56 protein-coding genes and 1 tRNA gene are annotated in these 51,682 nt (G+C 72.3%); 21 read left to right on the forward strand and 36 right to left on the reverse strand.

What is annotated here, in order from left to right:
- Window positions 1–96: 96 nt before the first annotated feature.
- Window positions 97–876, reverse strand: coding sequence for an HAD-IIA family hydrolase (locus tag ACFWPI_RS30400; protein WP_063349252.1), 780 nt, complete (start codon window positions 874–876; stop codon window positions 97–99).
- Between the two features lie 515 nt (window positions 877–1,391).
- Between ACFWPI_RS30400 and ACFWPI_RS30405 the strand changes: the two genes are divergently transcribed.
- The 3 genes from ACFWPI_RS30405 (at window position 1,392) to ACFWPI_RS30415 (ending at window position 4,101) form a co-directional block, all read left to right on the forward strand.
- On the forward strand, window positions 1,392–1,826 hold the full coding sequence (locus tag ACFWPI_RS30405) for a hypothetical protein (protein WP_380374569.1): 435 nt from the start codon (window positions 1,392–1,394) through the stop codon (window positions 1,824–1,826).
- Between the two features lie 200 nt (window positions 1,827–2,026).
- Window positions 2,027–2,878, forward strand: coding sequence for a hypothetical protein (locus ACFWPI_RS30410; protein WP_380374571.1), 852 nt, complete (start codon window positions 2,027–2,029; stop codon window positions 2,876–2,878).
- A gap of 134 nt (window positions 2,879–3,012) precedes the next feature.
- Entirely contained in the window at window positions 3,013–4,101 is a 1,089-nt protein-coding gene (locus tag ACFWPI_RS30415; protein WP_380374572.1) for a Gfo/Idh/MocA family oxidoreductase, read from the forward strand.
- Between the two features lie 98 nt (window positions 4,102–4,199).
- On the opposite strand, the gene ACFWPI_RS30420 is transcribed toward ACFWPI_RS30415, so the two are convergent.
- Together ACFWPI_RS30420 and ACFWPI_RS30425 are read right to left on the reverse strand one after the other, a co-directional pair.
- Window positions 4,200–4,622 (reverse strand): type II toxin-antitoxin system VapC family toxin, encoded by a 423-nt coding sequence (locus ACFWPI_RS30420; protein WP_380335072.1) that lies wholly within the window; start codon window positions 4,620–4,622, stop codon window positions 4,200–4,202.
- Window positions 4,615–4,899, reverse strand: coding sequence for a type II toxin-antitoxin system Phd/YefM family antitoxin (locus tag ACFWPI_RS30425; RefSeq protein ID WP_063349249.1), 285 nt, complete (start codon window positions 4,897–4,899; stop codon window positions 4,615–4,617). Before ACFWPI_RS30425 ends, ACFWPI_RS30420 begins: the two co-directional genes overlap by 8 nt.
- 194 nt (window positions 4,900–5,093) lie before the next feature.
- Here ACFWPI_RS30425 and ACFWPI_RS30430 point away from each other — a divergent pair, with 194 nt between their 5' ends.
- The gene (locus ACFWPI_RS30430; protein ID WP_380374574.1) at window positions 5,094–5,387 is read left to right on the forward strand and encodes a DUF6412 domain-containing protein; all 294 of its coding nucleotides are present in this window, start codon (window positions 5,094–5,096) and stop codon (window positions 5,385–5,387) included.
- An 81-nt stretch (window positions 5,388–5,468) separates the two neighbouring features.
- Window positions 5,469–6,164, forward strand: a complete 696-nt coding sequence (locus ACFWPI_RS30435; protein ID WP_380374575.1) for a YidC/Oxa1 family membrane protein insertase — start codon at window positions 5,469–5,471, stop codon at window positions 6,162–6,164.
- Window positions 6,165–6,233: 69 nt separating this feature from the next.
- On the opposite strand, the gene ACFWPI_RS30440 is transcribed toward ACFWPI_RS30435, so the two are convergent.
- Both ACFWPI_RS30440 and ACFWPI_RS30445 read right to left on the reverse strand, forming a co-directional pair.
- Window positions 6,234–6,920, reverse strand: coding sequence for an HAD family hydrolase (locus ACFWPI_RS30440; protein WP_380335079.1), 687 nt, complete (start codon window positions 6,918–6,920; stop codon window positions 6,234–6,236).
- A gap of 29 nt (window positions 6,921–6,949) precedes the next feature.
- Entirely contained in the window at window positions 6,950–7,540 is a 591-nt protein-coding gene (locus ACFWPI_RS30445) for an NUDIX hydrolase (RefSeq protein WP_380374577.1), read from the reverse strand.
- Between the two features lie 261 nt (window positions 7,541–7,801).
- Here ACFWPI_RS30445 and ACFWPI_RS30450 point away from each other — a divergent pair, with 261 nt between their 5' ends.
- The gene (locus ACFWPI_RS30450; protein WP_380335084.1) at window positions 7,802–8,569 is read left to right on the forward strand and encodes a CDP-alcohol phosphatidyltransferase family protein; all 768 of its coding nucleotides are present in this window, start codon (window positions 7,802–7,804) and stop codon (window positions 8,567–8,569) included.
- Between the two features lie 71 nt (window positions 8,570–8,640).
- On the opposite strand, the gene ACFWPI_RS30455 is transcribed toward ACFWPI_RS30450, so the two are convergent.
- Window positions 8,641–8,994, reverse strand: coding sequence for an ArsR/SmtB family transcription factor (locus tag ACFWPI_RS30455; RefSeq protein ID WP_380374579.1), 354 nt, complete (start codon window positions 8,992–8,994; stop codon window positions 8,641–8,643).
- A 175-nt stretch (window positions 8,995–9,169) separates the two neighbouring features.
- On the opposite strand from ACFWPI_RS30455, the gene ACFWPI_RS30460 reads away from it, so the two are divergent.
- The gene (locus ACFWPI_RS30460; protein ID WP_380374580.1) at window positions 9,170–10,159 is read left to right on the forward strand and encodes a zinc-binding alcohol dehydrogenase family protein; all 990 of its coding nucleotides are present in this window, start codon (window positions 9,170–9,172) and stop codon (window positions 10,157–10,159) included.
- A 121-nt stretch (window positions 10,160–10,280) separates the two neighbouring features.
- Here ACFWPI_RS30460 and ACFWPI_RS30465 read toward each other — a convergent pair whose 3' ends face one another.
- The 5 genes from ACFWPI_RS30465 to ACFWPI_RS30485 form a co-directional block, all read right to left on the reverse strand.
- Window positions 10,281–11,108, reverse strand: coding sequence for a putative adhesin (locus ACFWPI_RS30465; RefSeq protein ID WP_380374581.1), 828 nt, complete (start codon window positions 11,106–11,108; stop codon window positions 10,281–10,283).
- A gap of 137 nt (window positions 11,109–11,245) precedes the next feature.
- Complete coding sequence (locus ACFWPI_RS30470) at window positions 11,246–12,463, reverse strand: PQQ-binding-like beta-propeller repeat protein (RefSeq protein ID WP_380374583.1); 1,218 nt, start codon at window positions 12,461–12,463, stop codon at window positions 11,246–11,248.
- Between the two features lie 177 nt (window positions 12,464–12,640).
- Window positions 12,641–13,771 carry a methyltransferase domain-containing protein gene (locus ACFWPI_RS30475; protein ID WP_380374584.1) on the reverse strand — a complete coding sequence of 377 codons (1,131 nt, stop codon included), beginning with the start codon at window positions 13,769–13,771 and terminating at the stop codon, window positions 12,641–12,643.
- Between the two features lie 492 nt (window positions 13,772–14,263).
- A complete protein-coding gene (locus ACFWPI_RS30480) occupies window positions 14,264–14,521 on the reverse strand; it encodes a hypothetical protein (protein ID WP_371518753.1) in 258 nt (85 codons plus the stop codon).
- The gene (locus tag ACFWPI_RS30485; protein ID WP_380374586.1) at window positions 14,518–14,892 is read right to left on the reverse strand and encodes an ATP-binding protein; all 375 of its coding nucleotides are present in this window, start codon (window positions 14,890–14,892) and stop codon (window positions 14,518–14,520) included. Before ACFWPI_RS30485 ends, ACFWPI_RS30480 begins: the two co-directional genes overlap by 4 nt.
- A gap of 178 nt (window positions 14,893–15,070) precedes the next feature.
- Between ACFWPI_RS30485 and ACFWPI_RS30490 the strand changes: the two genes are divergently transcribed.
- The 5 genes from ACFWPI_RS30490 to ACFWPI_RS30510 all read left to right on the forward strand — a co-directional run bounded on the left by ACFWPI_RS30490 (window position 15,071) and on the right by ACFWPI_RS30510 (window position 17,197).
- On the forward strand, window positions 15,071–15,922 hold the full coding sequence (locus tag ACFWPI_RS30490) for a helix-turn-helix domain-containing protein (protein ID WP_380374588.1): 852 nt from the start codon (window positions 15,071–15,073) through the stop codon (window positions 15,920–15,922).
- Between the two features lie 3 nt (window positions 15,923–15,925).
- A complete protein-coding gene (locus ACFWPI_RS30495; protein WP_380374590.1) occupies window positions 15,926–16,111 on the forward strand; it encodes a DUF397 domain-containing protein in 186 nt (61 codons plus the stop codon).
- A 26-nt stretch (window positions 16,112–16,137) separates the two neighbouring features.
- Complete coding sequence (locus tag ACFWPI_RS30500) at window positions 16,138–16,335, forward strand: DUF397 domain-containing protein (RefSeq protein ID WP_380374591.1); 198 nt, start codon at window positions 16,138–16,140, stop codon at window positions 16,333–16,335.
- Between the two features lie 13 nt (window positions 16,336–16,348).
- On the forward strand, window positions 16,349–16,534 hold the full coding sequence (locus ACFWPI_RS30505; RefSeq protein WP_380374593.1) for a DUF397 domain-containing protein: 186 nt from the start codon (window positions 16,349–16,351) through the stop codon (window positions 16,532–16,534).
- Between the two features lie 258 nt (window positions 16,535–16,792).
- Window positions 16,793–17,197, forward strand: coding sequence for a hypothetical protein (locus ACFWPI_RS30510; RefSeq protein ID WP_380374594.1), 405 nt, complete (start codon window positions 16,793–16,795; stop codon window positions 17,195–17,197).
- A gap of 76 nt (window positions 17,198–17,273) precedes the next feature.
- On the opposite strand, the gene ACFWPI_RS30515 is transcribed toward ACFWPI_RS30510, so the two are convergent.
- From ACFWPI_RS30515 to ACFWPI_RS30570, 12 genes are all read right to left on the reverse strand, one after another.
- Window positions 17,274–17,867, reverse strand: coding sequence for a hypothetical protein (locus tag ACFWPI_RS30515; protein WP_380374595.1), 594 nt, complete (start codon window positions 17,865–17,867; stop codon window positions 17,274–17,276).
- Window positions 17,868–18,076: 209 nt separating this feature from the next.
- A complete protein-coding gene (locus tag ACFWPI_RS30520) occupies window positions 18,077–18,847 on the reverse strand; it encodes an ABC transporter permease (protein ID WP_380335114.1) in 771 nt (256 codons plus the stop codon).
- Complete coding sequence (locus ACFWPI_RS30525; RefSeq protein WP_380374596.1) at window positions 18,844–19,770, reverse strand: ATP-binding cassette domain-containing protein; 927 nt, start codon at window positions 19,768–19,770, stop codon at window positions 18,844–18,846. Before ACFWPI_RS30525 ends, ACFWPI_RS30520 begins: the two co-directional genes overlap by 4 nt.
- Window positions 19,770–20,606, reverse strand: a complete 837-nt coding sequence (locus ACFWPI_RS30530) for a DUF4097 domain-containing protein (protein ID WP_380374598.1) — start codon at window positions 20,604–20,606, stop codon at window positions 19,770–19,772. The genes ACFWPI_RS30525 and ACFWPI_RS30530 overlap by 1 nt, the downstream gene beginning before the upstream one ends.
- 132 nt (window positions 20,607–20,738) lie before the next feature.
- Window positions 20,739–21,323: a toxin-antitoxin system HicB family antitoxin gene (locus ACFWPI_RS30535; protein ID WP_380374600.1), complete on the reverse strand. Its 585-nt coding sequence runs from the start codon at window positions 21,321–21,323 to the stop codon at window positions 20,739–20,741.
- A 159-nt stretch (window positions 21,324–21,482) separates the two neighbouring features.
- Window positions 21,483–22,499 carry an adenosine deaminase gene (locus ACFWPI_RS30540; RefSeq protein WP_380374625.1) on the reverse strand — a complete coding sequence of 339 codons (1,017 nt, stop codon included), beginning with the start codon at window positions 22,497–22,499 and terminating at the stop codon, window positions 21,483–21,485.
- 115 nt (window positions 22,500–22,614) lie between these two features.
- Entirely contained in the window at window positions 22,615–23,910 is a 1,296-nt protein-coding gene (locus tag ACFWPI_RS30545) for a DUF445 domain-containing protein (RefSeq protein WP_063349233.1), read from the reverse strand.
- Window positions 23,911–24,158: 248 nt separating this feature from the next.
- Window positions 24,159–25,454: a nucleotide sugar dehydrogenase gene (locus tag ACFWPI_RS30550; RefSeq protein ID WP_380374627.1), complete on the reverse strand. Its 1,296-nt coding sequence runs from the start codon at window positions 25,452–25,454 to the stop codon at window positions 24,159–24,161.
- Window positions 25,455–25,563: 109 nt separating this feature from the next.
- Window positions 25,564–26,796 carry a glycosyltransferase family 2 protein gene (locus ACFWPI_RS30555; RefSeq protein ID WP_380374602.1) on the reverse strand — a complete coding sequence of 411 codons (1,233 nt, stop codon included), beginning with the start codon at window positions 26,794–26,796 and terminating at the stop codon, window positions 25,564–25,566.
- A gap of 129 nt (window positions 26,797–26,925) precedes the next feature.
- On the reverse strand, window positions 26,926–27,885 hold the full coding sequence (locus ACFWPI_RS30560; RefSeq protein WP_380374604.1) for an ATP-binding cassette domain-containing protein: 960 nt from the start codon (window positions 27,883–27,885) through the stop codon (window positions 26,926–26,928).
- A 50-nt stretch (window positions 27,886–27,935) separates the two neighbouring features.
- Window positions 27,936–28,763 carry an ABC transporter permease gene (locus tag ACFWPI_RS30565; protein ID WP_380335128.1) on the reverse strand — a complete coding sequence of 276 codons (828 nt, stop codon included), beginning with the start codon at window positions 28,761–28,763 and terminating at the stop codon, window positions 27,936–27,938.
- Window positions 28,756–29,625: an ABC transporter permease gene (locus ACFWPI_RS30570; protein ID WP_380374606.1), complete on the reverse strand. Its 870-nt coding sequence runs from the start codon at window positions 29,623–29,625 to the stop codon at window positions 28,756–28,758. The genes ACFWPI_RS30565 and ACFWPI_RS30570 overlap by 8 nt, the downstream gene beginning before the upstream one ends.
- A 284-nt stretch (window positions 29,626–29,909) precedes the next feature.
- Between ACFWPI_RS30570 and ACFWPI_RS30575 the strand changes: the two genes are divergently transcribed.
- Complete coding sequence (locus tag ACFWPI_RS30575; protein ID WP_380374607.1) at window positions 29,910–32,276, forward strand: transglycosylase domain-containing protein; 2,367 nt, start codon at window positions 29,910–29,912, stop codon at window positions 32,274–32,276.
- Window positions 32,277–32,356: 80 nt separating this feature from the next.
- On the opposite strand, the gene ACFWPI_RS30580 is transcribed toward ACFWPI_RS30575, so the two are convergent.
- The 3 genes from ACFWPI_RS30580 to ACFWPI_RS30590 all read right to left on the reverse strand — a co-directional run bounded on the left by ACFWPI_RS30580 (window position 32,357) and on the right by ACFWPI_RS30590 (window position 34,623).
- On the reverse strand, window positions 32,357–33,535 hold the full coding sequence (locus ACFWPI_RS30580; RefSeq protein ID WP_380374609.1) for a winged helix DNA-binding domain-containing protein: 1,179 nt from the start codon (window positions 33,533–33,535) through the stop codon (window positions 32,357–32,359).
- 124 nt (window positions 33,536–33,659) lie between these two features.
- Window positions 33,660–33,962, reverse strand: coding sequence for a co-chaperone GroES (locus tag ACFWPI_RS30585; RefSeq protein WP_079136310.1), 303 nt, complete (start codon window positions 33,960–33,962; stop codon window positions 33,660–33,662).
- 319 nt (window positions 33,963–34,281) lie between these two features.
- A complete protein-coding gene (locus tag ACFWPI_RS30590) occupies window positions 34,282–34,623 on the reverse strand; it encodes a DUF3618 domain-containing protein (protein ID WP_063349226.1) in 342 nt (113 codons plus the stop codon).
- A 146-nt stretch (window positions 34,624–34,769) separates the two neighbouring features.
- On the opposite strand from ACFWPI_RS30590, the gene bcp reads away from it, so the two are divergent.
- Window positions 34,770–35,246, forward strand: a complete 477-nt coding sequence (gene bcp, locus ACFWPI_RS30595) for a thioredoxin-dependent thiol peroxidase (protein WP_063349225.1) — start codon at window positions 34,770–34,772, stop codon at window positions 35,244–35,246.
- Window positions 35,247–35,349: 103 nt separating this feature from the next.
- Here the strand turns inward: bcp and ACFWPI_RS30600 are convergent, their stop codons facing one another.
- Window positions 35,350–37,821 (reverse strand): chitinase C-terminal domain-containing protein, encoded by a 2,472-nt coding sequence (locus tag ACFWPI_RS30600; RefSeq protein WP_380374628.1) that lies wholly within the window; start codon window positions 37,819–37,821, stop codon window positions 35,350–35,352.
- Between the two features lie 271 nt (window positions 37,822–38,092).
- On the opposite strand from ACFWPI_RS30600, the gene ACFWPI_RS30605 reads away from it, so the two are divergent.
- A complete protein-coding gene (locus ACFWPI_RS30605; RefSeq protein ID WP_380374610.1) occupies window positions 38,093–38,950 on the forward strand; it encodes an HNH endonuclease in 858 nt (285 codons plus the stop codon).
- Window positions 38,951–39,015: 65 nt separating this feature from the next.
- Window positions 39,016–39,090, forward strand: a tRNA-Leu gene (locus tag ACFWPI_RS30610).
- A 66-nt stretch (window positions 39,091–39,156) separates the two neighbouring features.
- On the opposite strand, the gene rdgB is transcribed toward ACFWPI_RS30610, so the two are convergent.
- The 4 genes from rdgB to ACFWPI_RS30630 all read right to left on the reverse strand — a co-directional run bounded on the left by rdgB (window position 39,157) and on the right by ACFWPI_RS30630 (window position 41,486).
- Entirely contained in the window at window positions 39,157–39,762 is a 606-nt protein-coding gene (gene rdgB, locus ACFWPI_RS30615; RefSeq protein WP_063349223.1) for an RdgB/HAM1 family non-canonical purine NTP pyrophosphatase, read from the reverse strand.
- Between the two features lie 31 nt (window positions 39,763–39,793).
- Complete coding sequence (locus tag ACFWPI_RS30620) at window positions 39,794–40,183, reverse strand: hypothetical protein (protein WP_063349222.1); 390 nt, start codon at window positions 40,181–40,183, stop codon at window positions 39,794–39,796.
- A gap of 172 nt (window positions 40,184–40,355) precedes the next feature.
- A complete protein-coding gene (gene rph / locus ACFWPI_RS30625; RefSeq protein WP_063349221.1) occupies window positions 40,356–41,081 on the reverse strand; it encodes a ribonuclease PH in 726 nt (241 codons plus the stop codon).
- 171 nt (window positions 41,082–41,252) lie between these two features.
- The gene (locus ACFWPI_RS30630) at window positions 41,253–41,486 is read right to left on the reverse strand and encodes a glucose PTS transporter subunit EIIB (RefSeq protein WP_063349220.1); all 234 of its coding nucleotides are present in this window, start codon (window positions 41,484–41,486) and stop codon (window positions 41,253–41,255) included.
- Window positions 41,487–41,885: 399 nt separating this feature from the next.
- On the opposite strand from ACFWPI_RS30630, the gene ACFWPI_RS30635 reads away from it, so the two are divergent.
- The 4 genes from ACFWPI_RS30635 (at window position 41,886) to ACFWPI_RS30650 (ending at window position 48,049) form a co-directional block, all read left to right on the forward strand.
- On the forward strand, window positions 41,886–43,187 hold the full coding sequence (locus ACFWPI_RS30635; RefSeq protein WP_063349219.1) for a PTS transporter subunit EIIC: 1,302 nt from the start codon (window positions 41,886–41,888) through the stop codon (window positions 43,185–43,187).
- A gap of 818 nt (window positions 43,188–44,005) precedes the next feature.
- On the forward strand, window positions 44,006–45,277 hold the full coding sequence (locus ACFWPI_RS30640; protein WP_380335149.1) for a PTS transporter subunit EIIC: 1,272 nt from the start codon (window positions 44,006–44,008) through the stop codon (window positions 45,275–45,277).
- Window positions 45,278–45,704: 427 nt separating this feature from the next.
- Entirely contained in the window at window positions 45,705–46,766 is a 1,062-nt protein-coding gene (locus tag ACFWPI_RS30645) for an LLM class flavin-dependent oxidoreductase (protein WP_063349217.1), read from the forward strand.
- Window positions 46,763–48,049 (forward strand): LLM class flavin-dependent oxidoreductase, encoded by a 1,287-nt coding sequence (locus ACFWPI_RS30650; protein WP_380374613.1) that lies wholly within the window; start codon window positions 46,763–46,765, stop codon window positions 48,047–48,049. The genes ACFWPI_RS30645 and ACFWPI_RS30650 overlap by 4 nt, the downstream gene beginning before the upstream one ends.
- Window positions 48,050–48,082: 33 nt before the next feature.
- On the opposite strand, the gene ACFWPI_RS30655 is transcribed toward ACFWPI_RS30650, so the two are convergent.
- Together ACFWPI_RS30655 and ACFWPI_RS30660 are read right to left on the reverse strand one after the other, a co-directional pair.
- Entirely contained in the window at window positions 48,083–48,829 is a 747-nt protein-coding gene (locus ACFWPI_RS30655; protein WP_350881195.1) for an MBL fold metallo-hydrolase, read from the reverse strand.
- A 199-nt stretch (window positions 48,830–49,028) separates the two neighbouring features.
- Complete coding sequence (locus ACFWPI_RS30660; RefSeq protein WP_208869099.1) at window positions 49,029–49,220, reverse strand: MerR family transcriptional regulator; 192 nt, start codon at window positions 49,218–49,220, stop codon at window positions 49,029–49,031.
- Between the two features lie 186 nt (window positions 49,221–49,406).
- Here ACFWPI_RS30660 and ACFWPI_RS30665 point away from each other — a divergent pair, with 186 nt between their 5' ends.
- Window positions 49,407–49,877, forward strand: a complete 471-nt coding sequence (locus ACFWPI_RS30665) for a type II toxin-antitoxin system PemK/MazF family toxin (protein ID WP_063349214.1) — start codon at window positions 49,407–49,409, stop codon at window positions 49,875–49,877.
- Between the two features lie 23 nt (window positions 49,878–49,900).
- On the opposite strand, the gene ACFWPI_RS30670 is transcribed toward ACFWPI_RS30665, so the two are convergent.
- From ACFWPI_RS30670 to ACFWPI_RS30680, 3 genes are all read right to left on the reverse strand, one after another.
- A complete protein-coding gene (locus ACFWPI_RS30670; protein ID WP_063349213.1) occupies window positions 49,901–50,869 on the reverse strand; it encodes a PLP-dependent cysteine synthase family protein in 969 nt (322 codons plus the stop codon).
- Window positions 50,870–50,948: 79 nt separating this feature from the next.
- Window positions 50,949–51,227, reverse strand: a complete 279-nt coding sequence (locus ACFWPI_RS30675; protein WP_363370276.1) for a MoaD/ThiS family protein — start codon at window positions 51,225–51,227, stop codon at window positions 50,949–50,951.
- 115 nt (window positions 51,228–51,342) lie between these two features.
- Window positions 51,343–51,462 carry a putative leader peptide gene (locus tag ACFWPI_RS30680; RefSeq protein WP_347878546.1) on the reverse strand — a complete coding sequence of 40 codons (120 nt, stop codon included), beginning with the start codon at window positions 51,460–51,462 and terminating at the stop codon, window positions 51,343–51,345.
- Between the last annotated feature and the right edge of the window lie 220 nt (window positions 51,463–51,682).

Here is a 51,682-nt window from a genome sequence, read left to right on the forward strand (position 1 = left end):
ATCCGACAACCGCTCACCCGCACACGACTTGACCTGCCCCACCCTCGCCACACCACAACCAACGAGACAGACACACCAAAGTCACTGGCATTGAGGCTAGACCAGCTCGACCAGGTCCGCGATCGACTTGACCACCCGGGTCGGCCGGTACGGGAAGCGCTCGACGTCGGCGGCGGCGGTCAGGCCGGTGAGCACCAGGATGGTCTCCATGCCGGCCTCCATGCCCGCGACGATGTCGGTGTCCATCCGGTCGCCGATCATCACGGCGGTCTCGGAGTGGGCCCCGGCGGTGTTCAGCGCCTCGCGCATCATCAGCGGGTTGGGCTTGCCGACGAAGTACGGCTCGACGCCGGTCGCCTTGGTGATCAGGGCCGCGACCGAGCCGGTGGCCGGCAGCACGCCCTCGGGGGACGGGCCGGTCTCGTCGGGGTTGGTGCAGATGAACCGGGCGCCCTGGTTGATCAGGCGGATCGCCTTGGTGAGCGCCTCGAAGCTGTAGGTGCGGGTCTCGCCGAGGACGACGTAGTCCGGGTTGTTGTCGGTCAGCACGTAACCGGCCTGGTACAGCGCGGTGGTGAGCCCCGCCTCGCCGATCACGTAGGCGGTGCCGCCCGGGCGCTGGCCCTTGAGGAACTTGGCGGTGGCCAGGGCGGAGGTCCAGATGCACTCCTCCGGCACCTCCAGGCCCATCCCGGCCAGGCGGGCGCTGAGGTCGCGCGGGGTGTAGATGGAGTTGTTGGTGAGGACCAGGAACGGCTTGCCGGACTCCCGCAGCCTGCGCAGGAACTCCTTCGCGCCGGGAATGGGCGTGCCCTCGTGGATGAGGACGCCGTCCATGTCGGTCAGCCAGGACTCGATGGGCTTGCGGTCTGCCACGTAGGTGTCTCCTTGGTCTTGCAACGGTTCTGAACGATTTCGCACATCGCTCCGGACCGGACACCCTCGGCCGGCCGGGCGCCACTGGCTGCCCCAACACGGACCAGCCTAGAGCCTGCCTCCTCGGGCCGACCGGGGCGGCCCCGGACGGGAACGGCCACGGCACGCCTGCGGCAACGCATCCGCGTGCACCACTTCCGCCCGGGCACGGCCGCGGTGCGAATGGAGGCAGTCGGCCGGTGGGCGGGTTCGTCCGCGCAAACGCGCTACGCCGATGAGGGGACCACCGGGCGGTTCGTACCGGATCTTCCCGTGCGCTCCTGACCAGCGAAGTCGCACAGGAAGTCGGACAGTTCCGGTCCGGCTTTCGGCACGTCGGCGCGATGATCGAAGGGACAGGCGGGCCGCTCGGTGTTCTTGTTCTGGTGAGAGCCGGTTCGGCTCTCGTCACCGTGGCATCCGTGTTCGGCTGTGCTGCCGGACGCGTGAGCCCATCCTTCCCAGAACAGGGCCCCATGAAGATCCATCGCATAGCCGTCGCAGCTCTTGCCGTCGGCACCTTGCTGGCCGGAGGCACGGCTGCGGCCGTGGCCAACACCTCGACGAACACACCGAGTTCAGCATCGACCAGTCAGACCCGCAGGGACGCCGTGGCCTGCGCGGTCGCCACCGTCTCCTCGTCGGTCGCCGCCTCCAACGCCTCCACCGCGGCAGCCGCGGCGCAGGCCGACGCCGCGTCGGCCGCCGCCGCCCTCAAGACCTTCATCGCGGCGACCCAAGCCGTGCCACCCAACGCCGCCGCCGAGGCCGCAGCCGCCACCAGCGCCAGCGCCGCCGAGGCCGCCGCGGTCACCTCCTCCGCCGCTGCCGCCACCGCGGCCGCCACCGCTGCCACCGCCAGCGCCGCCGCCGTGAAGGCCTGCGCCGTTGCGGTGACCCCCACCGCCTGAGACGGACGCGCGGCATCGCTCGGCCGCCGGGTCAGGCCGTGGCGCGAAGCCTCTACGGCCTGACCCGGCTTGGCCCGGCTTGCTCTCGCGAGCCGCGCCCGTACCCGTGCCCGCAGCAGCCGCCGCCGCAGCCGCAGCCGCTGCCGCAGCGGGCACGGCACCACGAACACGGGGGTCTCCATCAACCCGAAGGGAACATCATGCGACGCATCCGCACCATCCCGGTCCTCGCCAGTTCCGTCGTCCTGACCGCCGTGCTGGCCGCACTGGCCCCCACCTCCGCACAGGCGGCCGTGGCCTGCAACGAGACGGCGCTGGTCGCGGCGATCAACGCCGCCAACAGCGCCGGCGGGGGCAACGTCGTCCTCGCGACCGGCTGCGTCTACACCATCACCTCGTCGCACAGCAGTGACACCGACGGCGCGAACGCGCTGCCGATCATCACCACCGCCATCACCCTGACCGGTGACAACGACACCATCACGCGCTCGACGACGGCCGGTACGGCCGGCTTCCGCATCGTCAAGGTGGCCGCGGGCGCCAGCCTCACCCTCAAGGGCAACGTCACCCTCAGCAACGGCTCCGCCGTCACCGACGGCGGCGGCATCCTCAACTACGGCGCGGTGACCCTCACGGCCAGCGCACTGACCGGCAACACCGCCCAGGGCAGGGGCGGCGGCCTGGCCAACGAGGACGTCGGCGCCCCCCAGAAGGGGGCGGTGGCGACCTTCACGAACAGCACTGTGGCCAGGAACAGCGCCACCGGCCAGGGCGGCGGGATCTACAACGGCCTGCGCGGGTCGCTCACCACCACCAGCAGTTTCATCGACGCGGGCAACAGCTCCGGATCCCAGGGCGGCGGCATCGCCGCCATCGACTCCACCTCCACCACGCTGACCAGCACCCAGATCAGCGCCAACCAGGCCGTCATGACGGCCGGCGGCATCTACCGGCAGAACGGCACCATGACACTCACCACGACACCGGTCAGTGGAAACACCCCCGACAACTGCGTCGGCAGCTCCCCCTCGGTACCCGGCTGCGTCGGCTGATCCGTCAACTGCCCTGAGGCGCCTTGCCCCCATGCCGTCCGACGAGCGAGGACGCGAACCGACGTCCGCCCCGCCTCCCGGCTCCGCCACTGCGAAACCGGGAGCAAGCGGGCGCCTCGTGATTGAGTGGTCGCATGAGCGCCTCGACCCCCTCGTCCTCCCCGGACCGCCCGTTCCGCGTCGGCCTGATCGGCTACGGCCTGGCCGGCTCCGCCTTCCACGCCCCGCTCATCGCCACCACGCCGGGGCTGCGGTTGGACGCCGTGGTCACCGCCAGCCCCGAGCGCCGCGAGCAACTGCGCCGCGAGCACCCCGGCGCCCGCGCCGTCGACACCCCCGAGCAGCTGCTCGCCGACCCGGACGCGCTCGACCTCGTCGTCGTCGCCTCGCCCAACCGCACCCACGCCCCGCTCGCCCGCGCCGCCCTGCGCGCCGGGCTGGCCACCGTCGTCGACAAGCCGCTGGCCGGCACCGCCGCCGAGGCGCTGGAGCTGTGCCAGCTCGCCGAGGCCCGGGGCACCCTGCTCTCCGTGTTCCAGAACCGGCGCTGGGACGGCGACTTCCTGACCGCCGCCCGGCTGGTCCGGGGCGGCGCGCTCGGCCGGGTGCACCGCTTCGAGTCCCGCTTCGAGCGGTTCCGCCCGAAGCCCAAGCCCGGCTGGCGCGAGCTCGCCGACCCGGCGGAGGTCGGCGGCACGCTGTACGACCTGGGCAGCCACCTGGTGGACCAGGCACTGACGCTGTTCGGCCCGGTGGAGACGGTGTACGCGGAGGTCGACGTGCGCCGGGACGGCGCGGTCGTCGACGACGACGCCTTCCTCGCCCTCACGCACGCCTCCGGCACCCGCTCGCACCTGTGGACCAGCGCCATCACCCCGCTGATCGGCCCCCGGCTGCGGGTGCTCGGCGACGCCGCCGGGTACGTCAAGCCCGGCATGGACCCGCAGGAGGCGCAGCTGCGGGCCGGGCACCGACCGGACGGCGCCCGCCCGTGGGGTGCCGACCAGCCCTCGCAGTACGGCACCCTCGGCACCGACGAGTCCTCGATCGCACTGCCCACCGAACCGGGCGACTACCCCGCCTTCTACACGGGCATCGCCGCCGCCCTGGCCTCCCCGGGCACCCCGCCCCCGGTCGACCCGCGCGACGCGGTGGCCACCCTGGCCGTCCTGGAGGCCGCCCGGGCCTCCGCCGCCACGGGCACCACGGTCCGCCTGGGCTGAGCGGCTGCCGGGCCTGCCGCCCCCTCAATTTCACTTCTAAGCTGCTTAGATGATCGACCGAAGGGGCGGCAGGCCACCAGCGCGAAGAGCGGCGGCCGTCACACCCCGATGACCTCCACCGCCGAGCCCAGGCCCCGGAAGTCCGCGACGTTGCGCGTGTACAGCGGCAGGCCGTGGGCCGAGGCCACGGCCGCGATCATCAGGTCGATCCGGCGCGGGCGCGGCTGCCGCCCGGCCGCGATGGTGAGGGTGACCAGCGTGCCGTAGCGGGAGGCCGCCGCCGCGTCGAAGGGCAGCGGGTCGAAGTCGGCCATCGCCGCGCCCAGCACCTCCAGCCGGGCGGCCCGGCTGACCGCGTCGCGGGCCATCGACACACCCTGTTGCAGCTCCGCGAAGGTGATCGCGGTCAGCTCCGGCACGGCCGGCAGGTTCGCCGGGGAGAGCAGGGCCAGATCGATGTAGACACAGGTGTCGAGCACCCCGGCCGGCCGCCGCCGGGCTGCCCGCCTGCGCTCAGCCACGCCGCCGCTCGAACGGGTCGTCGCCCTCGTCGCCCACCAGTTCCTCCGGGCCGAAGTACTCCTCGGCCTCCTTGCGCATCTGCTGGTAGTCCACCCGCGGCAGCTTCACGTGCCGCGCCACCAGCTCCTCCGCCGTGAGCCGCCGCCGTCCGGACACCGGTCGCAGCTCCGCGACCTCGACCCCGTTCCTGGTGATGTGGAAGGTCTCCCCGGCCTCCACCGCATCCATCACCGCGGCGGAGTTGTTCCGGAACTCCCGCTGGGTAATCGTCTTCATCCCTCCACGGTAGCCCCGTGTAGCACCTGCGGCTACGCCCCTGCACCGCTTCGCGAAGCACCCCGGCGCGGCGGGTGCGCCACGGGAATTCCGCGCCGGGCGGGAACTCGGCGGGCTCGGCGATCGTCCTGAACGTCTGAAGTCCCCCGAGTCCGTGGGGCCCCAAGCCCGTCACGTCGAAGGAGGAGCAGCGCATGACCGTCGTCGCGATGCTCCTCGGGCTGCTCCGGGTGCTGACCGGGGAGCTGGTGACCGAGGGCGGGACGGTCGCGTCGGTGGCGGCGGTCGCCGCCGTGGCGCTGCTGGCCGGTGCGGTCGCGGGCACGCTGGCGGGGGCGCGGCTGCTGGGCGCACGGGCGCCCACGGCGGTGCGCAGCGGGGTGCTGCGGCGGCGCGCGTTCCGTACGGCCTTCCTCCCGCAGCGCGATCCCGATGCCCGGGGCAGGCGACGCCCGAGGGCGCCGGGTGCGGCCCCGACGGCCGCGTAGCTTCGTCGTCTTCCGCCGTTCCACGCGGCCGTCCTCCGTCGACCACTCGTTTTCCGAGACCCCCGGAGGGCTCGCTCCACCATGTCCGTTCTCGCTGTTCTCGACCCGGCCGTCGCCGTCGCCCATGCCGGCGTCGCCGCGCTGGCCCAGGTACTGCCGACCGCGCTGGCGATCGTCCTGTTCACCGTCGCCGTCCGGCTGGCGTTGCATCCCTTCGCGCGCGCGGCGGCGCGGGGGGAGAAGTCGCGGGCGCGGCTGGCGCCGAAGGTCGCCGAGGTGAACCGGAGGTTCAAGGACCGCCCGGAGAAGCTGCGGGAGGCGCTCGCCGAGCTGTACCGGGAGGAACGGGCCTCGCCGTTCGCGGGGTGCCTGCCGATGCTGGTGCAGATCCCGTTCTTCTCGGTGATGTACCGCCTGTTCACCACCCCGAACGGCCTGCTGGACCACACCCTGTTCGGCGTGCCGCTCGGCCTGCACGTCGGGAGTGCGCACGGCGCCGGGCAGTTGGCGGTGTTCGGCCTGCTGTACGCCGGGCTGGCGGCGGTCGGGTACGTCAACTTCCGCCGGGCCAGGCGGGCGGCGGCCGCGCAGCCGACCCCCCAGCCGGGGGCGGGGCTGCTGCCTTACCTGTCCTTCGGGTCGGTGCTGTTCGCGATGCTGGTGCCGGTGGCCGCGGCGCTCCACCTGGTGACGACGAGCACGTGGACGGCCGCGGAGCGGGCCTGGCTGCATCGGGGTGGCGCACCGGCGCCGACGGCGGCGGCGCTCGCGCTGTGAGCCTCGCGCTGTGAACACCGCCGCCGAACCCGCCGATCTCGCCGAGGCCGCCGACCCCGCCGGCCTGCGTCAGAAGTGCCGCAGCAGTTCGGGGAAGGCCGCCAGTTGCAGGGTCGCCTCGTCGGGGCCGAGGTCCTGGTGCTCCAGGACCCAGGTGTGCTGGTGCGGGATGAAGACCGTGCGCAGGCCGGCCCGGCGGGCCGGGGCGATGTCGGACTTGGGCGAGTTGCCGATCATCCAGGTCCGGTCGGGGTCGAGGCCGAGCTCGGCGCCGAGCCGCCGGTAGGTGTCCGCCGACTTCTCGGCCACGATGTGGACGCCGCGGAAGTGGTGGTCGATCGTGGAGGCCGTCACCTTGCGCTGCTGCTCGTCGAGGTCGCCCTTGGTGAGCAGCAGCAGGTGGTGGCGTCCGGCGAGGTCGGCGAGGGTGTCGGCGACGCCGGGGATCAGCTCGATCTCGCGGCTGCTGAGCGGAGTGAGGAGGCCGTCGATCCGGGCTTCTTCGGCCGGAGTGGGGGTGCGGTCGCCGTTCAGCCGCCGCAGGCAGTCGGCGAGGCTCTGCCGGAACACGGCGGCGCCGTAGCCGAGGGCGGCGGAGTTGGCGGCTTCGATCTCGTCGAGGACGGCCCTGGCGCGGTCGCGGTCGGCCGGGGTGGCGACCCAGTCCAGGAAGCCGTCGATGACGCGCTCGAAGAGGACGTTGTTCTCCCAGAGCGTGTCGTCGGCGTCGAAGATGAGGGTCTGGTCGGTGTGCATCCGGGTGTGCTCCAGCGGGGTTCGGAAGGTCAGGCGGGGGCGTCGAGCAGGCGGCCGGCCCGGTCGAGCGTCTCGCGGAGGTTCTCCTCGGTGGTCCGCTGCCGGGCCTCGGCGATGGTCAGCCACTCCAACGGGGCGGCGGGGTTCTCCGGCCGCGCCCGCTCCGGGGTGCCGGTGGCCAGCAGGAAGCGCAGGTCGGCGTGTTCGTGGGCCGGTTCGACGGGCGACGCCGGGACGGGCACGACGGCGAGGTGGACGAGGGCGAGGTGGACGAGGGCGGCGTCGGGCCACGGGGTGAGGTCGGTGAGCCCGGTCTCCTCCAGGCCTTCGCGCAGCGCGATGTCCAGCGGCAGGGTCTCCCCCGGGTCGCCGTGGCCGCCGACCTGGAGCCAGGCCTGCTGGCGCACGTGCCAGCGCAGGAGGACGCGCCGGGTCGGCGGGTGGACGATCAGCGCGGAGGCGGTGAAGTGCAGCGGCGTCCCGCGGTCCCAGGCGTCGGCGGCCCCGGTGAGGTGGCGGACGCGCTCGTGGTCGGCGGTCTCCGTCGGGCCCTGCGGTCGGTGGTCGGCCAGCAGTTCGGCCAGGCCCGGGCTGTGCGCCGCGCCGCCTGTGGTCACCATGATCAGCACTCCTCGTTGCGCTCCGGACCACGTCAACGTCAACCGGCTTGCGGGGGCGGGTGATCGGGGCCGGGGCTTCCGGTTCCGGCGAACCCGCGCAGCCTAGCCCCGGGGCACTCCGGCGGCCCACCGGTTTTCCTCCCGAGGCCGCCCGGCAGCCGGCTCCCCCCTCTCCGGACGGCCACGAAGGGCCGGTCGGGGCGGCGCCCGGGAGGCCGTAGCCTGTGGTGATCGTTTCGGGACAGGTGGAGGGATGTCGTCATGGTGGCTGCTCCGGCGCTCGCGGACTTGCGCGAGGTGTGCCAGCCGCAGGCCAAGCTGCAGAGCCGCAACGGTGAGCACTGGGCGGGACGGCTGTACATGCGCCGCATCTCGCTGCGCACGACCCGGCAGTTGGTGCGCACCTCGGTGTCGCCGAACACCCTCACCTGGGTGATGGTGGTCTGCGGGGTCGGCGGCGGGGCGGCCCTGCTGATCCCCGGTCTGACCGGCGCCGTGCTGGCGGCGGTGCTGTTCCAGCTGTTCCTGCTCTTCGACTGCGTCGACGGCGAAGTGGCGCGCTGGAAGCGCCAGTTCAGCATGGCCGGGGTCTACGTGGACCGGCTCGGCGCCTATCTGGCGGACGCGGCGCTGATGATCGGCGCGGGCGTGCGGGCGGCCCGGGGCGGGTCGGAGCTGTGGGTGTCGGTGGGCCTGGCGGCCGCGCTGGGCGTGGTGCTGCTCAAGGCCTCGACGGACCTGGTGGACGTGGCCCGGGCCCGCAGCGGGCAGGCCCCGGCGGACGAGGAGTCCACCCAGCCGCGCTCGCAGGGCATCGCGACCGCGCGCCGGCTCGCCTCGGTGTTCAAGATCCACCGGGTGACGAACGGCATCGAGGCCTCCCTGGTGCTGCTCGCGGCGGCCGCGGTGGACGCGGCGCTCGGCAACCTGGACGCGACGCGGGCGGCGGTCGCGGGGATCGCGGTGATCACCTGGGGCATGGTGGTGGCGCACCTGGCGTCGATCCTGTCCTCCTCGCGCCTGCGCTGACGGGCGACGTGGGGCCCGCCGAGGCGGGCCCCACGCTCACGCCGCCCGCGCCGTCCGCACCAAGGCACACCTCAGAGTTGCGACTCCGACCCACCGTCGGTCTGAGCGTGGGCGGCAAGGATGGTGTCGAGGAGGCCGGGGAAGCGCTGTTCCAGGTCGACGGCGCGCAGGGCGGAGAACTTGCGGTTGGCCTCCTCGCGCTGGTGGATCAGGCCGGACTCGCGCAGCACCTTGAAGTGGTGGCTGAGGGTGGAGGGGGCGACGTCCACCGGGAAGGTGCCGCAGGCCCGCTCGGGTTCGGCGCGCAGGATGCGCACGATGGTCATCCGGGTGGGGTCGGAGAGCGCGTGCAGGACGTCGAGCAGGTCGATCTCCCCGGTCGCGGGGTGGGTGAGCGCCGGCCGGCGCCGGGTGCTGCGGGGCATGATCCGACCTCTCTGATCTGCGTTTGACCTGCGTCTGATCCGCGTCTGATCCACTTCTGATCAACATCTGATCTGCGCCTGATCTGCGATGTTCGACAATCATCGAAACTGCGTGGTACCACTGCCTCACGTCAATTTCGCCGTTCGTCGAACATCGTAGTCGAGGGGGACCGACATGCGCGCACTGGTGATGACCGCACCCGGTGGGGCCGAGCACACGGAGATCCGGGAGGTCGAGGCCCCGAGCCCCGGCCCCGGCCAGGTGGCGGTCGACGTCGCCTACGCCGGGCTGAACTTCGTCGACGTGATGGGCCGCCGGGGCGACGCCGGCTACGTCACCGCCTGGCCCTACCGACCGGGCAAGGAGGTGGCCGGCACCGTCCGGGCGGTCGGCGAGGGCGTCACCGGACTGGCGGTGGGCGACCGGGTGGTGGCCGCGCCCGTCGGCGGCGGCCTGGCCGAGGTGGTGCTCGCCGAGGCCGCGCTCACCGTGCCCATCCCGGACGGGCTGGCGCTGCGCGAGGCCGCCGCCGCCCCGCTGGGCCTGGCCACCGCCGTGCTGCTGCTCACCGACGCCGGACGGCTCACCGCCGGGGACACCGTCCTGGTGCACTCGGCCGGCGGCGGGATCGGCCACGCCGTCGCCCAACTGGTCCCGCTGATCGGGGGTGGCGGTCGGCTGATCGGCACGGTGGGCCGCCCGGAGAAGGCGGCGGCCGCCGTCGCCTCCGGCTACCACCACGCCTTCGCCCGCGACGAGGCGCTGCCCGAGGCCGTCCGGGCCGCGACCGGGGGCCGGGGCGTCGACCTCGTGCTGGACCCGCTGGGCACCGAGGCCCTGGAGCTCGACCTCGAACTCACCGCACCCGGCGGCCGGATCGTCCTCTTCGGCAACGCGGGCGGCGGCGCCGTCGCCGACCTGCCGCCGCTCGGCCGTCTGATGGCCGGGAACCTCACCGTCACCGGCTTCAGCCACCGCGCCCTGGCCGCAACCGCCCCCGAGCGGCTGGCCCGCGCCATCCGCACGGTCCTCGACCTGCTCGCCGGCGGTGACCTCACACTGCCGGTCACCGAAGTCCCCGGCCTGGCCGCCGTCCCCGCCGCGCACGATGCCATGGCGGAGGGTCGGGCCACCGGCAAGTACGTGGTGCGCGTGGCCGGTTGAGCCCTGCCCCGGGCGGCGCCCCTTGCGCAGGAAGTCGGGTGGGCCGACTTCCTGCGCAGAGCGCAGAGCGCGGAGCGCGGAGCCTGGAGCGCGGAGCCCGGAGCGTTGGAGGCCGGGCGGGTCAGGGGTTGTAGAGGCCGCCGGCCTCGCCGGGGTCGCCGGGGCCGTTGTAGCCCTGAGGACGGCCCTGGTTGCGCGTCCCGGGCCTGTTGGTCTCGACGAAGCGGCAGGCCGCGAAGTGCACGTCCCCCATGCCGGGCCGCAGGATGTCGCTCAGCAGCACGTCGCCGTCGAAGACGATCGAGCGGCCCGCGAGTTGGGGGTCGGTCAGCGTGGCGACGTTGATGACGGCGGCGGCCGGCGTCCCCGGGTCGAGTTCGACGTCGTACCCGCCGCCCACCGGGGTGGCGATCGCCGGGTTCCCCCGGATGGTGAGGCCGCTGGGGTAGGAGATGGTGTAGTTCTGCAGGCTCCGCCCGCCCACCACGGTGCGCGTGGCGCCACGGTCCTGCCCCTGTTCCACGCTGCCGCCCCGGTTGGCGCCGTTCTCCACCTGCCCGCCCAGGTCGTCGGGGAGGACCATCCCGTGCTGCGTGTAGAAGTGCACCCTCGTCCCTGCGGGCACCCGGAAGGTGCCGTTCGCGGCCTCCCAGGCGCCGTGACCGCTGAGCACGAGACCGTCCGTACGCGCGGGCGCGGTGTTGTCGGCCTCCCAGTCGTCGTCCGGGTTCTGGTGATTGATCATGGGCCGGTTCTGGTCGGCCGCGCGCTGGATCCCGGTCGCGTGGAGCATCTGCACGACGGCCGCGTTGCCGTGGGTGCTCTGGAGGGCGAGCAGCGACTGGGACGCGCCCCCCGCCCGGTTGGGGTTCCTGGTCGCCGGCTCCGAAGTACGGGCCGGCGTGCGGGCCTTGCCGGCGGCACCCTTGGTCCTGTCGTGGGCGTGCATCGTCCCCCTCTCGACTCGAAAGCTCACTCTCCTGGATATCGGTGGCGTCGGCCCGGGCGCCAGGTCCGTACGGGCAGTGCCCGCTGCCTGAAGGCGCACCGCGCGGTGCCCTGCCGCGCCGGGGCCTCGCGCGGAGGTCAGGCCGCGGGTATGCCCGCCGCGTAGAGGCCTGCCCGGCTGCCGCGGTAGGCGACGCCGCCGAAGGCGGTCAGCGAGAGCCCGGTGTACTCGGTGCCGAACTTGGCCGGATCGTCCTGCCATTGAAGCCGGCCGGTGGCGAGGTCAAGAGTGTGCAGCCGACCGTCGTTCAGCGCCACGTAGACCCGGCCGTCGGCGACGGCCATGGTGCTCATGCCCCGGCCCAGGCCGTCCGGCACCGAGGAGGTCCACCGGCTGCGGCCCGTACTCGCCTCCACGGCGACGACCCGGTCGTTGTCGAGGAGGCAGAGCGTCCCGTCGGCGACCGGGGCGGGCTGGACACCGGGGTGGCCGAGGTCGTCACGCTGCCAGAGCACCCGGCCGGTCGCCGCGTCCAGGGCGGAGACGGTCGAGGCAGAGGCGGTCGAGGCAGAGGCGGTCGAGGCAGAGGCGGTCGAGGCGGTCGAAGTGGCGCCGGTCGGGGCGGGGGCAGCGGAAGTGGACAGGTAGAGGACGCCCTCGTGGACCACGGGCCGGTCGACGAGCTTGCCGACGGCGGGCTGCTCCCAGCGCCGCTCACAGGTCTTCGCGTCGAGGGCGGAGATCCCGCCTGCGGGGGCGGCGAGGTACACGGTGCCGCCCGCGACCGCCGGTACGCAGGCGGCCTCCAGCGGGCTGCTCCACCGGGCTTCGCCGGTCGCCGCGTCGTAGGAGTGGACGCGGCCGTCGCAGGTCACGAACACGTCCCCGCTGACGGTGGGGCCGTCCGTCCATCCGGACAGGTAGCCCCCCGGCGCGGGCACGGCCCACCGGACGGCTCCGGACGCGGCGTCCAGGGCGTGGACGTGGGAGTCGGTGGTCACGCAGACCAGTCCGTCACCTGCGGCGATCGGCCAGCCGAAGTTGCTGTCGGCGGGATTGTGCGAGGTGACCTTGGCGCTCCAGCGCGGGGTGCCGGTCCGCAGGTCGAGGGCGCTGACCGTGCCGTCGAAGTCCGCGACGTAGAGGTCGGGCTGCGGGGTGGCCGACAGGGCGACCCGACTGCCGGTACCGGTCCGGCTCCAGACGCGGTGGCCGGTGTCGGCGTCCCGCCGCGCCCACCAGCCGATGCCCCCGACGGTGACGGCGGCCCCCGCCACGCCGGCGGCGCCCAGCAGCATGCGCCTGCGGCTGACGTGGGGGCGGACGGGATCGGTCTGCGATTCGTTCGAGGTCACACCGAAGGTGACCGTCTGCGCCCGCCGCCGGTTCCACCGCGCGGGCGAGCTTCACAGAAGGCGCCGAAACGGGTGGCCAGGACGCGGCCGGGATTCTGAAGGTCGCGCGCAGGAAGTCGGACCGGCCGACTTCTTGCGCGGGGGCTCAGGTCAGGCGCCTGGGGGTTCGCGGCCGGGTCAGACGATCAGGTTGCCGGGCTCGTCGAGCCACACGTGCTGTTCGCCGGTCGGCGTCATCGTCACGCCGAAGCGGGTGAGGTCCGGTTCGCCGTCGGCGAGCCATGCTCGGCGGGCGCGGACGATCTCGTCCCACAGGCGGCGGGGCCCGGCCTGCTGGACTGCGTCGGCGGCGCCCCAGTCGTGGTGGCGGACGGACGCCCAGGAGCCGGCGCCGTCGGAGAGCCGCATGCGATAGGTGCCGCCAGGGTCTGTGTCGTCCCAGGTGTGGTGATACCGAACGCCAGGCACCCGGAGGCCGATGGCGAACGCCACGTCCACGTTCTCCAACGCCAGCTCCGGGTCGATCGGCGACGAGCCCCGGTGGATCGGCCGGTCGGTCGGTTCGGTCACCGGGTGGGGACGCTGGCTGCGGACCCACATGAAGCTGACGTTGTCCACGAACCTGCCGTGGGAGGGCTCCCCCGGACCGCCGACCACCAGGCGCAGGAGTCCGGCGTTGGCGTAGGGCGTGCCCCAGGGGGTGACGATCACCCCGCCGGGGCGGGTCTGTTCGAGCCAGGCACGCGGCAGTCGGCGGACCGCCGCCGTGGAATGGACGCGATCGTAAGGCGCCCGGAGGGGCTGGCCTTCGAGGCCGTCGCCAGTCGAGCAACTGGGCTGGAGGCCTGCTGCGGTGAGTCGTCGGGCCGCTGCGGCAGCGACCGCTCGATCGACCTCGACGGTGGTCACGTGGGCGTCGCCGAGCCTGGCGGAGAGGAGCGCGCTCGTCCATCCGGTGCCGGTGCCGATGTCGAGCACGGTGTTCCCGTCGACCACGTCCAGGTGCCGGAGCATTCTCGCGACGAGGGACGGCATGGAGGCCGAGGAGGTGGCGATGCCCGGCCCGGTATCCAGGCCGCCATCGATCTGGGTGACCACCACCTCGTCGGCGTTCACCAGCGCCCACCAGGTGTCCGGGTGGTCGGCCCGGTTGATCCGGCCGTAGCCGGTCGGGCTGTCGCCGTCCGGGGCCCAGACGGCGTCCGGGACGAAGGAAGAGCGCGGGGCGCGCTCGAACGCGCCCCGCCACCCCTCGCCCAGCGCCCCCGCCGATTCCATCCGGGTCAGTAACTGTGCGTAGTCGTCCATCAGTTGGCGCTCACTTCTTCGGCGGCTTCACGGGCTTGGTCCACTGGCCGTCGGACTCCTTCGGGGACTGCTTCTTGTCCCCGTCCTCGCCACCCTTGCCGTCTCCGTGCTCGCCCATTCCGGCTCCTCTCGATCGGTGCCGGTCACTAGGGTGCCGGCAAGGTCCTGTCCGGCACGGTAGAGGCCCGACCCTGCCGGTGTGCGCCGCATTTCTCCGCATTTCTCCTGTGCGCGGCGAGGCTTCCGCAGGTTTCTCAGGTGGCTGCCAGTGCCAGCGCCGAGCGCGCACGGGCGATCAGCCGGTGTGCCGCGGGGCCGTACACCGCAGCATCGTGCAGCTTGCCCCCGTCGGAACCGCGAAGTGCCGTGCGGCATCGCAGGCTTGGCACTCGGCAAGCACTGCGGGGGTGACCGTGCGGGCGTGGAGGTGACGGGCGCGGGTTTCGCAGAGGGCGCCGAGGAGGGAGGCCAGGAGGTTGAAGGTCAGGAGGCCTAGCATCGGCGGCGGTCCCGCTCACGCTTGTACTCGCGGAGGAGGGCGAGGAGGTTGATGAGGGTGCTCGCCGGGATGTTGCCGAGGGAGACGAGGGCGCGGCCGTCGAGGTTGGTCTCGCCGGCCTGGGCGGAGGGCCAGAGGAGCCCGAACTCGCGACCCTCGGTCCGGAGTTCGACGATGAGTCCGGTGATCTGGCGGGCCGTGAGGTGGCGCAGCGCCGGATCGGCCGGGTGGATGGGGTGGTGGGCGATCACGCGACACCGTCCAACTCGAACCAAACGATTTTGCCCAGCTTCAGGGGGTCGACGCCCCAGCGGTGGGTGAGGCCGGCGACCAGCTGGAGGCCCCGGCCGGACTCGGCGAGCGGGCACGGCGTTCGCTGCTCGGGGAGGGCGGAGGAGCGGTCCGCGACGGTGACGCGGAGGGTGTTGGAGAGGGGGTTGGAGAGGAAGTGGATGAGGACGACGGGGGAGGTCGTCTCGCCGTGACGCCAGGCGTTGACGATCAGTTCGACGAGGGCGAGCTCGGCGTCCGCGATGGAGGAGGACGACCAGCCGACGCGGGTCATGCCGTCGCGGAGGGTGTCGCGAGCGAGGGTGAGGGAGGGGGAGTTGAGGTTACGCACAGGGATCTCCCGGAGAGGTGAAGGGGAAATGCCGAGCGGGCCACTGACGCCCGGCTCGGTGATCGGTGCGTCACCGACTGTAGAGCTGGTGGTACATGTATCGGTACTTCTACCCCGTTCTTCACTCGATCGATGGATTGCTGGACCCTTCGCGGGATCGCGATGGATGCTTGGGGGCATGCCACCACGAACCACCCCGTCAGCCAGGCAGGAACGAGTAGGCACCGAGCTGCGGAAGATGCGCGACTGCGCGGGCCGCACAACTGCCGAAGCCGCCGCGCTGTTCGGATTCGCCCGACCGAAGATCACGCAGATCGAGAAGGGGCAGTACCCGATCAGCGCCGAGCGGGTACGCATGCTCGCCTGCGACTACGAGGAGGGCGATCACGCCTTCGTGGAAGCGCTCGCGGCCATGGCCGAGGAACGCCACAAGGGTTGGTGGGAGGACTACCGAGGGGCCGTGCCGCCTGGCTTCCTCAACATCGCCGAGATGGAGTACTTCGCCAGGGGAATGCTCACCTATCAGATCTCGCACATTCCTGGCGCTATGCAGACAGAGGAGTACGGGAGAGCGATCTTCAAGGACGTCTACCCGACGCTTCCGCCTCGGCTCCTCGAAGCACGTGTCGAGCACCGACTTCAGCGCTCGGCACTACTGATGAGCGAAGGTGCTCAACCGTACTCTGCGCTGGTTCACGAAGCCGCCCTGCGCATGCTGTTCGGTGGCCGCGATGCCGCAAAGAACCAGCTGGACAAGCTGCTTGAGTACTCAGAACTTCCCCACGTGGCGCTTCGCGTGATCACCTTCAGCACCAATGGGTTCATTGGTGCTGGCCAAGGCATCTTCTACGCGAAGGGGCCAGTTCCCCGCCTGGACACCGTCCAGCTCGACGCAGTTGGCGGCCCGGCGTTCCTACATGAGCAGAAGCACTTGGAGAACTACCGCCACATCATTGACACGATGGCCGAGCGGTCTCTCACCGAGAGCCAGTCTCGTGATGCCATCAGGCTTATCAAGAAAGAGATCTAAGCCATGAAGACCCTCCACTGGAAGCGCCCCAAGGCCTGCGCAGACGGCAACTCCTGCCCTGAGGTGGCCATAGGTCCCGATGTCGTACACATCCGCAGCACTCTTCTGCCCGACGCCATCGCCCAACTCACCCCCACCGAATGGCGCGACCTCGCCTCCGCCATCCGCGCCGGAGAGTTTGACCTGTAGCGCGCCGAACAGAGGCAATCCGCACGATGAAAGACCTGATCTGGAAACGCCCCACGGCTTGTGGAGACGGCAACAACTGTCCCGAGGTGGCCGTCACCTCCGATGCCGTCTATGTCCGCAGCAACCTCCGGCCCGACGCCATCGCCCAACTCACCCCCGCCGAATGGCACAACCTCCTCTCCGCCATCCGTGCCGGCAATTTCGACCGGCAGGCCCGAACCTAGGAAGGCCAGCACAATGAAGGATCTGATCTGGCAGCGTCCTGAGTCTTGCGGCGACGGTGCGAGCTGCCCGGAGGTAGCCGTCACCTCCGAAGCCATCTACATCCGCAGCAGCCTGCTCCCCGACGCCATCGCCCAACTCACCCCCGCCGAATGGCGCGACCTCGTCTCCGCCATCCGCGCCGGCGAGTTCGACGTCTGATCCACCGCACAGGGCGGGCCGTTCGTCGAACGGCCCGCCCTGGCCGTCCCCTTGAGCCCCCTCCGCCCCTACTAACCCAGCAGTCCGATAACCCCATATTCACAAGACGGCCTGATCCCACCGCTCCCCAACCACCCCCGTACGACCATCGGTTTGCCGCCGAGGAGGGCCGGGGTAGTGCCGAGGAGTTCGCACTCCCACGGACCTCAAGTCCGGTGCGGGCACTGATGTTTAGACATTGCGAAGGGATCGATATCCATGAACAGGACCCTCCGGAACGCCCTCGTGGCAGTCGCCGCCGTCGGCGCCCTCGGCGTCGCCGCTGCCGCTCCCGCCATGGCCGCAGACACCACGCCGGCCCAGCCGACGGCCCGGGTGCAGGCGCAGCTCAGCAACCCGAAGACGGTCAAGGCCGACGACTTCAACAAGGCCCGCGACATCCTGATCAAGGCGGGCAGCAAGACCGCCGAGAAGACCCACCCGTCCCACGGCGTCAAGGACGTCCCCGTCTCCTACGGCACGAGCCTGCTCGCCGAGGCCCGCGACGAGTTCCGCGCGACGGACAAGAACCTGCCCGAAAAGGACAAGCAGTCCGGCATGTCCCACGCCCACTACAAGGCCGTCCACGACGCGGCCAAGAAGATGGGCATCGACACCTGGTAACCCCGCCCGGGCCCACGCGCGGCCTCCCCGCCGCGCGAGGGCCCACCGCTCCCCTCAGCTCTACCGGCCTCCCGGCCTACCGGGGCGCCGGGCCCTGCCGGCTCGGCCGGCCGTCCGGGTCGAGGGTGAACACCACGGTCTCGGTCCCCTTCACCCCGGTCACAGCGATCCGGTCCGGCCCGGACCAGTCGACCCTGCCGAACTCGCCGCCACGGATGTCCCATTCGCCCAGTTCCCAGTGGCGGGCGGACCAGCCGCTGCCGGTCAACAGCTCGACCCGGTAGATCGGGTCGATCGAGAAGGCGACGTCGGTCACGGTCAGCACGCGGTCCGGGCGCTCCGGGTGGCTCTTCCGGCTGACGGGCTGCCCGTCGCGGTCGAGCAGCAGCGACAGGAGCACGGCCAACCCCCCGAGGAAGACGAGCGACACCAGGGCGGCCGCGCAGCCGACCTGCGACCACCAGGTGCGGAACTCGAACTGGATCACCAGCGAGACCACGGCCAGCGCGACGGTGGCGCCGAGCAGCGGCAGCGGGTGGTTGAGCCAGCGCTCGACCTCCACCAGCCCACCTGAGAACGAGGCCTGATAGCCCGGCAGATAGACGAGGAGCGCCGCCAGCGCCACACCTCTGAGCCACCACACGATCCGCTTGCGACGTGCCGCCGTCATGCGCCCCTCCCCAGGGTGAGCCTTTGCCCGGACTTTACTACCGGATGTCCGGCGGTTGGGGCTCCGGTCGGCTCCGGCCCAGGCCTGGGGCGTCCACCGGTACCGGCCACGACTGAGGACCGGCCACGACGCGGTACCGGCCACGACGCCGAGAGGCCCGGGCGGACATCGCTGTCCGTCCGGGCCTCCCGCTACCGGCCGTACCCCCGTCACCGCCGGTAGAAGACGCTCCTCGACCAGAAGTAGCCGATCAGCGTCAGCCCGGTGCACCACGCCAGCGCGCTCCAGGCGCTGTTGCCGATCGGGGTGCCCATCAGCAGCCCCCGCAGGGTCTCGATGATCGGCGTGAACGGCTGGTACTCGGCGAACCACCGCAGGGCGGTCGGCATCGAGTCGGGCGGGACGATGGCGCTGCCGATGAAGGGCAGGAACTGAATCGGCATCGGCAGGTTGCTGGCGCTCTCCACCGTCTTGGCGACCAGCCCGATGCCCGCCGATATCCAGGTCAGCGCGATGGTGACGAACAGCAGCAGTCCGACGGCCGCCAGCCATTCCACCAGCCCGGCGTTGGGCCGGAAGCCCATCGCGAGGGCCGCGCCGACCACCAGGACCAGGCCGAGCATGGTCTGTATCACGCTGCCGACCACGTGCCCGGCCAGGAAGGCCGATCGCGAGATCGCCATCGTGCGGAAGCGGTTGACGATGCCTTCCGTCATGTCGACGCAGACCCCGATCGCCGTGACCAGCGACCCCGAGGCGGCCGCCATCAGCAGGATGCCGGGCGTCACGTAGTCGATGTAGCTGCCGCCGCCGATGCCCGCGCCGAGCGCGCCGCCGTAGGCGTAGTTGAACAGCAGCAGCATCATGACCGGCATGATCACGACCGCGAAGGTCAGGGACGGGTACCGCAGCGCGTGCTTGAGGTTGCGTCGCAGCATGGTCAGCGAGTCACTGACCGCGTAGCTCACCGAAGCGCTCATCGGACGCCCTCCCCGGTCAGGGTGAGGAACACGTCGTCCAGATCGGCCGTCTCCACGACCAGCGACTCGGCCCGGACCGAGGCGTTGTCGAGCGCGTCCAGCACCGCCTTCACGGTGACCACGGAGTTGTCCCCCGGGATGTCCAGCCGCAGCGCCTCCGTGTCGACCGCCGCGTAGTCGAACAGCCCGGCGGCAGCCCCCAGTTGGGCCGCGTCCGCGAACTGGAGCCGGATCCGCCCGCCGGGGACGATCCGCTTCAGCTCGTCCGCCGTGCCCTCGGCGACGATCCGCCCGCCGTCCAGGACGGCGATCCGGTCGGCGAGTTCGTCGGCCTCGTCCAGGTACTGGGTGGTGAGGAAGATCGTCACCCCGTGGTCGGCGACCAGTCCCCGGATGATCTCCCACATCGTCCGCCGGCTCCGCGGGTCCAGCCCGGTGGTCGGCTCGTCGAGGAAGATCACCCGCGGATCGCCGACCAGCGTCATCGCCAGGTCGAGCTTGCGCCGCATGCCGCCGGAGAAGGTGACGACCGGCTTGCGCGCCGCCTCCGTGAGGTCGAACCGCCGCAGCAGTTCCTCGGCCCGCCTCCGCCCCTCCCGACGGGGGAGGTGGTTGAGGTCCGCCATCAGCAGCAGGTTCTCCTCGGCGGTGAGCAGGTTGTCCACCGCCGAGAACTGGCCGGTGACACCGATCGCCGCCCGCACCCCGGAGGCCTGCTCGACCACGTCGTGCCCGGCCACCCGGGCCACCCCGCCGTCGGCCGGGATCAGGGTGGAGAGGATCTGCACGGTGGTGGTCTTGCCGGCGCCGTTCGGCCCGAGCAGGGCGAACACGCTGCCCGCCGGGATCTCCAGGTCGATGCCGTTCAGCACGGCCTTGTCGCCGTAGGACTTGGTCAGTCCGACTGCCGAGATCGCCGCCATCACGCCCTCCGGATCACGACGTCGCCGAGCTGGGTGCGGCCGCGGACCTCGACGGTCTCCCGGGCGTCGCCCGGGCCCTGCGTCGCACCGAGGGCGTTGCGCACGGTGCCGACCTTGCTGTGCACGTCGAGCCAGGCCGCCGTGCCCTCCGCGATGCCGACCTCCAAGTCCCCCAGGGAGGTCTGCATGGTGACCTGGCCGCGCTCCACCCGGCCGATCCGGATCGGGCCGTGCGCCGTCTTGGCGTCCACCCCGGCGTGGGCGGTGCCGACCTCGATCCGGCCGAAGGAGGAGCTGGCCTTGAGCGCCCCGTGGACCTCGCGGACCTCCGTGTCGCCGTTGCTGTTCTTGACCGTCAGCGTGCCCCCGACCGTGCCGACCGCGACCCGGCCGAGCCCGGAGACCTCCGCGTCCCCGGCGACCGAGTCGACCCGGACCTCCCCGTGGTCGGTCTTGAGCCGCGCGCTCGCGGCCTGCTCGACCTGGATCCGGCCGAGCGAGGTCTTCAGCCGGCAGTCGCCGAGCGGGCCCTCGGCGACGAAGGTGGCCATCGGGGCGTCGGCGTTGACCTCCGAGCCCGCCGGCAGCTCGATCAGGATGTCGATCGAGCCGATCCGGCCGAACGGCGAGCGCTTCTTCGGGCCCTTGAGGGTGAACCGGCCGCCGGCGTAGTCGACCTGGGTCTGCTGGGCGGCCTTGACGTCCGCCTCCTCGGCGGGGTTGGCGGGCTTGACCTCGACCACGGTGTCGGTGCGCTTGCTCGCGCTGATCCGCACCGAGCCGATCTCGAATTCGAGGGTGGCGGAGATCGGTCCGTCGGTCTCGTACGTAGGCATGGCTGTCCCGTCCTCTTGACTCTGATGGGTGTTCCCGCTGGTCGGAGCGGGGGTGACGTCGTTGCGGATGGAGCGCGGATGGAGCGGATGGAGCGGGTCCAGCAGGCGGAGCGGATGGAGCGGGCGGAAGCGTCAGTGGACCCAGCCGGTGAAGCCCTGGCCGCCGCGGCGCGGGCGGACCGTCGACTGGGGGGCCGGTGCGGCGGCCGGGCGGGCGGCCGGCTCGCCGGCCTCCAGCGCGCCGGCGACGGCCCGGACCAGCCAGGCGTTGAGGGAGAGACTCTCCTGCCCGGCGGCCTCCTCAGCCCGGGCCTTGAGGTGGGCGGGCAGGCGCAGGTTGATCCGGGCGGTGCCCGTCTCGTCCGACTCCGGCACCACGGGCGGCGCCACTGGCACCACCGATGCCACCATCGGTGCCATCGGCGCCATCGGTGGCACCACGGGCGGCACATCACCGTGGAAGGCGTCGGTGCCGGGCGGTACGGTGACCACGAACTCGGGATCGAGCCCGCGCAGCCGCACGTCCACCGAGCCGGGGGCGAGCTCGCGGGTCACTTCGCCCATCGCGGCCGAGAGCGCGTTGAGCAGGGTGAGCCGCACGGCCGAATCCAGCGGCAGCGTCAGCCGCTCGGCCAGCGCGCGGGCTTCGTCCCCGCCCGTGCCCGCGGCCACCGCGAGCTCGTTCCGAAGGTTTTCGACGTACGGCGTGAGGTCCATGGCTTCAGCATGGCACAGCAATGGTGCCATGTCGAGCCATTAATGGCGCCACTTTGGCACCACATCCGAGCGGGAACAGAAAACCGCCCCGCCGGCAGCTGCCGGCGGGGCGGTTCACGGGGCACTTCGCGGGGCGTCCACCAGGGCGGACGCCGGGGATCAGGCCTTCCAGCCCGCCAGGTAGGCGTCGATCTCGCCGGCCAGCCGCGCCTTGCCCGCCACGTCCAGGAAGGACGCCTCGACCGCGTTGCGCGCCAGCGCCGCCACCCCGGACTCGTCCAGGCCCAGCAGCCGCGCCGCGACGGCGTACTCGGTGTTGAGGTCGGTGCCGAACATCGGCGGGTCGTCGCTGTTGATGGTGACCATCAGCCCGGCGTCCACCATCCGCTTGATCGGGTGCTCCTCGATCCGCTCCACCGCCCGGGTGGCGATGTTGGAGGTCGGGCAGACCTCCAGCGGGATCCGGTGCTCGCCCAGGTGGTCCAGCAGCGCCGGGTCCTTCACCGACTGCGTGCCGTGCCCGATGCGCTCGGCGCCGAGCACCCGGATCGCGTCCCAGACCGTCTCCGGCCCGGTGGTCTCGCCCGCGTGCGGGACGCTGCGCAGGCCGGCCGCCCGCGCCCGGTCGAAGTAGGGCTTGAACTGCGGGCGCGGCACGCCGATCTCCGGGCCGCCGAGGCCGAAGCTGACCAGGCCCTCGGGGGCCAGGTCGACGGCGAGCCGGGCGGTCTCCTCGGCGGCCTCCAGGCCGGCCTCGCCGGGGATGTCGAAGCACCAGCGCAGTACGACCCCGAGCTCCTTCTCGGCGCGCAGCCGGGCGTCCTCGATCGCCTCCATGAAGGCGACGTCCGGGATGCCCCGCTTGACCGAGGAGTACGGGGTGATGGTCAGTTCGGCGTACCGGATGTTCTGGCGCGCCATGTCCTCGGCCACGCCGTAGGTGAGCGCGCGGACGTCCTCGGCGTCGCGGATCAGGTCCACGACGCTCAGGTAGACGTCGATGAAGTGCGCGAAGTCGGTGAAGGTGAAGTACTCGGCGAGCGCCGCCGGGTCGACCGGCACCTTCGAGCGGCCGCGGTGGCGGGCCGCCAGCTCGGCGACGACGCGCGGCGAGGCCGAGCCCACGTGGTGGACGTGCAGCTCCGCCTTGGGCATCCCGGCGATGAACGCCTCGATGCCCCCCTGGCCACTGGGGTTTCCGATCCGACTTCCGTCCGGCTGGACCACGGTGGTTCCCTACTTCCTCTACGCGCGTACCGACAGGTGCTGGCAAGGATAGGCCGCCCCGGGGTCAGCCTCCGAGGGCGGTCGCGACGGTGTGGATGAGCAGCCCGGCCATGGCGCCGACCACGGTGCCGTTGATCCGGATGAACTGCAGGTCGCGGCCCACGTTGGCCTCGATCTTGCGGGAGGCGTCGTCGGCGTCCCAGCCCGCCACCGTCTCGGAGATCAGCGAGGTGATCTCGGCGCGGTAGGTGTCGACCAGGTACTGGGCGGCGTCCTGCAGCCAGCCGTCCACCTTGGCCTGGAGCTTGGCGTCGGTGGCCAGGCGCGCGCCGAAGCTGCTCACGCCCTCGCGGATGCGCCGGCGCAGTTCGCTGTCCTCGTCCTCGGCCGCGTTCACCACCAGGGTGCGGACGGCCGCCCAGGTGGAGGCGATCAGGTCCTGCACCTCGGGCCGGGCCAGCAGCTCCACCTTGGCCCGCTCCACCCGGGCGATGGTCTCCGGGTCGGTCTGCAGTTCGGTCGCGAAGTCGGCGAGGAAGTTGTCGATGGCGCCGCGGGCCGGGTGGTCCGGGTCGTCCCGGATGTCGGTGACGAACCGCATCAGCTCCTTGTAGACCCGCTCGCCGACCTGGTTGTCGAGGAACTTGGGCGTCCAGCCCGGGGTCTTCTGGGTGACCCGCTGGACCACCTCCTCGTGGTTGGCCGTCAGCCAGCCGTGCGCCCGGACGGCCACCAGGTCGACCACGCCGTGGTGCCCGCCGTCCGCGACCACCTTGCCCAGCATCCGGCCCATCGGCTCGGCCACCGAGGTGGCCGCCGCCCGCCTGGTCACCGCCTCGGCGACGACCGCCTGCACGTCGTCGTCCCGGAGCACCGCGAGCACCCCGCGCAGCGCCGCCGAGGCCTCCTTGGTGACCCGCTCGGCGCTGCCCGGCGCGGCCAGCCACTCCCCCAGCCGCCGGGCGATGCCCAGCGACGCGAGGCGGCCGCGCACCACGTGACCGGAGAGGAAGTTGTCGCCGACGAAGTCGCCGAGCGAGCGCCCGAAGGCGTCCTTCTTGGTCGGGATGATCGCGGTGTGCGGGATCGGCAGGCCCAACGGGCGGCGGAACAGCGCCGTCACCGCGAACCAGTCGGCCAGCGCGCCGACCATGCCCGCCTCGGCGGCCGCCGCCACGTACCCGGCCCAGGAGCCGGCGCCGGCCGCCTTGGCCCAGGTGGCGAGGGCGAAGACCAGGCTCGCGAAGGCCAGCAGGCCGGTCGCGATGGTCTTCATCCGGCGGACGCCATGTCTCTTCTGCTCGTCGGCGGCGGTGAACCGGACCCCGGGGCCCGTACCGCTGAAGGCTTCGTCACTCACCCCGCCAGTCTGCCCGCTGCCCGGCGCGGGTGAGAGCGCGCCCCGCGATCACGCGCCTGGTTGCGCGCCCGGGCACGCCTCGCGCACAGCCAGGCGCACGCCCTGTGCCCGCCCACTCACGCCGCGTGCGGTACGCCGTGCCCGCCGACGTGGCGAGCCGCACGCCCCGCACGCCCCGCACCACGCGTCCTCGGGCCCTGAACCGCAGCCCCCTCAGGCCCCGCCCGGCACGATCAGGCCCAGCACGATCAGGCCCCGCCCAGCACGATCCGCCGCACCCCCTCGACCGCCCACACCGCCGGATCCGTGCACCGCCGCCCGTCCAGCAGCACCCGCACCCCCGGCAGGTCCTCCGGTGCCAGCCCCCGGTACTCCGGGTGGTCCGCCTGGAGCACCGCCGCCACCACCGGCTCCCCCTCGTACGGAGGCAGCCCGAGCGCCGCCAGTTCCCCGCCCCCGTACAGCGGATCGCTGACGTACGGCCGCGCCCCCGCCGCCCGCACCGCCTCGACCAGCGGGAACACCCCGGAGTACGCCGTCTCCTTGACCCCGCCCCGGTACGCCGCCCCGAGCACCAGCACGCCCTGCCCGGCGATCCCTCCCGCCAGCGCGCCGTCCAGCACCCCGACCGCGTACCCGGGCATCTCCAGGTTGGCCTCCCGGGCGGCCCGCACGACCGTCGCACCCGGGTCGTTCCACAGGTACAGCCGCGGGTACACCGGGATGCAGTGCCCGCCGACCGCGATGCCGGGCCGGTGCAGGTGGCTGTACGGCTGCGAGTTGCACGCGTCGGCGATCTCCGCGAAGTCCACCCCGACCCGGTCGGCGTACCGGGCGAACTGGTTGGCGAGCGCGATGTTGACGTCCCGGTAGGTGGTCTCGGCGAGCTTGGCGAACTCCGCCGCCTCCACCGAGGCCAGCTCCCAGACGCCGTTGGGCCGGGGCAGGTCGGGGCGCGGGTCGAAGTCCAGCGCGGCCCGGTAGAACTCGGCGCCGCGCCGGGTCGAGGCGGCGTCCACGCCGCCGACCAGCTTGGGGTAGCGCCGCAGGTCGGCGAAGACCCGCCCGGTGCGGACCCGCTCCGGGCTGAACACCAGCGCGAAGTCCGCCCCGGCGGCCAGCCCGGAGCCGGCCGCCAGCCGGGGCGCCCAGCGGCCCCGGGTGACGCCGACCGGCAGGGTGGTCTCGTAGCTGACCAGGGTGCCCCGGCGCAGCCCGGCGGCGACGGCGTCGGTGGCCGCGTCGAGCAGGCCGAAGTCCGGGGTGCCGTCGGCGGCGGTGACCAGCGGGACGACCAGCACCACGGCCTCGGCGGCGGCGACGGCGGCCGTGGTGTCGGTGGTGGCCCGCAGCCGCCCCTCGGCGACCACCCGCTTCAGCGCCTCGTCCAAACCCGCCTCCCGGGGGAACGGCGGCACGCCCTGGTTGACGCTGCGGACGACCCCGGGGGCGATGTCCGCCCCCGTCACCCGGTGCCCCTTCAACGCGAACTGCACGGCCAGCGGCAGGCCCAGCTTGCCCAGCCCGACCACGCAGACGTCCATCGCCCGACTCATCCCCACACCCCGCTCATCCTCGCGTCCCGTTCATCCCCGTGTCCCCTCTCCTCCGGGGCGCCCGGCCTCCGGGGTCCCCGGTCTCCGGGCCCCCCGCTCACCCCCGGCCCCCGTTCACCGTGTTGGCGAGCCGGCGCCACACCGGGTAGCGCCGCAGCCCGCGCCGCAGCTGGGCCGGCACGGCGCCGCGCCACACCTGCTGGGCCAGGTTGAGCGGCGGAACCTCCACCGGCAGCCGCACCGGCTCCTCGCCCAGCAGGAACAGCTCGTCCGGCAGGCCCAGCCGGGAGTCCCGGAACGCCGGGTAGCCCGCGTAGTGCCGCCGCCCGTCGACGACCACCGGCGGGTCGCCGTGCGCGGCCTCGTACCGGATCAGGTCCCGCAGCGCCTCCGGCCGGACGGCGGCGGCGAGTTCGAGCCGCAGCCGCTCGGCGACGGGCAGCCGCGGGTAGACCGCTCGGGCGTCGAAGCGCTCGATCAGCCGGCCGACCTCGGCGCAGACCTGCTCCTGCACGGCGTCGTCGAGCAACAGGAAGTCGTCCTGGAGCAGCCGCGGCACGTCCCAGGCGAAACTGCGGGCCCGGATCGCGTCCAACTCCCCGCCGGGCTCGGCCAGATCGGCGGCGACCTGCTGCAACGCCGCGATCCCGCGCAACCGGTCCAGCACCCCGGCCCGCTGGGTGACGTTGCCCAAGTCCTGGCGCAGCACCAGGAAGTAGCAGTCATAGTCGGCGAGGACGGACACCCGGCCCGCCCGCAGGCAGGCCTCCAGGGTGAACGGCTGGTCCGAGAAGACCTTCAACTCCTCGTCGCGGCGCAGCCCGTGGCGCCGGACGAGGTCCATCCGGAACAGCTTGGTGTCGGACAGCGCCCAGGCCAGCGCCGAGTCGGTGAAGCCGACGGACTCGGCGTTCGCGTGGAAGATCCCCTGCGGCACCAGCCGCCCGTTCACCCCGACCTGCTTGGGCACCAGCACGTCCGAACCCCAGGCGTCGGCCGCCGCGACCAGCCGCTCCAGCGCCTCGGCGCCGAGCCAGTCGTCCGCGCCGAGGAACAGCACGTAGCGGCCGCGGGCCAGCGCCAGGCCCCGGTTGGTGGGGGCCGCCGGGCCGCCCGAGTTGGGCTGGTGCACCACCCGGAACAGCCCTGGGTGGCGGGCGGCGTAGTCGTCCAGGACGGCCTCGCCGCCGTCCGTGGAGCCGTCGTCGACGACCACCACCTCCAGCCGCCCGGGCGCCAGGGTCTGCCCGACCAGCGAGTCCAGGCAGGCGGTGAGGTAGGGCATGGTGTTGTAGACCGCGACCACCACGGTCACATCGGGTCCGGTCATCGAGAAGCGCTGCCCTCCGGTGTGCTGTTCGCCGAGCGATGCAACGTCAACTCGGCTGCCCGCCGGGGAGTCACGTGCCCTCCCCGGACGGGTGACAGCGACCGGACACACGTTCAGCGTTCGGGAGGGTCAGCCGATCGCCACCTCCGTGTACATCCGCGCGATCACGTCCTCGATCGCCGGCTCGCGCACCGACAGGTCCACCAGCGGATAGCGCGCGGCCACGGCCGCCACGATCGGCGCGGCGCTCTGCTGCGCCGGGAAGGCCAGCCACTGCCGGGGCCCCTCGACCTTCACCACCCGGGCGCCGGCCACCTCGATCGCGGGCCGGGCCTCGGCCAGGTCGACCACCAGGGTGCGCTCGCTGCGCCCGGTGGCGTGCAGGCCGTCCAGCCCGCCGTCGTAGACGACCCGGCCGTGGTCGATCACCATCACCCGGCCGCAGAGCTGCTCGATGTCGGTCAGGTCGTGCGTGGTGAGCAGCACGGTGGTGCCCCGGTCCCGGTTCACCTCGCGCAGGAACTCGCGCACCTTCCCCTTGCTGACCACGTCCAGGCCGATGGTCGGCTCGTCCAGGTAGAGCACCTGCGGGTCGTGCAGCAGCGCCGCCGCGAGGTCGCCGCGCATCCGCTGGCCGAGCGAGAGCTGGCGGACGGGGGTGTCCAGCAGCCCTTCCAGGTCGAGCAGTTCGACGCAGCGGGCGAGGTTCTCGCGATATCGGCGGTCGGGGATGCGGTAGATCCGGCGGGCGAGTTCGAAGGAGTCGCACAGCGGGAGGTCCCACCAGAGCGTGGTGCGCTGGCCGAAGACGACGCCGATCCGGCGGGCCAGCGCGACGCGTTCGCGGGCCGGGTCCACTCCGGCGACGCGCAGCCGCCCGCCGCTGGGCACGAGGATGCCGGTGAGCATCTTGATGGTGGTCGACTTGCCGGCGCCGTTGGGGCCGATGTAGCCGACGCACCCGCCGGCCTCGACGGTGAAGCTCAGCCCGTCCACCGCGCGCACCTCGCGCTTGACCCGGCTGAAGCGGCCGGTGCGGGCCCGCACGGTGAAGGTGCGGCGGACGTCCTCGAGTTCGATCAGTGCCATGGGGATTCCTTGCGTAGGAGGGGGGTTCAGCTACCGGTGCCCCGGTAGGTTCAGCTGCCGGTGCCGCGGTAGGCGCGCAGTCCGGCCCGCCAGGCGAGCCCGGCGGCGGCGACGCAGAGCGCGGCGGCGAGCGGGGAGGCGTACTGGAAGGCGGTGGGCAGGCCGAGCGGGTCGGGCCGGCCGAGGATGTGCAGGGCGGGCAGCCAGTTGACGAAGGCCAGCGGGACGCCGAAGACCACGCCGGCCACCAGTTCCTTGGCGAAGATGGTCGGCGGGTAGTGCAGCAGGGTCGCGCCGCCGTAGGTGAAGGAGTTCTGGATCTCCTTGGACTCGCCCCACCAGAACTGCACGGTCGCGCCGCCGACGTAGATCGCGCCGAAGATGACGCTGCCGCAGACCAGCAGGGCGGGCACCAGCAGCACGCGGTCCCAGGTCCAGTGGACGTCCAGGGTGGCCAGTGACCAGGCGAGCACGGCCAGGGCCTGGATCGGGCGGCCGAGCCGGCGCAGCGAGAAGCGTTCGGCGCACAGTTGGGCGAGCGCGGGCGCCGGCCGGATCAGCATGGTGTCCAGCGATCCGTTGACGATCCGCACGCCGAGGCCCTCGACCGAGCCGACCAGCAGGTTGGCCACGCCGAGGGCGAAGGTCGCGGTGCCGTAGAGGAAGGCGATCTCCGGCAGGCGCCAGCCGCCCAGCTGGTCGGTGTGCCGGAACATCAGCACCAGGACGACGAAGTCCAGCGAGTGCGTGGCCAGGCTGGCCACCAGGTTCAGGGCGAAGGAGGCCCGGTAGGCCATCATCGAGCGCATCCACATCCGGGCGCACAGCCACCAGGAGCGGACCGCCCACGCGGTGCGGGGCACGATCGGCTCAGCCACCCTGCACCACCACCTTGCGGGTCGCCAGCCACTGGGCGCCCCGGCCCGCGGCGAGCAGGGCGACGGCCCAGGCGAGCTGGAAGCCGAGCGCGCCGAGCAGGCCGGCGCCGGTCGAGCGCTCCAGGAAGACGTCGGTCGGCACCTTCACCAGCGCCGCCCAGGGCAGCACCGCGGCGAGGTCGCCGAGCAGGCCGGGGAAGAGCACGATCGGCAGCAGCATCCCGGAGAAGAACATCGAGACCACCAGCATCACCGAGCGCACCCCGTCCGAGTCGTGCAGCCAGAAGCCGGTGATCGAGGCCAGGAAGCGCAGCCCGAAGCTGACCACCAGCGCGAGCAGCACCGAGAGCAGGAAGACCGCCCAGGTCAGCGGCTGCTCGGGCATCCGGGTGCGGAACACCAGGGCGCCGACGAGCAGCGGCACGGTGCCGCGGACCAGCAGTTGGAAGGCGGCCCGGCCGAGGTCGGTGGCCAGCCACCAGCCCTGGAAGTCGACCGGGCGGTACAGGTCGACGGCGATGTCCCCGCTGCGGAAGCGGTCCTGGAGGTCGTCCTGGAAGCCGCCGCCCCACACCGCGACGGTGACCAGCAGGGCCTGGCTGACCCAGATGTAGGTGACGGCCTGGCTCTGGTCGTAGCCGCCGAGGCCGGGGCGGGCCTGCCAGAGGGCGAGGAAGGAGGAGGCCAGGATGATGCCGAAGACGGTGTTGGTGAAGGTGCCGGCCAGGGTGGCGGCCCGGTAGGTGGAGTAGCGGCGGAAGGCGCCGCGGGCGACGGCCGCGTAGAGCCCGAGGACGGGCAGGGGTCCGGTGGGATCAGGAGGGCGTGCGGTCCGCGTCTCCGCGGGTGCGAGATTCAGCATATTGTCTCCTTGTCGACAAATACGGGCAGATGGATGCCCGCCGACGTCCGCGCACACCCCAGCGGCTCCGACCGGCCGAACCCGGGGGTACCGGGCCGAACGCGCGGAGCTGACGGAACTGGGTGCGCTGTGCGGGTGCGCTATGCGAGTGCGCCATGCGAGGCGCTACCTGGTTTGCACCTTTCACCGTAGCGCCGAGGACCAGCCGCCGCACCCGATTTCCCCGAGCACGCCAACCCCCCGACCACCCCCTGATCGGCCATCAAATAGCACATAATCGCGGCATGACCTTGAGCACCCGACGCCAGGCCAAACGAGCCGCCCGCCGCGCGGCCCGCCGAGCCCTCCCCCGCTGGCGCCGGCTCCTGCCCACCTGGCGCATCACGCTCGGCGCCCTCACCGCCGCGCTCCTGCTCACCGCCGGCGCCTTCGCCGTGCTCTACGTCATCGTCCCGGTGCCCGACCCCAACGCCCACGCCGTCGCCCAGAACAACATCTACCTCTACGCCGACGACACCACCGAGATCGCCCGCACCGGCGCCGTCAACCGCACCGACGTCACCATCGACCAGATCCCCCCGCAAACCCAGCACGCCGTCGTCTCCGCCGAGGACCGCACCTTCTACCGCAACCGCGGCATCGACCTCAAAGGCATGCTCCGGGCCGGCTGGAACACCCTCACCGGCAAGGGCACCCAAGGCGGCTCCACCATCACCCAGCAGTACGTCAAGAACTACTACCTGACGCAGGACAAGACCATCGAACGCAAGGGCCGCGAACTCTTCATCGCCCTCAAGGTCGACCAGCAACGCGACAAGCCCGAGATCCTCGCCGGCTACCTCAACAGCAGCTACTTCGGCCGCGGCGCCTACGGCATCCAGAGCGCCGCCCATGCCTACTACGGCGTCGACGTCTCCGCCCTCACCCTCGCCCAGGGCGCCTACCTCGCCTCCCTCCTCCAGGCCCCCAGCAGCTACGACGTCAAGACCGCCACCCCCGCCAACCGCGAGAAGGCCATCGCCCGCTGGCACTACACCCTCGACGGCATGGTCCAACTCGGCTTCCTCACCGACGCCGAACGCACCGCCACCACCTTCCCCGAACCGATCGACCCCCAGCCCGCCACCGGCCTCTCCGGCCAGGCCGGCTACCTCGTCGGCGTCGCCGACGACTACCTCGTCTCCGCCGGCATCATCGACACCGCCACCCTCAAGGCCGGCGGCTGGCGCATCACCACCACCTTCGACAAGCCCAAGCAGGACGCCTTCCACAAGGCCGTCCAGGACGAACTCACCGACGAACTCGACCCCCAGCGCCGCCCCGCCACCGACACCGACGTCCGGGTCGCCGGCGCCTCCGTCGAAGCCGCCACCGGCCGCGTCGTCGCCGTCTACGGCGGCCCCGACTACGCCAAACAGCCCTACAACGACGCCCTGCGCCAGGACAACCAGATCGGCTCCACCTTCAAACCCGTCGACCTCGCCGCCGGCCTCATCGCCCAGCACACCCTCGACGGCCGACCGATCACCCCCGACACCCGCTACGACGGCACCAGCGAACGCCCCGTCACCGGCGGCCCCACCCCCTACGCGCCGCCCAACGAGGACGACGTCGACTACGGCAACATCACCCTGCGCTACGCCATGGTGAAGTCCGTCAACTCCGTGTACGCGCAGGAGGGCGTCGACGCCGGCCTCGCCCGCGTCCGCGACACCGCCGTCAAACTCGGCATCCCCGACAGCGTCCGCGGCATGGACCCGGCCAACACCTCGATGACCCTCGGCACCGCCACCCCCAGCGCCCTCGACCTGGCCGGCGCCTACGCCACCCTCGCCAACCACGGCCAGGCGAACGCCCCCTGGTCCGTCCTCAAACTCGCACGCGTCCACACCGGCGGCGCCGTCGACGCCCCCAAGATGCCCGACCACACCCCCGTCGACGCCATCGACCGGCCCTACGCCGACACCGTCACCGACGTCCTGCGCGACGTCATCGGCCCCCGCGGCACCGGCGCCGCCGCCCTCGACCTCGGCCGCCCCGCCGCCGGCAAGACCGGCACCACCGACTCCAACCTCTCCGCCTGGTTCGCCGGCTACACCCCCGAACTCGCCACCACCGTCGGCCTCTTCCGCGAGAACCCGAAGACCCACGCCAAGGAACCACTGGCCGGCACCGCCGGACTCGCCCGGATCAACGGCGGCACCTTCCCCACCCGGATCTGGACCGCCTACATGAGCGCCGCCCTCGACGGCACCACCACCCAGCAGTTCGACCTCCAGACCGGCCGCGACACCCCCGCTCCCAGCTTCAGCCCCAGCAGCAGCGCCACCACCACCCCCAGCCCCACCGCCACCACCCCCACCACCGGCGGCGGCAGCAGCGAGGAACCCCCCAGCAGCACCCCCGTGCCCGACACCCCCACCCACGCCCCCAGCGCGCCCGCCCCGCAGCCCACCACCACCCAGGAACAGCCCAGCCCGCAGGCACCACCCCAGCCCACCACCACCCAGGAGCAGTCCAGCCCCACCCCCCGACCCACCCAGACCCGGCCCACCCACCCGACCACGCCACCCAGCACCACCGGCGCCGCCACCAACCCGGCGACGAGCGCGACACCACCGGCCCAGCGCGCCACCCCGCCGGCCCAGTGAGCCGCTTCACCCGCCGCTGAACCACGCCATCGGCCGGTGAACCGCCCGCCGAGCGGTGAACCGCCCCGCCGGCCGGTGACCTACCCCGCCGCCAACTCCCGCTCCAACGGCGACCGGAACCGCGGCGTCACCCGCACCTCCCCCAGCCAGCCCGCCAGACGCGCCGCCTCCGCCGCGATCGCCGCCCCGGCCTCCGCCCCCACATCACCGAACAGCCGCCACACCACCTCGCCGTCCGGCCGCTGCGCCCAGCCGCCCACCACCCGGCCGCACCACCACACCGTCGGCCCGGCGTTGCCCGCCCGGTCGAACAGCGCCGGCACGTCCCCCGGCCGCAGGTACCAGTCCCGCCCCCGCCAGCCCATCACCGTCGGATCCAGCGCCGGCAGCAGCGCCGCCCACGGCTCCGGCTCCGCCACCGGCCCGGCGTCCCCCGGCAGCACCAGCGCCGCCGCCCCGCCCGCCAGCTCCACGTCCTCGGCGCCCACGTCCGCCAGCGCCCGGCGGGTGTCCCCCAGTGTCCAGCCCGTCCACCACTTCACGTCCTCGACGGTCGCCGGGCCGTACCCGGCCAGCCAGCGCCGCACCACCTCCGCCTTCGCCTCCCGCACCGGCGCCTCCGGCCACTGCGGCACCGGCGCCCACGGATAGACGTTGCTCAGCCACGACCCGCGCGGACGGCCCCGCCGCACGTGCCCGTCCGCGGCCAGCACCCGCAGCAGCCGACTGCCCACGCTCTGCCGGCTCTCGTACGGCTTGCCCGCCGACATCAGCATCGTCTCACGCAACTCCGGTACGTCATCGCCGAGTTCCTTGGTCGTCGCCTCGCCGCGCCGGGCCACGGCGGCCAGCACCGCGCGCTCCGCCCCGGCCAGCCGTGCCTCGTCCCAGCCGTCCGCGTGGTCCCGCAGGTGCTTGAGCAGCGTCGCCCGCTCCCTCGCCGCGATCGCCCGCGCCGTCGACGAACTCACGTGCGGCGCGAAGCCCTCCGTCACCGCGAACAGCGTCCGCCGCATCGACAGCAGCTTCACCAGCGTGACGTCCTCGTACAGCGCCCGGTCCACCTCCGCCGCCGACGGCTCCACCAGCCGCGCGCACGCCGACAGGTACACCGTCGCCGGGTCCGACGCGTGCAGCCCCACCAGCGCGTCCGCCACCTGCTCCACCCGCGCCACCCGCACCGACGGCGCCAGCAACTGCCGCCGCCCCACCCGGGCCCGCCGCTCACCCTCGCCGATCACCGGCACACGCCTCGTCATGCCGGGACCCTAGCGCCCACCACCGACAGGCCCCGGCCTAACGCCCGCCACCGGCAGGCCCGGACGCAAGGAGCCGGCCGGGGCACCGCCCCGACCGGCTCACGCCACGCCCGTGCTCAGAGGTTCAGAGGTAGAGCCCGGTCGAGCCCTCCGTGTCGCCGAAGCGGGTCGCCGCCACCGCGTGCAGGTCACGCTCGCGCAGCAGCACGTAGGTGGCGCCGCGGACCTCGACCTCCAGCTTGTCCTCCGGGTCGTACAGGACGCGGTCACCCGGCTCCACCGAGCGGACGCTCTGGCCCACCGCGACGGCCTCCGCCCAGGTGCAGCGCTTGGACAGCTCCGCGGTCGCGGGGATCAGGATGCCGCCGGTCGAGCGGCGCTCACCCTCACTGCCCTCGATCCGCACCAGCACGCGGTCGTGCAGCATCCGGATCGGCAGCTTCTCGCCCAGCCGGTCGTGCCGCGCCGCCTCGTACTCGGGTGCGGCGGAGGAGGCCTGCGGGGTCGGTTCGTCGTTCGTACTCACGATCCCGAAGGTACCGCCCCCGGGCGCGCGGCGTGACGCTGGCCCGGCATGCGGGAAGCCGCGGCACCCGCGGAGCCGGGCACACCCCCAGGTCAGGGCACACCCTGGGCCCGGACACACCTCCCAGGCCCGGGCACACCTTCCGGCCTGGGCACACCTTCCGGCCCGGGCACACCGAAGGCCGGACGCCTCCCGCGCCCGGCCCTCACCCCGCGCCCGTTCAGCCCTTGCGGCGCTTCCGGGCGGAAGCCACCAACAGCAGCACGCCCACGCCGACCAGCGCGGCCGGGACGATCCGCTCCGTACGCGGCTGCCCCTTCTCGTCCACGAACTGCGCCCGCACCTTCTCCACCACGCCGTTGGCGGCCACGTACGCCCGGCCGGCCTTCTCCTCGACGGCGGCCACGGCCTTCGCCTTCACCTGGGCACTGATCGTGCTCGGGTGGACGCGCACGGCCAGCTCGTCCAGGGTGGCCGCCAGCTGGGTGCGGGTCCGGGAGATGTCCGCCTCGATCTGGGCGGTCGTCCGCGCCGACTTGTCCTTCGTGCTCGCCTCGCCCACTCGGGCCACCCCATTCACTTGCTGATGTTGTCCTGTGCGACTGACCCAGTCTGTCAGTTGCCGAGCAGGGCCGCGCGACCCCACCCACCATCGGAGGTAAGTTTGCCGTGCTATGACCGCCCGCCCCAGCAACAGGAGATTTACCCGTGAGTGAGCGTCTCCAGCCCGGCGACACCGCGCCCGCCTTCAGCCTGTCCGACGCCGACGGCAACCAGGTGTCCCTCGCCGACCACCTGGGCCGCAAGGTCATCGTCTACTTCTACCCGGCCGCGCTCACCCCCGGCTGCACCAAGCAGGCCTGCGACTTCACCGACAACCTGGAGGTCCTCGCCGGCGCCGGCTACGACGTCATCGGCGTCTCCCCGGACAAGCCGGAGAAGCTCGGCAAGTTCCGCGAGGCCGAGAACCTCAAGGTCACCCTGGTGTCCGACCCGGACCACCAGGTGCTGGAGGCCTACGGCGCCTACGGCGAGAAGCAGAACTACGGCCGCACCTACGTCGGCGTGATCCGCTCCACCGTGATCGTGGACGAGCAGGGCAAGGTCGAGCGCGCGCTGTACAACGTGAAGGCCACCGGGCACGTCGCCAAGCTGCTGCGCGACCTCAAGGTCGAGACGGCCTGACGCCCCGGCGCCCCGCTCGTCTGGCACCTCGCTGAACGAAGCGGTGGCGGCACACCCCCCGACCGGGTGCACCGCCACCGCCGTCTCTCACCTCAGGGCGCCGTCAGCAGGCCCCGAGGTCGCTCCAGACGCCCCACGAGCCGCTGGCCGCTGGGTCGTCGCCCTTGGTCCACCACTTGTTCTGGTAGTAGTGGCCCTTCCACGACACCTTGGTGGTGGCCGCGTAGGTGGTGCCCGCGTCCCAGCTCGGGGCGGCCGTGCAGGCCCCCGTCGTCGGGGTGGCGGTCGCGGTGGCCGTCGCGGTCGGCGAGGCCGTCGCCGTCGGGGAGGCGGTCGCCGTCGGCGAAGCAGTAGCGGTCGCGGTAGGCGTCGGGGTAGGCGTCGGGGTCGGGGTAGGCGTGCCACCGTCCACCGTGCCCCGGGTCAGGTCGCCCTTGAGCCCGTACAGCGTGCCGTTCACGTTGACCGTCCAGTTCGACGGGGTCGAGACCGGCAGGTAGTAGACGAAGTCCAGGTCCACCGAGGCGCCCGGCGCCAGCGACTGCCAGCCCGGCAGCTTGACCGACACCCGGTTGTAGGTGCCCTTCAGGCCGCCCACGTTGCCCGGACCGGGGTTGTCCTGCCGGATGACCTGGAGGCCGAAGCCGGACTGGTCCTTGGCGTTGCCCGGAGCCGAGTTGCTGTAGTCGAACTGGAACTCGGTGCCGCCCGGCAGGGTCGTCGTCGAGTTGTTGACGATGTGGATCTTCGGGTTGATCGGGTAGTTCGAGTCACCCAGCGCGAAGTTGGTGAACGACACGTCGATCGGCAGGGTCTGCTGCGGCAGCGGGACCGTCGAACGGGTCGCGCCGTACGGCGTGGCCGCCTTGAACTTGTCGTACATCAGCGAGGTCAGCGTCGAACCCGGCACGTACTCGCCCTTGCCGCCGTTGGCGCCCGCGTCCCACTTGTAGTCGCCCGCGAGCTCCCAGATCATCGCGCCGCCGGCGCCCTGGTTGACGATGTAGTCCGCCTTGGCACCCACCGACTGCTCGTCCTCGGTGGAGAGGAACACCTTCTTGGCGTCGTTCCACAGCCACGGCGCCACCAGGCTGCTGCTGTAGTTGCGGGCGTAGGTGCCCTGCAGCGCGGTGTCCTTCACGCCGTACTTGGCCAGGTAGTCGGGCAGGATGCCCTTCTCCAGGTTCTTCGCGTGCCACATCGGGTTCGACCCGGCCGGGGACTCCTTGCCCGCGTCGTCCTTGTCGTTCCAGATGTTGTCGATGCCGACCGCGCCGTCACCGCAGGAGGTCAGGCCGGAGCCCACCGGGCAGGTGGTCGCCGCCGCGGTGCCCCACAGGCCGTTGGTGCCGCCCGTGACGTTCTTGAAGCCCCGGGTGTAGTACGGCAGGCCGACGTTGATCCGGCCGCCCGGCATCGCACCGCGGAAGTAGTGGTACGACCAGTCGGCGTTCAGATAGCCGATGCCGCCGTACTGGCCGGTGCCGTACACGTTGGCCGCCGCCAGCTCGCCGTCCTTGCCGTCGTCGAACAGCGAGGCGTTCGGGCCGACGTACTTGTTCCAGGCGCCGTGCAGGTCGTACGACATGATGTTGACGTAGTCCAGGTACTGCGCCACCTGGAAGGTCTCCATGCCGCGCAGCAGGTAGCCGGACGACGGGGCCGCGACCGACAGCAGGTAGTGCCTGCCGTCGGCGGCGCCGGCCCGGTCCAGGTTCTCGCGCAGCGTCTTCATCAGCGCCGCGTAGCCCTTCGCCAGCGAGCCGCGCTTGGAGTTGGCGAGCTGCCAGTCCAGCGGGTTGCCGGCGTCCTTCATCGAGGTCGGGTACTCGTAGTCGACGTCGACGCCGTTGAAACCGTACTTGCGGATGAAGTCGACGGACGAGGCGGCGAAGGTGTCGATGCCGGCCTGGTTGACGCTGCCGTCCGGGTTGACGGTCATCGAGTAGAAGCCGCCGGAGTTGACGCGCTTGCCGTCGTCCCCGAAGTAGCCGCCGGTCTCGGTCCAACCGCCCACCGAGATCAGGGTCTTGACGTTCGGGTACTGCTTCTTGAACTTCGTCAGCAGATTGAAGTGGCCCTTGTAGGGCAGCGTCGGGTCCAACTCGGCGCCGGGCACGCCCGGGAAGGAGATCCCGGTGGCCTCGTTGGTCGGGCCGTCGGTGCCGACGGAGAGCTTGTTGTCACCGCCGACGTGGCCGAACGCGTAGTTGAGGTGGGTGACCTTGTCCCAGGGGATGTCGTTCACCAGGTAGGGCTGGTCGCCGTTCTTGCCGGTGCGCCAGCCGGTGAAGTAGCCGATGATGCGGCGCTGGTGGTCCGCGCCCATCTTCTCGCGGCCGCCGGTGTCGTAGACCGAGCAGTACGGGACGTCCACGCCGGGCGTCTGGTACAGGCCGTCGGGGCGACAGGCCCCGTTGTCGACGGTCGCGGACGCCTGCGAGGGCACCGCGCCCAGCGTCGACAGCAGCAGACCGGCCAGACCGGCCGCCGCCAGCGTGACCGCGCCCGCCCGGGCAGCCGGGCTCTTGCGGCGGAGTGCGGCGGTGGGACGCCGCTCCGCCGTGTTTCGGATCAACACTCGGTCCTCCGGGAGAGAGTGTCGGCGCGTGCCTGTGGGGGAGCACGCACGTGGGGGATTGCAATTGGCGCCGAAGCTATGTGGTCTGAACCACATAGGTCAATAGGTCTGTACCAATTGGTAATCAAACCCCCAACCCCGCCGGTCACCCCACCGACGACAACAAGTCACCCCCTGGCCGAAACCCCGTCACCCGTAACCAAATCCCCCAACGATCGTTCGCACACCGGGGGACGGGCGAACCACTGCCCGAAGGGGAACAACCATGCCGGTCAAGTACACCCGCGAACTGCTCGCGTCGCTCGCGGCCGAGTCCAGCAACGTCAACGACATGATGCGAAAGCTCGGCGTGCCGATGGCGGGCGGCACGCACAGCTACCTGAGCCGGCGACTCCGGCACTACGGCATCGACACCTCGCACTTCAACCACAGCAGGCCCGACTACGGGCGGCGCCGGTACCCGCGGGACGTGATGGCCGAGGCGGCGGCGCACAGCGACAGCATCAACGGCATGATGGCCTACCTGGGCGTCACGCCGTACGACAGCCTCTACTCGTACCTGAAGAAGCGCCTGGTCGAGTTCGACATCGACACCGCGCACTTCACGTTCAGGGGCGACGGCCGCAACAGAGCCGCAGCCATTCCCAAGGAGGTGCTGGCGCAGGCCGTGGCCACGCATCGAAGCATCCGCGGCGTGATCCTTGCCGTCGGGATGACCGACTGCGGCAACTCGCGCACGCTGGTGCGGGAGGCCATCGACCACCACCAGCTCGACACCGGCCACTTCACCGGGCGGGCACACAACAAGGGCCGGAAGACCGGGCCCCGGCGCACGGCCGAGGAACTACTGGTACGACGCCCGCCAGGAAGCCACCGCGTTCCGGGCGACCGGCTCCGCGCCATGCTCGTACACATCGGGCACCCGGACGTGTGTGAGCTGTGCGGCACGCCTCCGACCTGGCTCGGGCAGCCGATGACCCTGGAGGTCGACCACGTCAACGGCGACTGGCTCGACAACCGACGCGACAACCTCCGCCTGCTCTGCCCCAACTGCCACTCCATCACGCCGACCTACTGCGGCCGAAACAGGAATCGCGACGACGCGGAGAGGGATGCCGCCTGACACGGCAGCCGGCAGGGAAAGGTGGCCGCATCGGAAGCCGTCACCCGGTACGCTTGGCGTGACGTGCGCCCGTACTCCAGCTGGCTAGAGAGGTGCGGTTTAGGTCCGCAGTGTCGTGGGTTCGAGTCCCACCGGGCGTACCGAGCGAAATGGCCCTCTGTCCTTCGAATCGAAGGACAGAGGGCCATCGCCGTTCCTGCGAGCCGTCAGCCCAGGAGGTCCTTGACGACCGGGGCGAGGCCGCGGAAGGCCTGGCCGCGGTGGCTGATGGCGTTCTTCTCGGCGGGGGTGAGTTCGGCGCAGGTGCGGGTCTCGCCGAGGGGCTGGAGGATCGGGTCGTAGCCGAAGCCGCCGTCGCCGGAGGGGGCGGTGCGCAGGGTGCCGAGGAGGCGGCCCTCGACGACGCGCTCGGTGCCGTCGGGGAGGGCGAGGGCGGCGGCGCAGAAGAAGTGGGCGCCGCGGTGCGGGTCGGAGATGTCGGAGAGCTGGGCGAGCAGCAGGTCGAGGTTGGCGCGGTCGTCGCCGTGCTTGCCGGCCCAGCGGGCGGAGAAGATGCCGGGGGCGCCGTTCAGGACGTCGACGCAGAGGCCGGAGTCGTCGGCGACGGCGGGCAGGCCGGTGGCGCGGGCGAGGGCGTGGGCCTTGAGGAGCGCGTTCTCGGCGAAGGTGACGCCGGTCTCCGGGACGTCCGGGATCTCGGGGTAGGCGTCGGCGCCGACGAGTTCGACGTCCAGGCCGGCCTCGCCGAGGATGGCGCGGAGTTCGGCGACCTTGTGCTGGTTACGGGTGGCGAGGATCAATCGGGTGGACATATCGCCCACCCTATCGGCAGCCGTTCCGGCGTCAGCCGGTGCAGACCGAGGTGAGGTTGCCGGCCGCGTCGCCGAGCGGCTTGAGGTCGGGGACCTCCTTCTTGTCGACGGCCTGCTGGACCTTGTCGGCCTGCTTCTGCAGGTCGGCGACGGCCTTGGCGACGTCGGTGTTCTTGGAGTTCCTGCCGACCTGGTTGAGGTCGGTCCTGAGCTTCTCCAGCGCCTTCGCGGCGGCCGCCGAGTCGTTGCTCGCGTTGCCGTAGGCGCTGGTGACGTCGGCGAGGTCGCCGGTGATCCTGACCGCCGTGTTGCCGCAGTCGATCGCCTTCTGGGCTGCGGAGCAACTGACCATGCTGAGCGGGAGGATGGCGATCAGGCCGGCCACGGCGAGGGCGGCGGGGCGGGCGATGCTGGACGGCATCCGGTCCTCCTGTGGGGCGCGCGGGTTCCGTGGGACGGGACGCGCGCCGGGGGGTGCGCGGTTCCCGCAGCAGGGGTGCTGCGGGAACCGTACGGGCTTCGGGCCCGGCGTGTACAGCGGCCCGTACGGCGGCGGGTACATCCGGGTCCACGGCGCCGTGGGCCGAACCGGTTCAGGCCTCCAGGGCCTTGCGCTGGATCTCGTCGAGCTCGGCGCAGCCCAGGGTGCCGAGGTCGAGCAGGCGGTCGAGCAGGGCGCGGTCGAAGGGGGCGCCCTCGGCGGTGCCCTGGACCTCGACGAAGCGGCCGTCGGCGGTGCAGACGATGTTCATGTCGGTCTCGGCGCGGACGTCCTCCTCGTACTGGAGGTCGAGCATCGGGACGCCGTCGATGATGCCGACGCTGACGGCGCTGACGCCGCCGGTGATGGGCTGGCCCTTGGCGCGCAGGAGCTTGCGGTCGCGGGCCCAGGCGACGGCGTCGGCGAGGGCGACGTAGGCGCCGGTGATGGCGGCGGTGCGGGTGCCGCCGTCGGCCTGGAGGACGTCGCAGTCGAGGACGATGGTGTTCTCGGCGAGGGCGCGGTGGTCGACGACGGCGCGCAGCGAGCGGCCGATGAGCCGGCTGATCTCGTGGGTGCGGCCGCCGATGCGGCCCTTGACGGCCTCGCGGTCGCCGCGGGTGTTGGTGGCGCGCGGGAGCATGGAGTACTCGGCGGTGACCCAGCCTTCGCCGCTGCCCTTGCGCCAGCGGGGGACGCCCTCGGTGACGCTGGCGGTGCACAGCACCTTGGTGTCGCCGTAGGAGATGAGGACGGATCCTTCGGCGTGCTTGCTCCAGCCCCGTTCGATGGTGATGGGGCGGAGCTGGTCGGGGGTGCGGCCGTCGATGCGTGACATAGGCACTGAGCGTAGTCGCTCGGAGCGGGTGTTCCTGGTGCGCCTCGGCCCGCCGGGCTGCGGCTCGGCGCCGTCCCCGGGTGCTGCTCGGCGCCGCCCCCGGGTGCGCCTCGGCCCGCCGTTCCCGGGTGGGGCGGCGGGCCGGGGGTGGGGTGAGCCCGGTGGCTCAGCTCACATCATGTCCTCGATGTCAGCGGCGATCGGGTCGGCGTCGGTGCCGATGACGACCTGGATGGCGGTGCCCATCTTGACGACGCCGTGGGCGCCGGCGGCCTTGAGGGCGGCCTCGTTGACCAGGGAGGCGTCCTTGACCTCGGTGCGAAGGCGGGTGATGCAGCCCTCGACCTCTTCGATGTTGTCGATGCCGCCCAGACCGGCGACGATCTTCTCAGCCTTGCTGGCCATCTGATTTCTCCCTCTGTCTCGGCCCGCCGGCCGCTCTGCCGGGTGCCGTCCTGCGCTGTGCTGGGGTGTCCGCCGACCGGTGGCCGGCGTGGTCGGTACCGGTGCTGACGCGGGTTCAGCCGCGGTCGCGCCGCCGGGCAGCGCGACCAGCATCACCTGCTCCGGTCCGATCTGCCACGTTAGTCCACTTTTGGCCCATTCCGGCGCGCACGGTCCCGGCCGCCACCAGAGGATGACGAGCAGCGGGCTCGCGCCCGGCGTGCGGCCTGCGTCCCAAAGTGGTCTACACCAATATATGTGTACTCCGATGAACGCAGAAAGGACCCCGGGTGTTCCGGATCCCCGCCCGGGGGTCCCGCCGGGGGCCACCGGCCGGCAACTGCTCCCGGAGGGCGAAGGATGAGTTCGGCAGGCGCCACGGCCCCGCAGCGCGTGTGGTGGCACACCTTCTACGGCGGCCTCCAGAAGATGGGCCGCTCCCTGCAGCTCCCGGTGGCGGTGCTCCCCGCGGCCGGCATCCTCAACCGGCTCGGCCAGCCCGACGTCTTCGGCCAGGACGGCCTCGGCTGGACCGACGTCGCCAAGGTCTTCGCCGCGGCCGGCGGCGCCCTGCTGGACTCCTCGTTCGGCCTGCCGATGCTGTTCTGCGTCGGTGTGGCGATCGGCATGGCGAAGAAGGCGGACGGTTCCACCGCGCTGGCCGCCGTGGTGGGCTTCCTCGTCTACTACAAGGTCCTGCACGCGTTCCCGGAGAGCTGCAAGAGCGGGACGGTCCTGGTCACCGACTCCTGGACCGGCCAGTGCGTGGACTACAGCTCGGCCAAGGCGGCGGCCGCGACGTACCAGAACCCGGGCGTCCTGGGCGGCATCCTGATCGGCCTGATGTCCGCCTGGCTCTGGGTCCGCTTCCACCGCACCAGGCTGGTCGACTGGCTGGGCTTCTTCAACGGCCGCCGCCTGGTGCCGATGATCACCGCGGTGGTGGGCCTGGCCACCGCCTGCGTGGCGCTCTGGGTCTGGCCGCCGATCGGCCGCGGGCTCAACGACTTCAGCCAGACCCTGGCCGACCTGGGCGCGGGCGGCGCCGGCATCTTCGGCCTGTTCAACCGCGCGCTGCTGCTGATCGGCATGCACCAGTTGCTGAACACATTCGTCTGGTTCCAGTTCGGCGAGTTCATCAAGCCGGACGGCACCATCGCGCACGGCGACATCCCGCGCTTCCTGGCGGGCGACCCGACGGCCGGCCAGTTCCAGTCCGGATTCTTCCCGATCATGATGTTCGCGCTGCCCGCCGCCGCACTGGCGATCGCGCACTCGGCGAAACCGCACCGCCGCAAGGAGATCTACGGCCTGATGCTCTCGGTCGGCCTGACCTCCTTCGTGACGGGCGTCACCGAACCGCTCGAGTACTCCTTCGCCTACGTCGCCCCGGCCCTGTACGGCGTGCACGCGCTGCTGACCGGCGCCTCGATGGCCGTCACCTGGGGGCTCGGGGTGCACGACGGCTTCAGCTTCTCGGCCGGCCTGATCGACTACGTCATCAACTGGGGGCTGGCCACCAAGCCGTGGCTGATCATCCCGATCGGGCTCTGCTTCGCCGCCGTGTACTACGCGCTCTTCCGGTTCATCATCGTCAAATTCAATCTGAAAACACCCGGGCGGGAGGACGAGAGCGAGGTCGAGGACGTCACCAAGCTCTGAAACCGAGCGTCACCGGGCAGCACCCGCAATGGCCTCCGGACCCGACGGCCCGGAGGCCTTCGGCATTTCCGGAAAGGACCAAATGCCCGGGCGGTAAAACAATTCCGATATGCGCCCCGGGGATTCCCCGGCGGGCCGTCGGCCGTGTCAGGCGGGGCCGGGGCGGCCCGCACCGCCCGGCCGCCGGGCCGCCGGACGGGGGCGCGCCGGGGGTGGGGAAAGGCCGCCGCCGCCCGGCGCGGGCGGTGGCCGGCAATCGGCCGCCGCCGTTTCCGCGCCGGCCCCGACCATGCGCCGCGGGGGGTCGGAAAGCCGCGGATTGGCCGAAGCCGGACGGGGTGGGGCCCGGACTCCTCCCGGCCGACGGTCGTTCGTGATGTCCGACACCCCGGCGGGCCCCTTCCCCGCCGCCCGCCGCGCCCGGCCCGGACCCCGGCGGGCGGGCACCCGGGCTCCGGGGGCCGCCTCCGCCCGGGCCTCGCCGCGTCCGCCCGTGAACCCCGCCGACCCGGCCCCCGTTCGCGCACCGCCGGGCCCGCGACGGACCCCTGACGAGGCCTCGACGGGGCCGCCGGGCGGGGCCGGGCCTTTTTGTTGCGCAAATAGCCAAAATCCCAATCACGGCGGGTAATCATGATCGTCGTTCCGCAACTAGGTTTCGATTTCATAGCGCTTCCCGGCAGGGGCGCTTTCCGGGGTTCCCCCCCTTCTCCACCCGTGCTACAAAACTGGTCTACACCACACGTGGTGTAGACCAGTTCGCGGTTCGGCCCCCTGTGCCCCTCCCCCGACCGCCATGCCGTTAGGAACCCACCCCAATGAGTCAGTCAGCGCAGGCACCGACGCCCGCCTCGGCTCCGGCCACGCCAAGCCCCGCCAAGAAATTCGGCCAGAACCTGCTCCAGGGCCTGCAGAAGATCGGCCGCAGCCTCCAGCTGCCGGTCGCCGTCCTCCCGGCCGCGGGCATCCTGGTCCGGCTGGGCCAGCCCGATGTCTTCGGCAAGGACGGGCTCGGCTGGGGGAAGGTCGCCGAGGTCTTCGCCACCGCCGGTGACGCGGTCTTCAAGAACCTGGCGCTGCTGTTCTGCGTCGGTGTCGCCATCGGCTTCGCCAAGAAGGCCGACGGCTCGACCGCGCTGGCCGCCCTGGTCGGCTACCTGGTCTTCCACAACGTGCTGACCGTCTTCCCGGTGGACGGGACCATCACCGCGGCGCTGCCGGAAGGAAAGCCCCAGAACCCCGGGGTCTTCGGCGGCATCGTGGTCGGCCTGCTCAGCGCCGTGATCTGGCAGAAGTACCACCGCAAGCAGCTCATCGACTGGCTCGGCTTCTTCAACGGCCGCCGCCTCGTGCCGATCATCATGGCGTTCGTCGGCACCCTGCTCGGCGTCCTCATGGGTCTGGCCTGGGGCCCGATCGGCACCGGCCTGACCCACGCCAGCGACTGGCTGACCGGCCTCGGCGCCGGCGGTGCGGGCATCTACGGTGTCGCCAACCGCGGTCTGATCCCGGTCGGCATGCACCAGTTCCTCAACACCTTCTTCCAGCAGCAGGTCGGCAGCTTCACCGACGCCTCCGGCCACACCTGGACCGGCGACATCCCGCGCTTCTTCCACGGTGACCCGACCGCCGGTCAGTTCATGTCCGGCTTCTTCCCGATCATGATGTTCGGCCTCCCGGCCGCCGCGCTGGCGATCGCCCACACCGCCCGCCCCGACCGCCGCAAGGCCGTCACCGGCATGATGATCTCCGTCGCGCTGACCAGCTTCGTGACCGGTGTCACCGAGCCGATCGAGTTCTCGTTCATGTTCATCGCGCCGGTGCTGTACCTGATCCACGCCCTGCTCACCGGCCTCTCGATGGCCGTCACCTGGGGCCTCGGGGTGCACGACGGCTTCGGCTTCTCGGCCGGCCTGATCGACTACCTGCTCAACTGGAACCTGGCCACCAAGCCCTGGATGATCATCCCGATCGGCCTGGTCTTCGCCGCGCTGTACTACCTCCTCTTCCGCTTCGCGATCACCAAGTTCAACCTCAAGACCCCCGGTCGCGAGGACGAGGACGAGATCGAGGACGTGACCAAGGCCTGAGGCCCCGTCCGTCCGCACTCCACGACCCCGTCCCGCCGCTGCTCCCCCAGCGGCGGGGCGGGGTCGTCGTGCATCCCGGCGGGGCCGTCGTGCGTCCCGCCCCGGGTCGGCGGGAACGGCGGTTGACGAACCGGCGGAGGCACTGGTCAACTGAAGCCGTGAACGCGTCCTGCCCGCTGGTGACCCGCAGCCACATCGACTTCGGTCGCGTGTGGTCCGCGGCGTGTCGCGGCTGAGCCGACCGTTCCCCCCGCCGCCCGGCTGACCTCCCGCCCGGCGCCGTTCCTCCCCTCCCGCCCGCACGGGCCCCGCCCGCCTCCGGGCCGTCACCGCGCACCCGCGCGCGGCCGTACGCACCCGCACACACCCTGTGCGGGTTCGCCGGCGTCGCCCGCACGCGTCCGCACGAGGAAAGTCAGGCCTCAGCATGCCCCGCCAACTGCACCTCTCCGCCGCCCTGGACAGCCCCGGCCACGTCGACGCCGGGCACTACGCCGCCCTCGCCCGCCTCGCCGAGCGGGCCACCCTCGACTTCGTCACCCTCGACGACTCCTTCACCCCCGAACCGCGCCGCCCCGACGCCCTCGCCACCCTCGCCCGGATCGCCCCGCTGACCGAGCGGGTCGGGCTGGTGCCCACCGTCACCACCACCCACACCGAGCCGTTCCACACCTCGATCGCGGTCAACACCCTGGACTGGGTGAGCCGGGGCCGGGCCGGCTGGCTGGTCGGCGTGTCCGCCACCGAGGCCGAGGCCAAGGCCTTCGGCCGCCGCCCGACCGCCCCCGCGGACGCGCTCTGGGCCGAGGCCGCCGACGCCGTCGAGGTCGCCGCCCGGCTCTGGGACAGCTGGGAGGACGACGCGGAGATCCGCGACACCGCCACCGGGCGGTTCGTCGACCGCGACAAGCTGCACTACGTCGACTTCGAGGGTCCGCACTTCTCCGTCCGCGGACCGTCGATCACCCCGCGCCCACCGCAGGGCCGCCCGGTCGTCGCCGTCCCGGTGGCCGCCGTCGACCTCGCCCCGTACGCCTCCCCCGGCGGGCGCGCCCGGGTCGCGACGGCGATCCGGTACGCCGACGTCGTGCTGCTGGACGCCCCCGACCACGCCGCCCGGCTGGCCGCCGCCACCGAACTGCGGCTGCGCGCCGGCGAGCACCTGCGCATCCTCGCCCGGACCGACGCCGCCCTGCCCGACGACGCCGCGGCCGACCGCCTGCTCGCCGATCTCGCCGCGATCGGCACCGGCGTCGACGGCTTCCACCTCGTCCCCGCCGAGCCCGAACGGGACCTGGCCGCCCTCGCCGAACGGGTCGTCCCGGTGCTGCGCGCCCAGGGGCTGTTCCGCGCCGGGTACGCGGCCGGCCGCACCCTGCGCGACCACCTCGGCCTGGCCCGCCCGGCCAGCCGCTACGCCACCGCCGCCGCCACCAACACCCCGTCCACCATCCCGTCCGCTGCCGCTCTCGCCGAGGTGACCCGATGACGGACCGCCCGCTCAAGCAGATCCACCTCGCCGCGCACTTCCCCGGCGTCAACAACACCACGGTGTGGAGCGACCCGGACTCCGGCAGCCACATCGAGTTCGACTCCTTCCGCCACCTCGCCGAGACCGCCGAGCGCGGGAAGTTCGACTTCTTCTTCCTCGCCGAGGGCCTGCGGCTGCGCGAGAACAAGGGCCGCATCCACGACCTGGACGTGGTCGGCCGCCCCGAGTCGATCACCGTGCTGAACGCGCTGGCCGCCGTCACCACCCGCCTCGGGCTGGCCGGCACCGTCAACGCCACCTTCAACGAACCGTACGAACTGGCCCGCCGCTTCGCCTCGTTGGACCACCTCTCCGGCGGGCGCGCCGCCTGGAACGTGGTCACCTCCTCGGACGCCTTCACCGGGGAGAACTTCCGCCGCGGCGGCTACCTCGACCGCGCCGACCGCTACACCCGGGCCACCGAATTCGTGCAGCTCGCCCGGGATTTCTGGGACGGCGGAGCGGAGACCGTCCGGCACCGCGGCCCGCAGTTCGAGGTCGAGGGGCGGCTCTCGCTGCCCCGCCCGCCGCAGGGCCACCCGGTGGTCATCCAGGCCGGGGACTCCGACGAGGGCCGGGAGTTCGCCGCCGCAACCGCCGACATCGTCTTCAGCCGGCACTCCACCCTCGCCGACGGCCAGGCCTTCCACGCGGACGTCAAGCGCCGGCTCGCCGCGTACGGCCGCAAGCCGGACGAGCTGAAGATCATGCCCGGCGTCACCTTCGCCCTCGGCGACACCGACGCCGAGGCCGCCGAACTCGCCGCCGAGGTCCGCCGGTCCCAGGTCGGGCCGCAGACCACGATCGCCTTCCTGGAACAGGTCTGGGGCATCGACCTGTCCGACCACGACCCGGACGGTCCGCTGCCCGCCGTCGACCCCGACCCGGACAGCGCCCTGGCCCAGGGCCGGGTCCGGATCGGCGACCCACTGGCCGTCGCCGCCCGCTGGCGGGCGCTGGCCGCCGAGAAGAAGCTCACCAGCCGCGAGCTGGTGATCGAGGTGACCGGCCGGCAGTCCTTCATCGGCTCCCCCGCGACGGTCGCCGAGCGGATCGACTTCTTCGTGCAGAACGACGCGGCCGACGGCTTCATCCTCGTCCCCCACCTGACCCCGGGCGGCCTGGACGCGTTCGTCGACCGCGTGGTGCCGCTGCTCCAGGAACGCGGGGTGTTCCGCACCGACTACAGCGGCACGACCCTGCGCGACCACCTCGGCCTGCCGCTCCCCGGCCGACGCTGAAACGACCGGCGCCGAGACGACCGGCCCGCCCGCTCAGATCCGGTACACCGCGCCGGCCCGGGCGACCTCGACGGGGCCCGGGTACGCGGCGGCGGCGTCGCGGCGGTTGTGCTCGGCGTCGGTCCACGGGGGGATGTGGGTCAGGACGAGCCGGCGGACGTGGGCGGCGGCGGCGTGCTCGCCGGCTTCCCGGCCGTTGAGGTGGACGGCCTGGTAGGTGTCCCGGCCGTCGATGTAGGCGGCCTCGCAGAGGAAGAGGTCGGCGTCGCGGGCGAGTTCGACGAGTTCGGCGCTCTCGCCGGTGTCGCCGGAGTAGACGAGCGCGCGGCCGTCGTGTTCGAGGCGGAAGGCGAAGGCGTCGACGGGGTGGTTGACCTGGGCCACCTCGATCCGGAACGGGCCGAGGTCGAAGGCCCCGGGGGTGAGGGTGTGGAAGTCGAAGACCTCCTTCATCCCCGGGTTCTCCGGCATGTCGTAGGCGCGGGCGAGCCGTTCGGCGGTGCCGGCCGGGCCGTAGACGGGCATCGGGTCGGGGCAGCCCTCGGCGCGGTAGTTGCGGGCGACCCAGTAGGCGCACAGGTCGACGCAGTGGTCGGCGTGCAGGTGGCTGAGCAGGACGGCGTCGACCTCGTAGATGTCCACGTACTTCTGCAGGGCGCCGAGGGCGCCGTTGCCGAGGTCGAGCACGACGCGGTAGCCGTCGGCCTCGACGAGGTAACTGGAGCAGGGCGATTCGGCGGACGGGAAGCTCCCCGAGCACCCCACCACGGTCAGTTTCATCCGAGCCCCTCCGCCCCGACACGTCCTGGCTGCTGCTGGAAAACGGCAGGCCGGGCCGGTGAAACCGGCCGGTAGCACTGCTTCGCGTGTCGAGAGTAAGGGCGGAGCGGCACTTTGCCCCCGTCCCCGTGCCGGGCTGTGGCTGGAATCACCAGAACGCCGGGGCGGGGGCGGTGCCGTCCGTTCGGGTGCCGTCGGGTCAGCGGTGGCGGGGGCGGTTGCGGGCCCAGGCCTTGATCGTGTCGGGGTACCAGCGGGGGTGGCCGCTGCCGTCGAGGACGTCCGGGGCGGGCAGCAGACCGTGCCGCCGGTAGTTGCGGACGGTCTCGGCCTGCACGTTGATGTGGCGGGCGATCTCGGCGTAGGACCACAGCTCGGAGCTTCTCCCCACGAGGCACCTCCGGAGGGGCGGGGCGGGCGTACGTGAGGCAGCCTGTCCGGGCGTTGGCGACTCTTCACCACAGAACGGGCACCGTGGTCATTCCGTGACGAACCGGGAGCACGCTGCGGACAAATGCCCGGCCGTCCCGGCACTCACGGTGGTGGGGGCCGCCATGGGCCCGGTACGGTTCGCGCCATGAACAGTTCGACCGGGGTCTGGGTGGTCCTGGCGGTGGCGGGCGTCGCGCTGCTGGCCGCCGTCGTGCGGGCGCTGGTCCGGCGCACCCGCCCGGCGCCGCGACCGGCCGGGCCGACGGCTCCGCGCCCGCGCCCGGCGGCCAAGGGCCGCCCGGGGCCGCAGCCGCAGGAGATCTGGTGGGCGGAGGTCCCGTTCGAGGACGGGCCGGGGTCGAAGGACCGCCCGTGCCTGGTGCTGCGGGTGCACGGCCGCACCGCCACCGTCGCGAAGATCACCAGCAAGCACCACGGCGAACGCCCGGGCGTGCTGCCGCTGCCGCCCGCCTCGGTGGGCGACCGGCAGGGCCGCACCAGCTGGCTGGAGACCGACGAGCTGCGCGAGGTGCCGCTGTCGGCCTTCCGCCGCCGGGCCGGCACGGTGGACCGGCAGGTCTGGTCCCGCGCGCAGCAGGCCCTGCAACGCGGCTAGGTCCTCCAGCACCGACAGGGCTCTCAGGCCCAGAGCTGCCCCTGCAGCGCCTCGACGGCCGCCTCGGTGGTCTCTGCGGTGTAGATGCCGGTGGACAGGTACTTCCAGCCGCCGTCGGCGACCACGAACACGATGTCGGCGCGTTCCCCGGCCGCAGCGGCCTTGCGGCCGACGCCGAGCGCGGCGTGCAGGATCGCGCCGGTCGAGACGCCCGCGAAGATGCCCTCCTGCTGGAGGAGTTCGCGGGTGCGGCGGACGGCGTCCGCGGAGCCGACCGAGAAGCGGGTGGTGAGCACCGCGGCGTCGTACAGCTCGGGGACGAAGCCCTCGTCGAGGTTGCGCAGCCCGTACACGAGGTCGTCGTAGCGGGGTTCGGCGGCGACGATCCGCACGCCGGGGACCTTCTCGCGCAGGTAGCGGCCGACGCCCATCAGGGTGCCGGTGGTGCCGAGGCCGGCCACGAAGTGGGTGACGGTCGGCAGGTCGGCGAGGATCTCGGGGCCGGTGGTGGCGTAGTGGGCGCCCGCGTTGTCGGGGTTGCCGTACTGGTAGAGCATGACCCAGTCCGGGTGCTCGGCGGCGATCTCCTTGGCGATCCGGACGGCGGTGTTGGAGCCGCCGGCGGCCGGCGAGGGGATGATCTCGGCGCCCCACATGCGGAGCAGTTCGCGTCGTTCCTCGCTGGTGTTCTCGGGCATCACGCAGACCATCCGGTAGCCCTTGAGCTTGGCGGCCATGGCGAGCGAGATGCCGGTGTTGCCGCTGGTGGGTTCCAGGATGGTGCAGCCGGGGGTGAGCCGGCCGTCGGCCTCGGCGCGCTCGATCATGTGCAGCGCCGGGCGGTCCTTGATCGAGCCGGTGGGGTTGCGGTCCTCCAGCTTGGCCCAGAGCGTCACCTGTCCGTCGGTGTTGCCGGGGACGGCCGCGGACAGCCGCGGCAGGCGGACCAGCGGGGTGTTGCCGACGGCTTCGAGCGGGCTGTCGTAACGCAAGGGAGGCCTCCGGCCACGGCGGTGAGGGTGCGGAAGGGCGCCCTCCCGCCCGCCGCGGGGCGGACGGGAGGGCGGGAGGTCAGCGGGCTCCGCCGGCCACGGCGGGCAGGATGGTGACGCTGTCGCCGTCGGCGAGGGCGGTGGAGATGCCCTCCAGGAAGCGGACGTCCTCGTCGTTCAGGTAGACGTTGACGAAGCGGCGCAGCTCGCCGCCCTCGACCAGGCGGGCGGCGATGCCCGGGTGGCGGGCGTCGAGGTCGGCGAAGAGTTCCCCGAGGTTGCTGCCGGTGCCCTCGACGGCCTTGGCGCCGTCGGTGTAGGTGCGGAGGATGGTCGGGATGCGGACCTCGATGGCCATGGGTGCGCTCCTGTGCGAGTCGTGAGGCGGGTGGGCCGCGACGGGCGCGGCGGGGAGGGTGGTCCCGGGGCTCGGCGTCGCCGGCAGGCGGTGGGCCCGGGTGGGGCGGGGCGGCTCAGCGCGAACGCGCGGGCGTGCCGGGACAGATCGCACTGGCGAGCCGGCACAGGTCGACGTGCAGGCGCGCCACGAGGCGGGTGCCCGGGGCCTGGTTGCTCACATCGACGGAACGCATGGGCTCATCGTATAGATTCCCGGGCCCGCTCCTCCATGCCCGTCTCGGGATCCGGATGCTCCCGTTTCTCGGGCTGAGACGACACGGGCCCGGCGCCCCCGCCGCGGGGGGGGGGGGGGGGGGCCCACGGGGGTGGTGGGGAGGGCCGGGGGGGCGCGGCGGCCCGGACGGAGTACTCTGTGTTATAGCCCGCCACCAAGCGGAAACAGCGGAAAAGGGA

The sequence above is a fragment of the Kitasatospora sp. NPDC058492 genome, assembly GCF_042720685.1.
Classification (GTDB): Bacteria; Actinomycetota; Actinomycetes; order Streptomycetales; family Streptomycetaceae; genus Kitasatospora.

Coding starts and splice junctions, on each gene's coding strand:
- ACFWPI_RS30490 (WP_380374588.1), top strand. CDS start 15,071: ATGCCACCACGAACCACCCCGTCAGCCAGGCAGGAACGAGTAGGCACC.
- ACFWPI_RS30550 (WP_380374627.1), bottom strand. CDS start 25,454: ATGGACGTCTGCGTGGTCGGGCTGGGCAAGCTGGGCCTGCCGCTGGCC.
- ACFWPI_RS30440 (WP_380335079.1), bottom strand. CDS start 6,920: ATGCACACCGACCAGACCCTCATCTTCGACGCCGACGACACGCTCTGG.
- ACFWPI_RS30640 (WP_380335149.1), top strand. CDS start 44,006: ATGAGTCAGTCAGCGCAGGCACCGACGCCCGCCTCGGCTCCGGCCACG.
- ACFWPI_RS30465 (WP_380374581.1), bottom strand. CDS start 11,108: ATGCACGCCCACGACAGGACCAAGGGTGCCGCCGGCAAGGCCCGCACG.
- ACFWPI_RS30405 (WP_380374569.1), top strand. CDS start 1,392: ATGAAGATCCATCGCATAGCCGTCGCAGCTCTTGCCGTCGGCACCTTG.
- rph (WP_063349221.1), bottom strand. CDS start 41,081: ATGTCACGCATCGACGGCCGCACCCCCGACCAGCTCCGCCCCATCACC.
- ACFWPI_RS30585 (WP_079136310.1), bottom strand. CDS start 33,962: ATGCTGCACGACCGCGTGCTGGTGCGGATCGAGGGCAGTGAGGGTGAG.
- rdgB (WP_063349223.1), bottom strand. CDS start 39,762: ATGTCCACCCGATTGATCCTCGCCACCCGTAACCAGCACAAGGTCGCC.
- ACFWPI_RS30495 (WP_380374590.1), top strand. CDS start 15,926: ATGAAGACCCTCCACTGGAAGCGCCCCAAGGCCTGCGCAGACGGCAAC.
- ACFWPI_RS30425 (WP_063349249.1), bottom strand. CDS start 4,899: ATGAAGACGATTACCCAGCGGGAGTTCCGGAACAACTCCGCCGCGGTG.
- ACFWPI_RS30580 (WP_380374609.1), bottom strand. CDS start 33,535: ATGACGAGGCGTGTGCCGGTGATCGGCGAGGGTGAGCGGCGGGCCCGG.
- ACFWPI_RS30635 (WP_063349219.1), top strand. CDS start 41,886: ATGAGTTCGGCAGGCGCCACGGCCCCGCAGCGCGTGTGGTGGCACACC.
- ACFWPI_RS30505 (WP_380374593.1), top strand. CDS start 16,349: ATGAAGGATCTGATCTGGCAGCGTCCTGAGTCTTGCGGCGACGGTGCG.
- ACFWPI_RS30560 (WP_380374604.1), bottom strand. CDS start 27,885: ATGGCACTGATCGAACTCGAGGACGTCCGCCGCACCTTCACCGTGCGG.
- ACFWPI_RS30450 (WP_380335084.1), top strand. CDS start 7,802: ATGGTGGCTGCTCCGGCGCTCGCGGACTTGCGCGAGGTGTGCCAGCCG.
- ACFWPI_RS30680 (WP_347878546.1), bottom strand. CDS start 51,462: ATGCGTTCCGTCGATGTGAGCAACCAGGCCCCGGGCACCCGCCTCGTG.
- ACFWPI_RS30460 (WP_380374580.1), top strand. CDS start 9,170: ATGCGCGCACTGGTGATGACCGCACCCGGTGGGGCCGAGCACACGGAG.
- ACFWPI_RS30620 (WP_063349222.1), bottom strand. CDS start 40,183: ATGCCGTCCAGCATCGCCCGCCCCGCCGCCCTCGCCGTGGCCGGCCTG.
- ACFWPI_RS30415 (WP_380374572.1), top strand. CDS start 3,013: ATGAGCGCCTCGACCCCCTCGTCCTCCCCGGACCGCCCGTTCCGCGTC.
- ACFWPI_RS30555 (WP_380374602.1), bottom strand. CDS start 26,796: ATGACCGGACCCGATGTGACCGTGGTGGTCGCGGTCTACAACACCATG.
- ACFWPI_RS30525 (WP_380374596.1), bottom strand. CDS start 19,770: ATGGCGGCGATCTCGGCAGTCGGACTGACCAAGTCCTACGGCGACAAG.
- ACFWPI_RS30575 (WP_380374607.1), top strand. CDS start 29,910: ATGACCTTGAGCACCCGACGCCAGGCCAAACGAGCCGCCCGCCGCGCG.
- ACFWPI_RS30435 (WP_380374575.1), top strand. CDS start 5,469: ATGTCCGTTCTCGCTGTTCTCGACCCGGCCGTCGCCGTCGCCCATGCC.
- ACFWPI_RS30520 (WP_380335114.1), bottom strand. CDS start 18,847: ATGAGCGCTTCGGTGAGCTACGCGGTCAGTGACTCGCTGACCATGCTG.
- ACFWPI_RS30445 (WP_380374577.1), bottom strand. CDS start 7,540: ATGGTGACCACAGGCGGCGCGGCGCACAGCCCGGGCCTGGCCGAACTG.
- ACFWPI_RS30475 (WP_380374584.1), bottom strand. CDS start 13,771: ATGGACGACTACGCACAGTTACTGACCCGGATGGAATCGGCGGGGGCG.
- ACFWPI_RS30530 (WP_380374598.1), bottom strand. CDS start 20,606: ATGCCTACGTACGAGACCGACGGACCGATCTCCGCCACCCTCGAATTC.
- ACFWPI_RS30535 (WP_380374600.1), bottom strand. CDS start 21,323: ATGGACCTCACGCCGTACGTCGAAAACCTTCGGAACGAGCTCGCGGTG.
- ACFWPI_RS30650 (WP_380374613.1), top strand. CDS start 46,763: ATGACGGACCGCCCGCTCAAGCAGATCCACCTCGCCGCGCACTTCCCC.
- ACFWPI_RS30430 (WP_380374574.1), top strand. CDS start 5,094: ATGACCGTCGTCGCGATGCTCCTCGGGCTGCTCCGGGTGCTGACCGGG.
- ACFWPI_RS30410 (WP_380374571.1), top strand. CDS start 2,027: ATGCGACGCATCCGCACCATCCCGGTCCTCGCCAGTTCCGTCGTCCTG.
- ACFWPI_RS30655 (WP_350881195.1), bottom strand. CDS start 48,829: ATGAAACTGACCGTGGTGGGGTGCTCGGGGAGCTTCCCGTCCGCCGAA.
- ACFWPI_RS30500 (WP_380374591.1), top strand. CDS start 16,138: ATGAAAGACCTGATCTGGAAACGCCCCACGGCTTGTGGAGACGGCAAC.
- ACFWPI_RS30675 (WP_363370276.1), bottom strand. CDS start 51,227: ATGGCCATCGAGGTCCGCATCCCGACCATCCTCCGCACCTACACCGAC.
- ACFWPI_RS30605 (WP_380374610.1), top strand. CDS start 38,093: ATGCCGGTCAAGTACACCCGCGAACTGCTCGCGTCGCTCGCGGCCGAG.
- ACFWPI_RS30570 (WP_380374606.1), bottom strand. CDS start 29,625: ATGCTGAATCTCGCACCCGCGGAGACGCGGACCGCACGCCCTCCTGAT.
- ACFWPI_RS30510 (WP_380374594.1), top strand. CDS start 16,793: ATGAACAGGACCCTCCGGAACGCCCTCGTGGCAGTCGCCGCCGTCGGC.
- ACFWPI_RS30455 (WP_380374579.1), bottom strand. CDS start 8,994: ATGCCCCGCAGCACCCGGCGCCGGCCGGCGCTCACCCACCCCGCGACC.
- ACFWPI_RS30630 (WP_063349220.1), bottom strand. CDS start 41,486: ATGGCCAGCAAGGCTGAGAAGATCGTCGCCGGTCTGGGCGGCATCGAC.
- ACFWPI_RS30515 (WP_380374595.1), bottom strand. CDS start 17,867: ATGACGGCGGCACGTCGCAAGCGGATCGTGTGGTGGCTCAGAGGTGTG.
- ACFWPI_RS30665 (WP_063349214.1), top strand. CDS start 49,407: ATGAACAGTTCGACCGGGGTCTGGGTGGTCCTGGCGGTGGCGGGCGTC.
- ACFWPI_RS30645 (WP_063349217.1), top strand. CDS start 45,705: ATGCCCCGCCAACTGCACCTCTCCGCCGCCCTGGACAGCCCCGGCCAC.